We start from the raw sequence: 54,525 nt of genomic DNA on the forward strand, positions 1-54,525 counted from the left end.
CGCAGTAAAAAACATGGATTCAAAACCGATGCCTTATGCTATTTATATGATCTTTACCCCACCCTATGCGACATAGTAGGAATCGAAATACCGGCTTCAGTAACAGGCGTTTCTCTAAAACCTTTGTTGGAAGGAACCACAGACAAACTTCGTGACGACATCTTCCTGGCATACTCCAACCAACAACGGGCACTGGTAAAGGATGATTATAAGTATATCATCTACAATGTGGAAGGTAAAATCACGGAGCAGTTATTCAACCTGAAGAAGGATCCGAAAGAAATGGCAAACCTTGCTGACGCGATGCCCCAAAAAGCCGCCGCATATAAAGAAATGTTGATTCAACGCCTGAAAGAGCAACAAGACTTTTGTAATATCGACACCCCGTTATGGTGGAAAGACGGACATAAAATCACCTGGGATGAACTGATAAATTTATATATCTTCGAATAAAAACGAAGTAAGCGAAATAATATTAAACCAAAGCGAAAAACATCAATGAATACAAAATATTTATATCTCGGCCTGCTGCCTCTGATGGCAACTTCCGGAATGGCTGCCACCGACAGCCCGGAAGCGGAGACAAGAAAAAACGAACGTCCCAACATCCTGTTCATATTAAGTGATGACCACACATCGCAAGCATGGGGTATCTATGGAGGAATCCTGGCAGAGTATGCTCAAAATCGAAATATCCGCCGCCTGGCGGAGGAAGGCGTGACACTTGATAACTGTTTCTGCACCAACTCCATCTCCACGCCAAGCCGTGCAGCCATCTTGACCGGCAGATACAGCCACCGCAACGGAGTATATACGCTGGAAGATACCCTTGACACTGCACTACCCACCATAGCCACTGCACTGCAAGCTTCCGGCTACCACACAGGGCTGGTGGGCAAGTGGCACCTGAAGTCGCAACCGCAAGGGTTCGACTACTACTCCGTATTCCACGACCAGGGCGAATATCGCGACCCCACCTTCAAGAACAGCGATGTCCCCTGGCCGGGTAACCGGAACTTCGGCGAACGTGTACACGGCTTCTCAACTGACATCGTCACCGAAAAAGCCATTGCATGGATGAAAGAACAGGACAAGACGCAGCCTTTCCTGATGTGCTGCCACTTCAAAGCCACCCACGAGCCGTATGACTTTCCGGAACGGATGAGGCATTTGTATGACGGAGTCGTATTTCCCGAACCGGAGAACCTGCTGGACTGGGGTCCCGAAACGAACGGCAGGACCTTCGAGGGACAGAAACTGGAAACCATAGCCCGTAACTGGCAAGTAGCCTCGGAAGATCCCGACAAGTGGTGGTGCCGCTACCCCGAGCTACCTTTCAGTACCAAAGGAATGCATCCCACTGCCGCCCGCAAATCCGCCTATCAAAAACTGATACGCGACTACCTGAGATGTGGAGCCACCATAGACGACAACATCGGCAAACTACTGGTCGCACTTGATGAAATGGGCATTGCCGACAACACAATTGTGATTTACGTGGCGGACCAAGGTTATTTCCTGGGCGAACATGGATTTTATGACAAACGCATGTTCTACGAAGAAGCCGCCCGTATGCCTTTCGTAATTCGGTATCCACGCGAACTGCCGGCCGGGAAACGGTTGGATGATTTAATTCTGAATGTGGATTTCGCAGCTACACTGGCCGACTTTGCCGATGTGGATGCCCCTCAAGGCACTCAAGGCAGGAGCTTCCGCGACAACTTAAAGGGGAAAACACCCAAAGACTGGCGAAAAAGCATTTATTATCGCTACTGGACCCAACATAAGATTCGTCCGGCACACATCGGCGTGCGAACCGACCGGTACAAACTCATGTATCTATATGGTGATCCGCTGAATATGACCGGTTCTTCCGACTACGTCTCCGAACCTTCCTGGGAATTCTACGATTTACTGAAAGATCCGAAAGAAGACCATAACGCCTACAATGACAAGGAGTATGCAGAGGTCATCAAAAAGATGAAGCAGGAAATGCAACGCCTGCAACAGGAAGTCGGAGAAGAACAGAAGAAAAACTGAAACCCGGTTGACCAAGGGACGAGTTGGTCACTTATTCAAAATCCTATAATGGTTTTGAACTTTTTCATGCGCAAATTTACTGAGAATTTTCCGAATTTTCTTTTCCAACTAAGACTAAAGGAAGTTTAACTAAGACTTTATAAGGAGAATTAGACGTATTTTTGCAATCAGATAAAAACATCTCAATTAAGAGCCTGTTTAAAAATGGTTGAAATAAAATTTTAAGAAGGTTTCCGTACCTGCCCAATAATATCTTTATTTGAAGTGAGCAAACTTATAATAAAGATGTATCTGACAGATTTAACGGAAACCGAGTGGCAATATATAACAAAAGTGCTGAACCTGCAAACAAGAAAGCGAAAATATGATTTGCGTATGATTTGGAATACCATATTTTATTTAGTAAAAACGGGTTGCCAGTGGCGTATGCTTCCCAAAGAGTTCCCCAAATGGGAATCAGTTTATTACTATTACCGGAAATGGGCTTCTCTCGACGTTTTCGATTTGCTTCTTGACAGATTACGTGGTCATGTCCGGGTAGAGCGGAGTCAAAACATGGAACCCAGTGTAGGCATATATAGATAGCCAAAGCGTTAAATGGGGCAATAACCAGTCTCTGAACGGAGTTGACGGCAATAAAAAAGTGAAAGGCGTCAAACGCCATATTGGTGTAGACAAGAATGGCTCCCTTATTGCAGTGATGGTTACAGTAGCCAATATTCATGACAGTAAGGCTGCTTATCTGCTAATGAGGGTATTGAAAGAACTTTGTTCAGGAATAAAAGTCATATTAGCAGACGGAGGATATAGGGGAGAGCTTATTCAGAACGTCAAAAATAAATTCGGTTATGTAATTCAGGTGGTTATTAGCGCATACAAAGAACAGGGATTCAAACCTATTCACAAAAGATGGATTGTGGAAAGAACATTTTCATGGATGGAAAATGACAGGAGGCTCTGCCGAAACTATGAACTAACATTCGATTCGGCAGAGGAAATGGTCAAAATATCAGCGATAAAATTATTATTGAAGAAAATTTAAACAGGCTCTGAAAGTACTTTTGTTTTTTGATATAAAATATAAAAGCACTTTCATAATTTAGATATATCGCTATCTTTTTTTGAATAAATAACATTTATTCCCAATATACTTGCCAAATCACCCTTTGAGACTGATTACATTTCTTCTGCCACCGTTTTATACAGTCAGTTACGTCATTTAAGACTACCATAAATCCTCCTGTTCACCCAGTTCTTCCACGTTGATGAAATCAAGCAAGTATTCGTCTTTGAATGATCAAATAGCTTTTAGCGCTTGCTTAGTATCGGGCAATGTTTGTGCGAAATTATTAGGCAAAGTTCCCCGATGGCTGTATAGGTCTGCTTGTAAGTAATCCCTTAAAGTGTATTTACTCCAATAGCGAGTAACATACTCATGTATATAAAACAGCCTTACTTCCAGAGTCTTAGCCTTGAATATTATTTCGGCATGATGACTAAAACCGATTGAAAGGAAATCAGCCCAATTGAATTCATCAGCCAGTGGCTGATGAATTTCTACAAGAAGCAACTTTTCATTCAACACCAAATCATCAACCAACGGCAAATGATTTATACGATTTTTGTCTAATGTCTTACGCTTGATTTTTCAATTCATTCTTTCTCTTTTTCCACAACTGCCACGAATTGATAATATTCTGCCATAACACATACGAACCGGGAGCCACAGAAGACAATGGATTCAAATAAGTATGTGCCATCCAAATAGCCAGAATCGTATTCTTTTGTCCCAACGCCTGCCCGCCACTGATACGGTCATTATAAATTGAGCCGATTGTCTTCCCCAAAAAGAACTGCAAACAGCAGGCAATCAGTGCTCCGACAGCAATCATGATTTCCGTAAAACCATCCGCTGGGTCATTGAGCAAGGAATACAATGTCTGCGCTGTTACGATAGCTAAAGACACAGCCCACAAATAAAAAGCAAGTTCATGATAGCCCAATAACTTCTGATGCACTTTTGGCAAACACTTACTCAACAACCAGGCAGCCAAAAAAGGACAAATCAACAACGGAAATACCTTACCTAAAATAACAAGAAACGCCTCCCAAAAAGTGACATCAGGATGCACCTCCACCAAAGGAAAAAGAATAGGCACAGCAATAGCCGCACCGATATTTGCTATCAATGTATAAGTAGTCAGACTGGCTGCACTCCCACCCAACTTGGAAGTAATCACCGCAGCAGCCGTAGCCGTAGGACAAATAATACAAACCATCACTCCCTCTGCTACTATTTTATCAAAGCGATAAAGCAGCAGATAAGCAGCCAACGCTCCGCCAATCTGAATCAATAACAACCACATATGGAGAGGTTTAGGCTTCAAATCACGAGGAGATACCTTACAGAAGGTCAATAGCAACATCGTAAAAATAAGATAGGGAGTCAGAAAAGAAAGGCTGATAAACAGCGGATAACCTATAGCACCTACCAGCATAGCAATAGGTAACGTCCAATTCTTCAAAAACTTAAGCATCGTCGTACATTTTAACTTCGAAGCACAAAGTAACGGAGATTTCAGGAAAAAAGCTACCATTAAACCGAAAAAAACACAAAACTTAATGGCAAATAATGAGTTTTCTACAAATTTCTACTACATTTGCACCGTATTATAGATATGAAACTGAATAGACCGTACATATTATACATATTCATTTGCCTCTGGCTACTTTTTCTACCCTCATGTACTAACCACTTATGGGGGAAGGATTTTGTAGTAGTTATCGACGCAGGACATGGCGGACATGATCCGGGCGCCATCGGCAAAATCTCGAAAGAGAAAAATATCAATCTGAACGTTGCCCTGAAAGTGGGAAATCTGATTAAAAGGAATTGCGACGACGTCAAAGTGATTTACACTCGTAGCAAAGATGTATTCATCCCTTTAGACCGACGCGCAGAAATTGCCAACAACGCGAAGGCTGACCTCTTTATTTCCATTCACACCAACGCACTGGCTAACAATCGTACCGCAAAAGGTGCTTCAACCTGGACACTGGGTTTGGCCAAATCAGACGCAAATCTGGAAGTTGCCAAGCGAGAGAACTCCGTAATCCTCTACGAAAGTGACTACAAAACAAGATATGCCGGTTTCAACCCGAACTCTGCCGAGTCATATATTATATTTGAATTCATGCAAGATAAATATATGGAGCAGAGTGTACACCTAGCTTCGCTGATGCAAAAACAATTTCGCCAAACTTGTAGAAGGGCAGACCGTGGAGTGCATCAAGCCGGATTCCTTGTCTTAAAAGCGAGTGCCATGCCGAGCATTCTGATAGAACTAGGATTTATTTCTACGCCCGAAGAGGAGCGCTATCTGAATTCTGAAGAAGGGGCCGGCACCATGGCAAAAGGCATCTACCGTGCTTTCTTAAATTATAAGAGAGAACATGAACTGCGCCTAACGGGAGTCAGCAGAACGATCGTCCCAACCGAACAGGAAGAAGACAATGCCCCGGCAATTGCCCAAAAGGATACCGAAAGCGTGAACACAGCTCCCCAACAGGAAAAGCTATTGGCCGAAGCAAAAACAAAACCTGCCGCGACAGCCAAAACAGCACCGAAACTCCCAATTGTAGTAGAGAGTGCAACCAATGACAGTGAAATTACGTTTAAGATACAGATACTTACTTCTTCCAAACCTCTCGCCAAAAACGACAAACGGCTGAAAGGACTGAAAGAGGTAGATTATTATAAGGAAGGGGGAATATACAAATACACGTATGGAGCTTCCTCCGATTATAACAAGGTGTTGCGTACGAAGCGCACCATTACGGCACAATTCAAAGACGCCTTTATCATCGCTTTCCGGAACGGCGAGAAAATGAACGTCAATGAAGCGATTGCCGAATTCAAAAAAAGAAGAAATAAATAAAAAGATAAAATGAAGTACATTACAAAAGAAGTCAGAATAGGTATTGCAGGTATCGTTGCACTATGTGTGCTTATATACGGAATTAACTGGCTGAAAGGTATACACATGTTTCAACCTTCCAGCTATTTCTATGCCAAATTTGAAAATGTAAACGGACTCACCAAATCAAGCCCGGTATTTGCCGACGGTGTTCGTGTAGGTATCGTACGTGACATCTATTATGATTATGCCAAACCCGGAAATGTAATTGTCGAAGTGGAACTGGACACGGAACTGCGGATTCCCAAAGGAAGTAGTGCCGAGCTTGTATCCGAACTTATGGGAGGCGTACGCATGAATATTCTTCTGGCAAACAACCCGCGCGAAAAATATGCCGTAGGAGATACGATCCCCGGCACACTGAACAACGGAATGATGGAAAGCGCGGCAAAACTGATCCCCAAGGTAGAAGAAATGCTTCCGAAACTGGATTCTATCCTCATCTCTCTGAACAATATATTAGGAGACAAGAGCATCCCTGCCACCCTGCACTCGATAGAGAAGACAACCGCCAACCTGGCAGTAGTCAGTTCGCAGGTAAAAGGGCTGATGAGTAATGACATACCTCAACTCACCAGTAAACTGAACACCATCGGAGACAACTTCGTTGTTATCAGCGGAAATTTGAAAGAAGTAGACTATGCAGCCACTTTCAAAAAAATAGACGAAACGCTGGCTAACGTAAAAATACTTACAGAAAAATTAAACAGCAAAGATAACACAATCGGACTGCTCTTCAACGACCCGACTTTATACAATAATCTGAATGCAACAACTGAAAATGCAGCCAGCTTATTAGAAGACCTGAAAGAGCATCCGAAACGGTACGTTCACTTCTCATTATTCGGCAAGAAAGACAAGTAGCAAATTATCGTTATATAGATTTTATCTAAATAACGAAGGGCTTTCAAAAGAAAGTAGATTGCTCTTCAAATGTCTATCTACAAACCGAAATAATATTCCCGTACAAACGTACAAAAGTGAGAAAAAAGGCTAAAATTATATATATAAGACATTAACATACAGATACTTATAAAACTGCAAGAGAGGGTAAACAGAGTGTGTCCGACAACAAACGCATAAGTCATTGAAAGTAAACACATTATTGTTAGCATGAAAAAAACAAGAAAAAATAGATTTGTTTTTTCCGAATAAGATTCCCAATTTTGCAAACGTAGAAGTTTTGCTTAATTAATAAATGTATTAAAAGTTACTATGATTGAATCAAATCATGTCGTACTTTGGAACCGCTGTCTCGACGTTATTAAAGACAATGTTCCCGAGACGACATATAATACTTGGTTTGCCCCTATTGTTCCGTTGAAATATGAGGACAAAACGTTGATCTTACAGATCCCGAGCCAGTTTTTCTATGAAATACTGGAAGAGAGATTCGTAGATCTTATACGTAAGACATTATATAAGGTCATTGGCGAAGGAACCAAGTTGATGTACAATGTCATGGTGGACAAGACTTCGATTCCGAATCAAACCGTGAATCTCGAAGCAAGCAATCGTTCTACGGCTGTTACTCCCAAAAGCATAATCGGAGGAAACAAAGCTCCCAGCTTCCTACAGGCTCCTGCCGTTCAGGATTTGGACCCGCATTTGAATCCCAATTATAATTTTGAGAACTTCATTGAAGGATACAGCAATAAACTTTCAAGAAGTGTGGCGGAAGCCGTAGCGCAAAAACCGGGAGGGACTGCTTTCAACCCGTTATTCCTTTATGGAGCATCCGGAGTAGGAAAGACGCACCTGGCAAACGCAATAGGCACGAAAATCAAAGAAATTTATCCAGAGAAAAGAGTATTGTACGTTTCGGCACATTTGTTCCAGGTACAATATACGGATTCTGTACGCAATAACACGACTAACGACTTTATTAACTTTTACCAGACGATTGATGTATTAATCATTGATGATATTCAGGAGTTTGCCGGTGTCACCAAGACTCAAAACAACTTCTTCCATATTTTCAATCATTTACACCAGAACGGCAAACAGCTCATATTAACTTCAGACCGTGCTCCTGTATTGTTGCAAGGTATTGAAGAACGCCTCCTGACCCGTTTCAAATGGGGTATGGTAGCCGAGCTTGAAAAGCCGACGGTAGAACTTCGCAAAAACATTCTACGCAACAAGATACACCGCGACGGATTACAATTCCCGCCGGAAGTGATCGATTATATTGCCGAAAATGTGAATGAAAGTGTACGCGATCTGGAAGGTATCGTCATTGCTATCATGGCTCGTTCCACTATTTTCAACAAAGAAATAGATTTGGATTTGGCACAACACATTGTACATGGCGTGGTTCATAACGAAACTAAAGCGGTTACCATCGATGATATCCTCAAAGTGGTATGCAAGCATTTTGATCTGGAACCGTCTGCCATACATACAAAATCCAGAAAAAGGGAAGTCGTTCAAGCACGACAGATCGCCATGTATCTAGCTAAAAACCACACAGACTTTTCAACTTCTAAGATAGGTAAGTTTATCGGTAACAAAGACCATGCAACGGTACTTCACGCCTGCAAAACCGTAAAAGGACAATTGGAGGTGGACAAAAGCTTTAGTGCAGAAGTACAGGAAATAGAATCGTTACTGAAAAAGAGAAACTGAAATCAAGTATCAAGTATTAAGTATTACCGTTGCTATACAATATCGCATGATAAAGTCCATCCGCATGGATAATACTTAATACTTGATACTTAATACTTATTTCAAGAATCCTTGCTGACGAAGTACTTTCAATAGATTTTCGGACATAAATTCGTTATCTTTCTTTGTGTAACGCACGTCTGTAAAGACTTGAGCCAATGTTTCTTTTTTATTTTCTTCGATAAACTGCTTGTTTTCCGGCAATGATTCTTTGTAGGCATAGAGTTTATCTATTCCTTCCGGTGTATAGTCGTGATATTTTTCATCGTGCACGGCAGCTTCCAAAGGCAAACGGTCTACTTGTGCGGGAATACCGTCCGGATAGCCTACCGTTATTGTGGTGAGAGGGAATACCAGTTCGGGGAGTTGGAGGGTATCAATAATCATTTGAGGATTATAAGTGGTAGTTCCTAAATAACAAATGCCGAGTCCTGCTTCTTCCGCCAGCGTACAAAAAGTCTGCGCAACAAGCAAAGTATCCATAGACGCATTCATAAAAGACATTAAATTATCGTAGCCCGGCACTGCTTTCCGCTGTTCACACCATTTGCTGAAACGACGGAAATCAGCACAAAAAGTCAATACGACCGGAGCATTTTTTACCATCGGCTGATTGAAATGAGCAGGCGAAAGTTTCTCCTTCATTTCCGCATCGCGAGTCACAATCACACTATAAAGTTGCATCCCACCCATCGTAGAAGCACGGAAAGAGGTTTCAAGCAAATCATTTAACAAACTCGGATTTATATCTTTAGGCAGATATTTCCGGATAGTTCTTCTGTTCTTTACGGTTTCAAACATATCTTTTTTTTGCAAAGATATAAAAAGAAAAAAATAATCCACCACACTAGCAGAATAGAATAGTTTTCTTTTTGGAGAACTTTAACCTTTGAACAAAATTCAATTCTAACTGTTTATCAAATACTTAGCATAAACAAATGGAAAACTTGCAACCTGTTAATAAATTAATTCATTTTTATTTTGATAGATGAAAAAACATTCTTAGCTTTGCGCCTACATTTGTTAACGATAAGTAAACTTCTACATATTACTTATTAAAAACGAGATTTAACACAAATTGAATCGTGGAAAAACAGATTTATTCTTACGACGAAGCCTATGAAGAATCTTTACGATATTTTCAAGGCGACGAGCTTGCTGCAAGGGTTTGGGTAAACAAATACGCAGTAAAGGATTCTTTCGGTAATATCTATGAAAAATCCCCGGAAGACATGCATTGGAGAATTGCAAATGAAGTGGCACGCGTAGAATCGAAGTATCCGAATGCGTTGACAGCAAAAGAACTGTATGATTTACTGGATCACTTCAAGTACATCGTCCCCCAAGGTAGCCCGATGACAGGAATCGGTAACGACTACCAGGTTGCTTCACTATCCAACTGCTTCGTTATCGGAGTGGATGGTGCAGCCGACTCTTATGGCGCTATCATCAAAATCGACGAAGAACAGGTACAACTAATGAAAAGACGCGGTGGTGTAGGTCATGACTTATCACACATCCGTCCGAAAGGTTCTCCCGTTAAAAACTCGGCGTTGACTTCTACCGGTCTTGTTCCGTTCATGGAACGATATTCGAATTCCACTCGTGAAGTAGCTCAAGACGGACGTCGCGGTGCATTGATGTTGAGCGTATCTATCAAGCATCCGGATTCGGAAGCATTCATTGATGCCAAGATGACCGAAGGCAAAGTGACCGGAGCAAACGTTTCTGTCAAGTTGGACGACGCTTTCATGCAGGCTGCCGTAGACGAAAAGCCGTATGTACAGCAATATCCTATCGACTCTGCCCAACCTACATTCACCAAGGAAATCGACGCTTCTACCTTGTGGAAGAAAATCGTTCACAATGCATGGAAATCAGCAGAACCGGGCGTTTTGTTCTGGGATACGATTATCCGTGAATCTGTGCCTGATTGTTATGCAGACCTGGGGTATAGAACGGTATCTACCAACCCATGCGGAGAAATTCCTCTATGTCCTTACGATTCTTGCCGCTTATTGGCTATCAATCTATATTCTTATGTGGTAAATCCGTTCAAACCGGATGCTTATTTTGATTTCGACCTGTTCCAAAAACACGTGGCTCTCGCTCAACGGATCATGGACGATATTATCGATCTCGAACTAGAGAAGATCGAACGTATCATGACCAAGATTGACGAAGATCCGGAAAACGAAGAAGTAAAACATGCGGAACGTGCACTTTGGGAGAAAATCTACAAGAAGAGCGGACAAGGTCGTCGTACCGGCGTAGGTATCACTGCAGAAGGTGATATGCTTGCTGCTTTAGGATTGCGCTACGGAACGGAAGAAGCAACGGAATTCTCTGAAAAAGTACACAAGACAGTAGCTCTCGGTGCCTATCGTTCTTCAGTGGAAATGGCCAAAGAACGCGGTGCCTTCGAAATATACAATAGCGAACGTGAACAGAACAATCCGTTCATCCAACGCCTGGCAGCAGCCGACCCGAAACTGTATGAGGACATGAAGAAATACGGTCGCCGCAACATTGCCTGTCTGACGATTGCTCCAACCGGAACGACCAGTTTGATGACGCAGACCACTTCGGGTATCGAGCCTGTATTCCTGCCTGTTTACAAACGTAGAAGAAAGGTGAACCCGAACGATACGAATGTGCATGTAGATTTTGTAGACGAAACAGGGGACGCATTCGAAGAATACATCGTATTCCATCATAAATTTGTTACTTGGATGGAAGCTAACGGATACGATCCGGCCAGACGTTACACCCAGGAAGAGATTGACGAACTGGTTGCCAAATCTCCTTATTACAAAGCGACTTCTAACGATGTCGACTGGTTGATGAAGGTGAAGATGCAGGGAAGAATCCAGAAATGGGTAGACCACTCTATCAGCGTAACCATCAATCTACCGAACGATGTGGACGAGGATTTAGTAAACCGCCTGTATGTAGAGGCATGGAAATCCGGCTGCAAAGGTTGTACCGTATATCGTGACGGTTCACGCTCCGGAGTGCTGATCTCTACGAAATCGGATAAAGACAAGAAAGAAGGACTTCCTCCTTGCAAACCGCCTACGGTTGTAGAGGTACGTCCGAGAATATTGGAAGCAGACGTTGTCCGTTTCCAGAACAACAAGGAAAAATGGGTAGCTTTTGTCGGATTATTGGACGGACACCCTTATGAAATATTCACTGGTTTGCAAGATGACGACGAAGGTATCTTGCTGCCTAAGAGCGTGACTTGCGGACGTATCATCAAAAATGTGGATGAAGACGGTACCAAACGTTACGACTTCCAATTCGAGAACAAACGCGGATATAAGACGACCATTGAAGGATTGTCAGAGAAGTTCAACAAGGAATACTGGAACTATGCAAAATTGATTTCCGGCGTGCTTCGCTACCGGATGCCGATTGAACAGGTTATCAAACTGGTTGGCTCTCTGCAATTGAACAGTGAAAGTATCAACACTTGGAAAAACGGTGTAGAACGTGCATTGAAGAAGTATATTCAGGATGGAACGGAAGCCAAAGGTAAGAAGTGCCCGAACTGTGGCAACGAGACATTGGTTTATCAGGAAGGCTGTCTGATTTGTACTACTTGCGGCGCTTCCAGATGTGGATAATAGTCCTACGTATGTTAATTAATATATAAACAAAAGATTAAAAGGAGTCCGGTGCGGCTCCTTTTATTTTTTATTCAAAAAAATGTCTTATACTTGCAGTGTCTTACATATACAATCAAAATCTAATATATATGATTCTATCATTTAATATTGAATACCGCACCAATTGGGGAGAAGAAGTAAGGATTTCCGGCTTATTTCCGGAATCAATTCCTTTACACACCACCGATGGGATCTATTGGACGGCAGAACTTGAGCTTGAAGTCCCTCAAGAAGGGATGACTATCAATTATAGCTATCAGATAGAGCAAAACGGAATAGTTATCCGCAAGGAATGGGACAGTTTTTCGAGATCTATTTTCTTATCAGGCAGCTCCAGGAAGATATACAGAATCAATGATTGCTGGAAAAATATCCCGGAACAACTGTATCTTTATAGTTCTGCTTTTACAGAAGCCTTACTGGCACATCCTGAAAAAGAGAATATCCCGCAAAGATATAAGAAGGGACTGGTTATCAAGGCCTACGCCCCACGTATCAACAAAGATTATTGCCTGGCAATTTGTGGCAACCAGAAATCATTAGGTCACTGGGACCCGGAGAAAGCGGTGCTGATGAGTGATACCAATTTCCCGGAATGGCAGATAGAACTGGACGCCAGCAAACTAAAATATCCGCTGGAATATAAATTCATCCTCTACAACAAACAGGAAAAGAAAGCAGACTGCTGGGAGAAAAACCCTAACCGCTATCTGGCAGACCCGGAACTGAAGACCAACGAAACGCTCGTGATTTCCGACCGATATGTTTATTTCGACATTCCCGCATGGAAAGGGGCAGGAATCGCTATACCCGTATTTTCTTTAAAATCAGAGAAAAGTTTCGGAGTAGGTGATTTCGGCGATTTGAAACGTATGGTAGACTGGGCAGTAAATACTCGCCAGAAAGTTATTCAGATTTTACCGGTCAACGACACCACCATGACTCATGCATGGACGGACTCTTATCCTTATAACAGCATTTCTATTTATGCTTTCCATCCGATGTATGCGGATATCAGGCAAATGGGAACTCTGAAAGATAAAGAAGCGGCATCAAAATTCAGCAAGAAGCAAAAGGAACTGAACAGCCTCCCTGCTATTGACTACGAAGCGGTCAACCAAACTAAATGGGAGTTTTTCAACTTACTGTTCCGACAGGAAGGAGAAAAGGTATTGGCTTCCAAAGGTTTCAAAGATTTCTTTGAAACGAACAAGGAATGGCTGCAACCTTATGCAGTCTTTAGTTATCTGCGCGATGCCTACAAAACGCCCAATTTCCGCCAATGGCCGAGACACTCTGTTTACCAAGCGGAAGATATAGAAAAAATGTGCCAACCGGGAACGGCAGATTATCCTCACATTTCGTTGTATTATTATATCCAGTATCATCTGCACCTGCAGTTGTTGTCTGCAACCGAATATGCCCGCCAACACGGTGTCGTATTAAAGGGGGATATTCCAATTGGTATCAGCCGCAACAGCGTGGAAGCCTGGACAGAACCCCATTACTTCAATCTCGACGGACAAGCGGGTGCTCCGCCCGATGATTTCTCGATCAACGGGCAAAACTGGGGATTCCCCACATACAACTGGGATGTCATGGAAAAAGACGGATACCGCTGGTGGATGAAGCGTTTTCAGAAAATGGCGGAATACTTCGATGCTTACCGGATCGATCATATCCTCGGGTTCTTCCGTATTTGGGAAATACCAATGCACGCTGTACACGGATTGTTAGGTCAGTTTGATCCTTCTTTACCGATGAGCCGGGAAGAAATCGAAAGTTATGGCCTAACGTTCCGGGATGAATATCTGCTACCATTCATCCATGAATCTTTCCTCGGACAGTTGTTCGGACCGCATACCCATTTAGTCAAACAGGATTTCCTTGAATCGGTTGATAACTCCGGACTTTATCGGATGAAACCGGGATTCGAAACACAACGGGAGGTAGAGCAATTCTTCGCCGGTAGAAATGATGAAGATAGTGTGTGGATTCGGGAAGGGCTTTATTCATTAATCAGCAACGTCTTATTTGTTGCGGATAAGAAAGAGGAAGGTAAATACCACCCGCGCATCGGTGTGCAACGGGATTTCGTATTCCGGTCGCTGAACGAAGAAGATAAAAATGCGTTTAACAAACTATACGACCAGTATTATTATCATCGGCACAACGAGTTCTGGTATCAACAGGCTATGAAGAAGTTACCTCAACTGACACAGTCAACCCGCATGTTGGTTTGTGGAGAAGATTTGGGGATGATTCCTGCTTGTGTGTCGTCGGTGATGAATGATCTCCGGATTCTTAGTCTGGAAATTCAGCGGATGCCTAAGAATCCGATGTATGAATTCGGGCATTTAAATGAATATCCGTACCGGTCTGTCTGCACAATCTCCACTCACGATATGTCTACATTGCGTGGCTGGTGGGAAGAAGATTATCAACAGACCCAACGTTACTATAATGCAACGTTAGGACATTATGGAGTTGCACCGACAACTGCCACCCCGGAGTTGTGCGAGGAAATCGTACGCAACCATCTCAACAGTAATTCCATTCTCTGTATCTTGTCTTTCCAGGATTGGTTATCGATAGACGGGAAATGGAGAAATCCGAATGTGGCGGAAGAGCGAATTAATGTTCCATCCAATCCACGCAATTACTGGAGATACCGGATGCATCTCACTCTGGAACAGTTGATGAAAGCAAAAACACTTAATGATAAGATTGGTGAACTGATTAAATACACAGGAAGAGATCCGAATAAATAGAATAAAAGATACAAGTAACTTTCAAAAAGGATATTTTCCGGACACTACCGACGCGGATAACACTAGATTAAGAACGCTAAAAATCTATGTGATCCGCGTCATTCGTTTTTCAAGGATATATTGATAACAGAGGTAAAATAAGGAGTTTCAAAACATAGTCAACCATTTTTTTCGCAATAATATCATTACTATATATCATACTTTTTCGCTTTTCGCATCATTCGTTTATTTTTTCAATGTTCCTCTTTTTATTCCGATTTATAAAGTATCTTTGCGCCGAAAAAGAGAAATTAAAAGAGATAATGGAAGGCAACCAGAGCAGACGTATTGATTTTGTGGACTTAACCAAAGGAGTCTGCATTATCCTTGTGGTAATGGCACACGTTGGAGGGGCCTTCGAACAACTGGATACGAATTCGATGTTATCCTGTTTCCGCATGCCGCTTTACTTCTTTATCTCGGGAGTGTTTTTCAAATCATACGAAGGCCTGTTCGGATTCATCCTACGAAAAATAAACAAATTGATTATTCCTTTTCTTTTCTTCTATTTAAGTGCATTTCTAATGAAATACATTGTTTGGAAGATTGCTCCAGGAGTGTTTCAACTGCCTGTGTCGTGGAATGAACTCTTGGTTGTATTTCATGGACACGACCTTATCAAGTTCAATCCACCGATCTGGTTTCTACTCGCATTATTTAATTGCAACATCCTGTTTTATCTAATTCACTTTCTGCGCGAAAAGCATCTGCCTGTCATGTTCGCTGTGACAATCCTGATTGGTTGCGCAGGATTTTATCTCGGAAAATTACAGATAGAGTTACCCCTGTATATAGATGTTTCCATGACTGCCCTCCCCTTCTATGTGGCCGGTTTCTGGATCCGACGATATAATTTTTTTCTATATCCCAGCCATCGTTTCGACAAACTGATACCGGTTTTTGTTGTATTGGCACTGGTGGTAATGTACTTTACCGCTACCACATTGGGTATGCGTACCAACAATTATACGGGAAATATTTTTCAAGTATATATCGCTGCGTTTGCAGGAATATTTATGATTATGTTACTTTGCAAAAAAGTGAAGAAGATAAAGGTTGTTTCTTACTTGGGACGATATTCAATTATCACCTTGAGTATTCATGGACCGATACTTCATTTTTTAGGTCCATTAGTCAGCCGTTATATTCACAATAGTTGGGCACAGGCAAGCGCACTTCTGCTTATAACATTAAGCATCTGCCTTCTGCTCACCCCCGTCTTTCTTAAAGTGATTCCACAAATGGTTGCACAGAAAGACCTGTTAAAAGTCAAACAAGATCATACTAAAAAGACAGTATATGAAGATAAACAGTAGCTATATCCTTTTGAAGGAAATTCGTTGTTACGCCTATCATGGAGTCGCACCGCAAGAAAATCTGATTGGGAATGAATATCTCATTGACCTGAAACTGAAAGTGGATATCAGCAAAGCTACCCGGACAGATGAAGTTACCGACACCGTCAACTATGCCGAAGTACATCAAGTGATAAAAAATGAAATGGCTATTCCGTCAAAGTTACTGGAGCATGTCAGCGGACGGATTATACAAAAACTCTTTGACCAATTCCCTTGCATTGAGAAAATAGAGCTCCGGCTTTCCAAACGGAATCCGCCAATGGGAGCAGATATAGAATCAGCAGGCATTGAACTGCAATGCAGCAGAGATGAATGATATATTGCTCTATAAATGATATGACGTAAACTAGCAGAATACAGATTAAAATCACTTGCAAGAACTCCCCTTGCCATTATTTCGGAACAATTGGGAATTGTTGTTAGCATACACAATATGCAAACGCAAACTTCCTAATTGAAGTAGAAAAGATAGTGACGGTATATGCTTGTGATAGTGACGCTATCGTTGTCATATACCGTCACTATCCTTACTGGATAGCGTCACTATTTTATAAAGGGAACTCACCAACAACTTTTCTCTATTGATCCATTATTTCCAGTTGAGTATAAACAGGGGATAATTGCCTTATAAACAACGCAGATAATACAATTTTAATCTGTATTATCTGCATTATCTTATTAAATAGTAGGCAATCCGTTTCTATTATTTACACTCCGAACCGACCTATTTTCTCTTCTTTTTTCTTCGATTTACCGATTCGACAGCTTCCGTCACCACAGGTTTATCCTGGAAACGTTTTGTATAGCTGGAATAGTCCGGATGAATGCGTTCGTAATCAGGATCCATAAATAACGGACTGGAAATAATATGATCCGCCGTAGAACGGTTACAACAGAAAACAATATTTTCTACACCGGCCAAACGGGTTAATGCTTTTACATCCGTATCATGCGGTTGCAATGTCATGGGGTCCGTGAAGAAAAAGAGATAATCAATCTGCCCATCCACAATACGTGATCCCATCTGTTGATCACCACCTAACGGACCTGATTTTAAAATCGTAAAATCCCACTCTTCATCAGGATGTTTCTCCTTCAATGCTTCCAATATCAAAGTACCCGTAGTACCTGTACAGTAGAATTTATTACCCATCAACAGTTCCGAGTTCCACAGTACCCATTCGATGAGGTCTTTTTTCATTGCATCATGCGCTACCAGCCCGATGCCTCTTCTAACCTTTGATTCCATTTGCTATCCTTTTAAATCCGACAATTGAGAGAATCGTTTGCATCCCCTCGCATAAAACTGCCACAATATACTACTTTTTGTCCGTTCAAGTATCGGATTCAAAGTTTTTTTTCTCATATTTTCTTCACGGGACAAAGAAAATGACGGACATAATCGTTTATACTCTTTCCGCGCACGCATCACAGCACTAGCATTATCCCAGTGCCCTTGCAACAAGAAATTGAACGCCGCCAGATAATCGAGACAGGTCCGGATACGCATCACTTTATTTAACTCCTCCTGTGGAAGATTCTTATAGAGCATGACAAGATTATTACGGAAATTAAGAAAAGTCTTATGAGGATTCTCTTTTTTAAGAGTAGCTCCCCCCACATGATAGACAATGCTTTGAGGTACACAGACAATCTCACGATTCCGCGAACGGAGTCGCCAGCACAAATCTATTTCTTCCATGTGAGCAAAGAAACGTCCATCCAATCCCCCGACATTCACATAATCAGTGCGCCGGATAAACAACGCTGCCCCCGTGGCCCAGAAAACAGGAATTACCGTATCATACTGGCCTTCGTCTTTCTCCACAACTCCCATAATACGCCCCCTACAAAAAGGATAACCGTATTTATCAATAAAGCCACCGGCTGCCCCGGCATATTCGAAATATTCTTTTTGCCGCTGGCTTCGTATCTTCGGCTGACAAGCAGCTACCTCCGGATGCTTATCAAGATAAGCAATCATTGGTTCCAACCAATGTTCCGTCACCTCGACATCCGAATTCAAAAGAACTACATATTCTGCGTCGACCTGCTGCAATGCTAAATTATATCCATCCGCAAAGCCATAATTTTGGTCGAGAACAATCGTTCTGACAGAAGGAAATTCCTGTTGAAGCAAAGTAACGGAAGCGTCCGTAGAACCATTGTCAGCCACACAGACCTCAATCCCCTCCCCTTCCGAATACCGGACGACAGACGGAAGAAAAGTACGGAGCATATCACACCCGTTCCAATTTAAAATTACAACTGAAACTTTCATTATTATTCTTTTTTCTTGTTCAGCTCTTTCTCTTCTAATCGATCGGCTTCTTCACGAGTCATTTTCCAACGTTTATGAGACCACAACCAATATGCCGGTTCTTTACGAATCGTCTGTTCTAATCTATGAGCAAACATTTCCGTGATTTCTCCTTCTCTTGTTTCTTTCGGTGTTTCCGTCATCAACTTGAACTCCGCTTCACAGTATCCTCTGCGCTTCTTACTAAGCTCACAATAGAAAACAGGGAAATTCATCATTTTGGCAATTCGCTCCGCACCATTCAGAAAAGCAGTTTCCTGTCCTAAAAAGGTAGTCCAATATTTATCATATCCACTGGGCCATTGATCAGTAATCAAACCGACTACCATCTTTTTTCCATCATGTTTGAGCTTAATAATTTCACGGGCTGTAGAATGTTTCGGAATATTATACCCCCCGAAACGAGAACGAATACGTTTAAACAACTCATCCAAATATTTATCCCTCAACGGTTTATAAACCTGTACGGGAACATCCCCCGGTTTCATGATTGCTCCCATGCCTATCAACCACTCATAATTGGCATAATGAGGAATCATTACTATAATACCTCCATACTTTTCTGTCAGTTCAAGATATTGTTCCGTATTCTTATAAGTCATTCTCTCACAAAGTTCTTCGGCAGACATATGCAACAATTTCAAATCTTCAAGCATATAATCCGACAAATAGCGATAAAACTTGCGTTCTATCTGTAATCTCTCCGCATCAGTTTTTTCCGGAAATGATCTCAATAGATTTCCCCGAACTACTTTCCGACGATATTTTCCAACACGATACATCAGCAGATAATTTAAATCCGAAAGCATATATAAAACCCCGAACGGAAGAGCTGAAAACAGCCACATTCCACTGTATACCAACCAATAGATAAGTTTTGATCTCATAACTTATATCAAAATTGTACCTTTAAGTGCTGTCATCTCCTCATTAAACTCTCCCAGACGTACATTAACTACCTGATTATCCAGCGAGTCATCACTTTCCACCTCTACACGAATATAATTCTCCGTAAATCCATGCATCGGAGCACCAGCTTTCGATTTTTCCATCAATACCGGCATTGTCTGCCCGATATGACGTGCATAAAAAGCCTGTGTCTTTTGGTCCGATAGTGCCAACAGACGCTGACTACGCTGATGCTTCTCTTCCGGAGAAACCACATATTCTATTTTTAAGGCTTGCGTTCCGGGACGTTCGGAATAGCTAAACACATGCAACTGCGTCACATCCAGACCATCAATAAACTGATAAGCCTGTTCAAAGTATTCGGGTGTTTCTCCACGGGTTCCCACAATCACGTCCACTCCGATAAAAGCATCCGGCATCACCTCTTTTATCTTCTTCACTTTCGAAGCAAAAAGAGCAGTGTCATAACGACGACGCATTAACTGCAAAACTTCATCGCAACCGGATTGCAAAGGGATATGAAAATGAGGCATAAAACTACGGGAATGAGACACAAACTCGATAATCTCATCAGTCAACAGATTGGGTTCTATGGAAGAAATACGATAACGTTCGATTCCCTCTACCTGATCCAATGCTTTTACCAGATCAAAGAAACTCTCTCCTGTTGTTTTACCAAAATCTCCGATATTCACTCCGGTCAGAACGATTTCTTTTCCGCCTTCAGCAGCTGCCTGCCCGGCCTGCTCAACCATGGAAGCAATAGTCCCGTTACGACTTCGCCCGCGGGCAAAAGGAATCGTGCAATATGAACAGAAGTAATCGCATCCATCCTGCACCTTCAAGAAGAAACGAGTACGGTCTCCCCGTGAACACGAGGGAGAAAACGAACGGATATCTTTGGTTGTAGTAGTGATAGCCTCTCCTTTTTCATGCTTTTGGAGGTCGCCCAGATATTGAAGTAACTCTCCCTTCTGTTCCGCTCCCAGCACTACATCTACTCCATCTATCTTTGCCACGTCGCCAGGCTTCAATTGCGCATAACATCCGGTCACTACCACAAAAGCACCGGGATGCTGCTTTACCAAGCGGTGGATGGCTTGCCGGCATTTCTTATCCGCCATCTCTGTCACCGAACAGGTATTTACCACACAGATATCTGCTTTCTCTCCTTTGCGCGCAGTCCGGACTCCTGCCTCACGCAGGATTTTACCGATAGTTGAAGTCTCTGAAAAATTTAATTTGCAGCCTAAAGTATAATAAACGGCTGTCTTATTTTGAAATACAGTGGTATCTATCATAAGCTGTTATAAACACATTAACTTTGCAAAGTTACACATTATTATCAGTAAAACACTTTAGGATACGAAAGTTTATTCCTATTTTTGCACAATCCACTAAAAAACGTGCAATGATTAAAGAGAATTTCATTAAACTATACGAAAATAGTTTTCGTGAGAATTGGGATCTGCCTTGTTATACTGATTATGGAGAAGATACCCAATATACATACGGTGAGGTAGCTGAAAAAATCGCCCGTTTACATCTGTTATTCAAACATTGTAGCCTTCGCAGAGGAGATAAGATTTCAGTTATCGGCAAAAATAACGCTCATTGGTGCATCGCCTATATGGCAACGATCACATACGGAGCGATCATTGTCCCTATCCTTCAAGATTTTACGCCTAATGACGTTCATCATATCGTCAATCATTCCGAATCTGTATTCCTGTTCACCAGCGACAGCATTTGGGAGAATTTGGAAGAGGAAAAATTAACGGGACTACGGGGAGTATTCTCATTGACTGATTTCCGGTGTCTTTATCAACGTGACGGGGAAACCATACAGAAGTTTCTGAAAAATACCGATAAAGAGATGCATGCTTTGTATCCGAAAGGATTTACCCGTGAAGATGTTCAGTACACCACTTTATCCAATGACAAAGTGATGCTGTTAAATTACACTTCCGGAACCACTGGTTTCAGTAAGGGTGTGATGCTGACAGGAAACAATCTTGCCGGCAATGTCACTTTCGGTATTCGTACCGAACTCCTTAAAAAAGGGGATAAAGTGCTTTCTTTCCTTCCCCTCGCCCACGCATACGGTTGCGCATTCGACTTTCTGACAGCAACGGCTGTCGGCACCCATGTCACTTTGCTTGGAAAAACGCCTTCTCCTAAAATTATAATGAAAGCTTTTGAGGAAGTGAAACCCAACCTTATTATTACTGTCCCGCTAGTGATTGAAAAGATATATAAGAATATTATCCAGCCACTCATTAATAAAAAAGGTATGAAGTGGGCACTCAATATCCCTCTGCTCGACACCCAAATCTACAACCAGATACGTAAAAGACTGATTGATGCACTGGGAGGACGGTTTAAAGAGATCATTATCGGTGGCGCCGCTATGGATAAGGAAGTAGAAGAATTCTTCTACAAAATCAAATTCCCTTTTACCATCGGTTATGGAATGACAGAATGCGGTCCGCTTATCAGCTACGCCCCCTGGGATGAATTTGTACTAGGTTCTTCCGGAAAGATTCTAGATATAATGGAAGCACGTATCTATAAGGAAACCCCGGAAGCAGAAACCGGAGAAATCCAGGTTCGGGGAGAAAATGTGATGGTGGGCTACTACAAGAACCAGGAAGCAACACAGGAAGTATTCACGCAGGACGGCTGGCTACGTACCGGTGACCTCGGTTCCATGGACAGCAACGGAAATATTTTCATCCGGGGACGACTCAAAACTATGATCTTAAGTTCTAGCGGACAGAATATCTTCCCCGAAGAGTTGGAAACCAAACTGAATAACCTGCCTTTCATTCTCGAAAGTCTTGTTATCGAACGCAATAAAAAATTAGTGGCACTTGTTTATGCCGATTACGAAGCGTTGGATTCTCTCGGATTAAATAATCCGGATAACCTGAAAACAATCATGGATGAAAATCTTAAGAACCTGAACAGCAACGTAGCCGCTTATGAGAAAATCAGCAAGATCCAACTCTACCCTACTGAATTTGAAAAAACGCCCAAAAGAAGCATAAAAAGATACTTATATAACAGTATTGCTGTCGATTAGCATGTTCTAAAACATATAAAAAGGGGAGAAAAGTGGCCAGTTACAAAAAAAAATATAAAAAAAGTTGGCGTTTCGAGAACAACATATTGAAAAAGTACATACCTTTGCATCGTTTTAATAAAGCAATTGATTGTATTACGTTTTTAAAAAGCAAAGAAAATGAAAAAATTAGTTTTGATGGCCGTAGCTATCGTAGCAGTATCATTCGCATCATGTGGTAACAAAGCAGCTGACGCAGCAAAAGCAACTGCAGATTCTATCCGTATCGCTGACTCAATCGCAGCAGTAGAAGCAGCAGCTCTTGAAGCTGAACAAGCAGCAGCCGCAGCAGCAGATTCTTTGAATGCTGATAGCACTGCAACTGAAACTGTAGCTGAATAATTCAGAAACAGCTAGAGAGAATTGAAAGTCTGCCATGCGAAAGCATGCACAGACTTTTTTTTATGCCTTTATTTTAGCAAGCCACACGTTATTTAGCGTATGAACTTTTCACAAAGGGAGCGTTCAATAAATAATCCAGACTTTCTTCTACACTTTCCTCTACCGGAACACTATACTTTTCGATTTCAGCAACGAGATAATTAACGCCTGCAGTTTTTGCATTCTTAAAGATAGCATCAAAACCGACCATTCCACTTTGTCCAATCTCTCTGTGATCTTTCACATGGAATATCTGGAAGCGACCGGGATATTTATTAAAATAATCAACAGGACTGTTTTGTCCGCGAACTACCCAATAAAGGTCCATCTGGAAGAAAACATATTCAGGATTCGTATGTTCCAACATATAATCATACATCACTTTATCTTCTACCTTCTGAAATTCATGAGCGTGATTGTGATATCCGAACGACAAACCTTGTTGTTTGCAACGCTTGCCTATTTCATTATAATATGCACAATATGTTTCTAAATCCTTGAGTGTCTTAGGTACATCCATCCACGGAGCTACAATATATTTCATACCGGCAGCTTTGTGATCGGCAATACATTGATCCCACCATTCAAGTGACTTTGAATAGTCGCCGGAAGCCAATTCTTCTTTAGACAATTGTCTTGTACAATGTGAAGACAAGACTTTTAATCCTGCCGATTCGACATCTTTCTTAAATTGTTGAGGAGTACGGTCATAAAATTTACCGTTGTTATAATTGGCTGCTTCAACACCGGTATATCCCATGTTTGCCAATTTCTTCAGAAGAGCAGTATAAGTGGGGTCACACTTACCATTTTTGTTGTCTACCTTGTTTAATATATCTCTGACAGAATAGAGCTGAATTGCTACTTCTTTTTTAGCTTTTTTCTTGGTTTGTGCCGTTACTGCCAGTGGAATCATGAAAAGAGCAGCCAATGCACAGATATAAATTCTAGTTTTCATATAATAGATATTAGTGGGTTACAATTATTCAGGTTTACATAGAAAAAACAGGCACGGATTACACAGACTTCACGGTTACTCCATGGCAATCGCCATTCAAAAAAAACGTGAAATACACGTAACCCGTGCCTTTCCTTATTACTATTCGATTAGTCCAAAACTTTCACGCGGATGTTGCGGAACCAAACATCGTCACCGTGATCTTGCAGACCAATGAAACCTTCGTGATTTTCGCCACCGCAGTTATTCAGCAATTCAAATGCCAAAGGCCATTTTTCTTCACTGAACTTACTTGCTTGCAACATATCAGTCCATTGTTTTGTCCACAAATGATATTCAAGTACGTTTTCATCGTTTTGTCCGTGAACAACAGTACCTTTATAAACCATAATCTTAGCCTTGTTCCATTCGCCAAACGGTTTAGAGTTTTGAGGAACTGCCGGAATCATGTCATACAAAGAAGCTGACTGACGATTGTTGTCCTTACCCAATTTAGCATCCGGATGATTGGCATTGTCCAACACCTGATATTCGGGCGCAGAAATATAAATAGGCTCAAGCACATCATTACCGTCTTTATCTTTCGATGTAACTTCCTGAGCTAAATAGAAAATACCGGAGTTACCACCTTTAGAAACCTTCCACTCCATTTCCAGTTCGAAGTTTTTAAACTTGTGAGCAAAAATCAGGTCACCACCATCACCGTCTTGAGCTTCACCGCCACCAGAACCGTTGAATTTGATACAACCGTCTTCAATTGTCCATTTAGAAGGAACACGGTCTTTTCCATAACCACGCCATCCGTTAAATGTTTCGCCATCAAAGATTGTGATATAACCATTTTCATCAACAGGCAAATTCAAGCTATCTGTTTCTGCCGCTTTCAATGATTTAGAGTAAGTCAACGCAACTTTTTGCTCTTCCGGAGCATTTGCTTTCTTCTGACCACCGCAAGAAGCGAAAACGCCTGCAGCAAGACAACAACAAGCTAATGGATAAAATACTTTTTTCATGATATCAACTATTTAATTTTTAATCTTTAATTTTTAATCTACTTTTATCTTGGCATATCAGGCAGTCTCCAGCCTTCACGATAATTATGTTTCACTAATTCAGCCGCAAACTGTTTTGCATTGATCGGATCTGTCCATGTCTTATCAAATGTAGGATGACCATTATGAATCTTGAATCCGTCTTTGATAACAGTACGAATGGTTTCGTTATCACCGATATTTGTAAAACACATGTTAGCTCCATCCCACTCGAGAGTCTTATTCAGAGCTTGCAAACGAATAGCCAATACACCCATTGCTACCATTTCATTCATAGGTCCGGCTTCTGAGAAGTCAGATTTAGTCATGATACGATTAGATTTATCTTCTTTACATGCACGTACCCAATCCATTTCGTGACCACCATTCATTGCTTTAGGAACACGACGGCAAACCTTCGGTGCATTTGGTTTACGACCTGAAAGCAACCAAGGATTCTGTCCATAACATCCGCAAATCAATGTATCTTTTGTTCCGTGGAAAATAGTCAAACCACCACCGCTCTGCATCAGTTGTTTTCCTTCTGGGAATCCTTTCGGACGTTCTGGCATCATACCGCCATCATACCAATGTATTTCCACTTCAGGCATAGCTACTTTCGGCATATTTTCACGAGCAGGGAAAATCATTTTCACGTGTTGTGCCTGTGGAGCACAAGCATTCAACAATAATGTCGATGAACCTTCCACTTTGGTAGGATACTGCAATTTCAATGCTTTAAACGGCTGATGCAAAATATGACAAGCCATATCACCCAATGCACCTGTTCCGTAATCCCACCATCCACGCCAGTTCCAAGGATGGTAAATAGCATTATAAGGATTCATTTTAGCAGGACCTGTGAATAAATCCCAATTCAATGTGCTAGGAATTTTATCAACCTTTTCAGGAACATTCAATCCTTGAGGCCAAATAGGACGGTCTGTTGCACATTCAACTTTCGTTACGTCACCGATTTCACCATTCCAAATCCATTCACATACTAAATCCGTACCTTCATCCGATGCCCCCTGATTACCCATTTGGGTAACCACGCCCGTTGATGCAGCCAGTTTTGTCAACAAACGAGATTCATAAACAGAGTGGGTCAATGGTTTCTGACAATATACATGTTTTCCCATTGTCATTGCATCAGCAGTGATAATAGCATGAGTATGGTCGGCAGTTGCGATAATCACACCGTCGATAGATTTACCCATTTCATCATACATCTTACGATAGTCCCAGTATTTTTTAGCCTTGGGGAATTCGTCGAACACGCCTTTTGCGTACTTCCAATCCACATCACAAAGAGCCACAATATTTTCAGTGCCCTTTACGTGATTAATGTTGGCATGTCCCATGCCACCAATACCCACAGCTGCAAGATTCAGTTTATCAGTAGGCGAAATATGCCCGTGACTCATACCTAAAATTGTACTGGGAGCAATGGTTATACCTGCTAAAGCAGCGGCTCCCGTTTTGAGAAATTTTCTCCTCGAAATGTTTGACATGATTTTATTTGTTTAAGGGTTAATAATCTTTGGAAGGTTGCCGTGCAACAATCCATATCCATTTTTCATGTTTTTTCTTCGTTCGCGTATTTGCTCCAAAGTGCGCAAATTACCAATAGCGGGCAAATCGTGTTTGCGGGTATCTTTCAAGAATGTCCATGCATATTCGGATGCAATAGCCGAATCGCGCATTAGCGGTAATCGTGAACTGCGTTTTCCGGTTTCTACCGAATCAGCAAACAGGTCACACAACACGTCTATATTCTTGCCGCCAAAAGGTTTCTCTACACGGATGGTCTGATTGACACCGTGCAGGTCGACAACAGCAGTATTGAAGTCATGCGTCATACGCACAACCCCTTTTGTACCTATAATATCTACATACGAATTATGTGTCTGGTCTTTAGATAATTGCCCATAAACAAATCCTTGGGTAATATCAAAAACGACCCCATTTTGAAAAGTTCCGTGACATTGCACCCACCAAGGATCTTTGTAGTTCCACATATTCACTCCCTGGGCATTCCATGTTCTATAATCACATCCTGCATACCAACGGGTAATATCTACGTAGTGCATTCCACAATCATGGAAAGCAGGTCCCTCATACTCATGACCTTCACCTGGTGCCAAGCCGGGAGTCATGTGACAAATACGAATAATAGCCAGCTCTCCGATTTCCCCTTGCTGGATATATTCCTTCATTAAATTATGATACCAGGAATTTCGCAGATACAGATTTACCGTAGAAATGAGATTTGTGTTTTCTGTCATTTCTACAACTTTCCACTCATTTTCCATTGTATCTGCAACTGGTTTTTCTGAAATAATGTGTTTGCCGTAACGAATAGCTTTTTCTATTTGTTCCATCCGCGAGTCAGCCAAAGTGAAAAGCCCGACTACCTGCACACTTTCATCCTCAAAAATCTTTTGATTATCTTCTACTATAATAGAGTTAGGGGAAAGCTTTTTAGCCAACTGACGTGATGCCGGATCGGTATCACAAATATAAGCAATATTCCACCGATCACTTTTAGTCATCGCTTCCCAGTAGAATCTTCCCATCCTACCAAAACCGATAATTCCAACTTTAATTCTCGTGTCTACTGAAGATTGCGTGTTCATAATTAAACATAGTGAATTTAAGTACAAATAATAGATAAAACATCAACTTCTAACTACCAAACTGATGAGCTAAAAACTGATATTGCAAATCTAGCCAAATAAATAACGGCTTATTTGACTTACACTACTTTATGTAGATATAAAATCTGCTCTTTTTACTATTAATCAACAACTTAGATAACTTGACACATCAAAAAAATGTAGATGATTTGGAAAGTATTATAATGTTAAAATAATAATTATATCTCTTGTGTTGAACTAATTTTCATAATTTCATTCTCAAATTCATCCCTGTCGACGGCTGCTTTATTTCTCATCTTCGTACGATAATTATAAACCGTACTTGTAGAGCAACGGAGAAAGTTCGCTATCTTTCCACTATCCGTAATACCCAAGCGTAATAAAGCATAAATACGAAGTTCTCTATTCAATAAAGCGTCCGGTTTTAAAATAATTTTCTCTTCATCTTTCAACAGAGCGTTAAAATCAGATACAAAGGTGGGATACAAACCCAGAAAGACCTTATCAAAACGAGTGTATAAAGCGCCAAGCTCTTCATCAATAAGCGCAGATGATTTTAGCTTCTTAATCAGTTCATCATAGTATTTATTAATAGCTATTTTATACAGCATATTCTGATATTTCTCCATTTTATGGATATAACTAAAACAGACATCAAAGAATTCGGCTATGTAATACTCTTTTATACTATTAATTTCACACAACTGATTATTTGTATCATTCAGCTGGCTGTTCATGCTATTCAGCTTGTTGTTCAATCGCAAAAGCTCCTCATTACTCTGTGCCAATGCCTGTTTTATTTTCAACGTCTTTTTCATTTGAATATAGATGAAAAGCACCAACAGGACTAAAAGAAAAAGGATAATACTTGTAGAAATAAGAAAAGTAGTCAGATGCGACCGTGATCTGGCCTGCTCCGCCTGATAAGCTGTATTAATAATAGAATTGAATTTATAAATTTCGATGGCCCGGAAATGAATACCGGAAGATATAACGTCATCGATAGCGGACTGTGTAAATTTAAAGGCATCAGCTAAATTCTGTTCATCATAAGCTATCAATGCAAGAGATTGCAGGGATGCATTTTCCCGCGTAGCATTCCGGGTATCGGCTATTGCCGACAACATCAAATATTTTTTTTCTTCATCATACTTTTTCTGATGGTGACATAACCTAGAATATGAATGAGTTATCATAGCATAATTGGGCGTCCCCACTTCCTCAATCTCCAGCAGTTCTTTATAAATTTCTTTCGATTTCAGCGTATCACGCCAAATATAATAAGAAGCCTGGGACATTCGATAATCCCAAGAAGTGTGGTCAATGAGGGCAAACAACGAATCCTGGTAAGCAGCCTGCTGCTTGCCATACAGATTATTGGCGACAGAAATCGAATAGTGTCCCCAAAAGCTGGAATAAGTTTGATAATAGTTTATTAATAAATCTCTGGGAAGTTCTGAAGTCTTTATACTTTTCAAAATAATCTCCGCTTCGCGGAACCTGCCACACATCGAATATAAAAGGCTAAGATGTAAAGACGACTGGTTGGTGAAATAAGGTCTATTCAACTGGCGGGAAATCTCAATATTGCGATCAACATAATGGATGGCTGAATCAATATGAAACTTTTTATATTCATTATATAACCGTAGATTGATTCTATATTCTCCTTCAAGAGTCAAACCGGGACTTCTCAACATACATTTTATCCGGTTTATCCGATCCTCTTTCTCTTTAACAAAGACGTGTTTTTCATCTATCACTCTACGCAAAGAATCAGTCAATAGTTTCAACTCATTATTTGCATAAAGAACACTGCCAATTCCCAAAGCAATCAGCAGAAGCAAAAACCTCTTCTTTAGAAAACAATAGTTGAATTTCATAATAGTAATAGCAAAGATAACAAAAAAAAGCGATTTATTCGTTCAGAACAAATCGCTTTTCATATATGAAGTAAATTTGCTCTTATTCAGCAACTACCTCGAAAGGAATTTCTACCGAAACCTCCTTGTGAAGCTTAACGATAGCCTTGTAGCTACCAACTTCTTTCACAGCGTCTTTTACAACGATGATCTTTCTGTCAACTTCATGACCCAGTTTAGACAATGCTTCAGCAATCTGGATGTTACCAACAGAACCGAAGATAGTACCGGTTGAGCTAACTTTAGTTGCGATAGTCAAAGAAACGCCTTCCAACTTAGCAGCCATAGCTTCAGCATCTTTCTTGATTTTCTCAAGTTTGTGAGCGCGCTGTTTCAGTTCTTCAGCCAACATTTTCTTTGCAGAAGGAGAAGCGATGATAGCTTTTCCAGTCGGGATCAGATAATTACGACCGTATCCGGATTTCACGTTTACGATATCGTTCTTATAACCCAAGTTTACTACGTCTTCTTTTAATATAATTTCCATACTTTTCCTCCTTCTTATTTCATCATGTCAGTTACATAAGGCAGCAATGCCAAGTGACGAGCTCTCTTCACAGCCTGCGCGATACGACGTTGGAACTTCAAAGAAGTACCTGTAATACGACGCGGAAGGATTTTTCCTTGTTCATTCAAGAATTTCTTCAAGAATTCAGGATCTTTGTAGTCGATATACTTAATACCACTCTTTTTGAAACGGCAGTACTTTTTCTTCTTAACGTCTACTGACGGCGGAGTTAAATATCTGATTTCTGATTGAACTTGTTGTGCCATGATTAATCCTCCTTTTTGTTTGATTTAACACTTCTTCTTTTTGCAGCGTATTCAGCAGCATACTTATCCATCTTGAAAGTCAAGAAACGGATTACGCGTTCATCACGACGGAAATTAATTTCCAGCTTGTCAATTACAGTAGGATCTGCATTGAACTCAATCAGTTGATAAAAACCTGTAGACTTTTTCTGAATTGGGTAAGCCAATTTCTTCAGTCCCCAGTTTTCTTCATTAATAATCTCAGCACCTTCAGCTTGAAGAACGCCTTTGAATTTTTCTACCGCTTCCTTCATCTGAACATCAGATAAAACGGGAGTTAAAATGAAAACGGTTTCGTATTGATTCATACTTCGTTTAATTAAATAAATAAATTATTTGATTTTAAATGCGGGTGCAAAGTTAGACATTTTATTTTGAACTACAAATATTTAATCTTTTTTTGTATCCGAAGATAGGATTTATCCGGGAAGAGACTTACCTTTGCAAAGTTGTTTAAACAATAATTTCATGATAGAGCAATTTAATTTCGACATTCGACTTATATTTGCCATATTAAATGGCAAAGTTTCTGCGGCAATCAACCGGAAACTGTACCGTAACTTCCGTCAGAACGGATTGGAAATCAGCCCCGAACAATGGACGGTACTCATTTTCCTGTGGGAAAAAGACGGCGTGACGCAACAAGAGTTGTGTAATGCAACTTTTAAAGACAAGCCCAGCATGACCCGTTTGATAGATAATATGGAACGGCAACATCTTGTTGTGCGCATTTCCGATAAAAAAGACCGCCGCACCAACTTGATCCATCTGACCAAAGACGGAAAAGAACTGGAGGAAAAAGCGCGTGTCATTGCCGGACAGACTCTGAAAGAGGCTCTTCACGGTATCACTCTCGACGAATTGAGCATTGGACAGGAGGTACTGAAAAAGGTGTTCTACAATACAAAAGATTAGATAGAAGAACTTCTCTCCAAATCATAAAATCCACTAAATCGTGCATTTATAATGGAATTTTTATCCAAATAATTTCGCCCGTTAAAGAATTATGCTTTAATTTGTGACTGGAATATTATAATCTATTAAAATACACACACATGAAAGGTTTATTAAAGAACTTAGGATTGATATTAATCTTGGTCGGAGTAGTCATCCTGCTGGCTTGTTCCTTTACAGGAAATGTAAACAACAACGCCATCCTGGGTACTTCAGTAGTACTTGTAGTACTGGGACTCATTTCTTATATTGTTATTAATAAGAAGATCGCTGATTAATTTCGCAAAATCAATAAAAAATCCCGGAAACGAATGTTCCCGGGATTTTTTATTTGGAGTTATCTCAAACGCAATCATTAAGATTCAACTTCCGGAGTAATCAGCTTATAGCCTTTTCCGTGAATATTGATAATTTCGATTGAATCGTCTTCTTTCAGGTGCTTACGTAGTTTCGTGATATACACGTCCATACTACGGGCATTGAAATAGTTATCGTCAATCCAGATTGTTTTCAGAGCGAAGTCACGTTGCAAAATCTCATTGGCATGTGCGCAAAGCAATCCGAGCAGTTCAGACTCTTTGGTAGTCAGCTTAGTTTGTTTGCCTTCTGACGACAGAATTTGTTTCTGTGTGTCGAAAGTAAACTTACCAATCTTATAGATATTGCTTTCTTTGTTCTTCTTTCCACGAACACGTCTCAAGATTGCTTCAATTCTGAATGTCAATTCTTCCATACTAAACGGTTTGGTGATATAATCATCCGCACCGATTTTAAAGCCTTCCAGGATATCTTCTTTCAGCGTTTTGGCCGTCAGGAAGATAATAGGAATTTCAGCATTTGCTGCACGGACATCCTGTGCCAGTGTGAATCCGTCTTTTTTAGGCATCATCACGTCAAACACGCACAAGTCATATTTATTCTTCAAGAAAGCCTTATAACCGGCTTCTCCATCAGGATATAACTCAGCAGAATAACCTTTTGCCTGTAGATATTCTCTTAAAAGCATGCCAAGATTTTCGTCATCCTCGCACAATAAAATACGCAGTTTCTCGTCCATATCAATTATTTTTTAATAAAGGTAATGCAATAATAAATTTAGTTCCCACGTTCAGGTCGCTTTCCGCCCGGATGGTTCCCTTATGATCCAATATAATTTTTCTCACATAAGCCAATCCCAGTCCAAAGCCCTTCACATCGTGCAGATTACCCGTATGTACACGATAGAACTTTTCAAATATCTTTTTCAGGTTCTCTTTTTTGATACCGATACCATTATCCTGTATCGAAATCATCAGTTTACCCGACTCATTCCACGTTCTCACTTTCAGTTCCAGATCCTCTTCCGGTTTCTTATATTTCACCGCGTTATCCATCAGATTAAAGATTACATTCGTGATATGCATCTCGTCTGCAAATATAACAGGATCGGTGGCCTCAAGGTTCGATGTTATCTTACCATTATACCGTTCCACTTTCAGAGCAAAGGTATTGACAACTCCTGCTATTAATTCATTCGCATCAATCTCCTTCATCTTCAAAGTGGCCTTCTGACGTTCGAACATCGACATCTGGAGCACCTTTTCCACCTGGAAGCGCAAGCGCTTGGTTTCATCATTAATCACTCCCGATATATGCTGGAACATCTGTGGAGATTTTCCCACCGCCGGATCTTTCAACATCTGGGCTGCTAATGAAATGGTAGATATCGGTGTTTTAAATTCGTGCGTCATATTATTGATAAAGTCATTCTTCATTTCCGTCAGTTTCTTTTGCCGGAATACGATATAAATCGTAAAGATGAATGTCACTAACAATACCAGTGTAAATATCAGCGACGGAATCATGAAACTGATGGAGTCAAAGATATAATCTTTCTTCCCCGGAAAGTGTACTTTCAAGATACTCATTTTTGCAGGCGGGTCATTCTTGAACAATGCCTGCTGATAAGCGTCTTCACTTCCCTTTGCCTCATAATCCGCACAACGGTAGACTTCCCTTCCGTCTTTGTCGATCACCGTAAAGTGATAAGGCAAATCTATACTATTATTATATAAGCTCGATTTCAGATAGTCATCCAGTTCTTTAAACCGTACTCTGTCTCCAATCGACTTGTCACTTCCCCGGTAAATCATCTGCCAGGCCACTTCATCGAGTAATGCCCGTTGATACATATACCGATTCTTAATGGCTTCCACTAATGAACGCGAAGTTTCCGGAATGGTCTTTGTCCCCCTGTAAGGAGAAATCATAGCCTTCGGAAGCTCGGAGGGCTTAGTGGTCATCACTTTCAGCTCAAAATCCGAATATACCTTGCCATCCTTAGACTTCACTGTAAACCGCTGCGTTTGCTGAATCAAGTTGTCTTGTTGTATGGAAGCATTATTCGCAATCAGCGCCTTTCTTTCTGCTTCTGAAATATCTTCGATCAACCAACGTCTGGTCTCTGCATATTCCACATCCTTGGAAACCTGATCCAGGCTATTGCGTACAGCCGAATCAAACTGTTCCTTACGGGTTTTCATCATTTCCTCTATATAACTTACCTGCAAATACAGCAAGCTAAGGAAGGAAAGCCCCATTACAATACCTAATATCCAAATTGTTGACTTCTTCATAGCAACAAAATTAACACTCCCTAATTAACACTCCTAATGCATTAACTTGATTTAACCGGAACTTCCCGGAAATTAACCGTAAGGAGCTATTTAGGTTGTATTCTGATTACTACAACAATAAAACCCCTCCTTTGGTTTGCAAATTTAATAAAAAATTAAATCTTCTCCTTGTGTTTTTCCATCTTTATTAATCATAGTTAAACAAAAACCGCCCCCTTTTACTTAAAAAAGGCGGCGGTTTTAACGTTTTAGTTGATTCTTTATGCCTAACAGATGATAAATACCAAATATTATAGTGAATATTCAATCAATTATCACCTATCATTTATACTTATTCTTCAGTTTGTTTAGCTTCAAAGTCCTTCATTAACTTATCTTGAACATCCGTCGGCACAAGCTCATAACTAGAGAATTTCATAATGAACGAAGCACGTCCACCCGTGAGAGAGCTAAGCGCCGTAGAATAAGATGACATTTCTTTCAAAGGTACTTTCGCAACCAGTTTCTCAAAACCTTTTTCACTACTCATACCCATAATCATGGCACGACGTCCCTGAAGATCTCCCATCACATCTCCCATCCTATCAGACGGAACGAACACTTCTACATCATAAATCGGTTCCAGAATTTTCGGACCGGCATTCTTGAAGGCTTCACTAAAGGCATTACGTCCGGCAAGCATAAAGGAGATTTCATTCGAATCTACCGGGTGCATCTTACCATCGTAAACAATAACGCGCACGTCACGAGCATACGAACCCGTCAACGGTCCTTGCTCCATACGAGACATGATACCTTTCATAATAGCAGGCAAGAAGCGGGCATCGATAGAACCACCGACGATACTGTTAACAAACACCAGTTTACCACCCCATTCCAATGGTATCTCTTCCGTGCCTCTCACGGTAATCTTAAATTCCTGTCCATTGAACTTATACGTTTCAGGCACAGGCATACCTTCTTTATAAGGTTCTACGATCAGGTGAACTTCACCAAACTGGCCGGCACCACCGGACTGTTTCTTATGACGATAATCGGCACGGGCAGCCTTTGTAATCGTTTCACGATACGGAATCTTCGGTTCTTCATATTTTACCTGAAGTTTTTCGTTGTTTTCCAAACGCCATTTCAAGGTACGAAGATGGAATTCTCCCTGACCGTGTACCAAAGTCTGTTTCAGTTCTTTTGATTGCTCGATCACCCAGGTAGGATCTTCTTCACGCATACGGTTCAGGATACTCATCATCTTTTCCACATCCGCTTCATTCACCGGCTTAATGGCACGGGTATATTTAGAGTTCGGATATTTGATAAAATTGAATTTGTAGTCACAATCCTTACCGTTCAGCGTATTACCGGTTTTCACGTCTTTCAGTTTCACGGCAGCACCGATATCACCGGCCTGCAATTCTTCCACCTTGACACGGTTACCACCGGCTACCACATAGATTTGCGCGATACGTTCCTTCGAACCACGGTCGGCATTCAGCAAATCATCTCCCTCATGAACTTTACCGCTCATTACTTTAAAATAGGAAACTTCACCGATATGCGGTTCCACACTTGTCTTGAAGAAATAAAGAGATTCCGGTCCATTGGAGTCCGGAGCCACTTCTTTACCTTCCGTATTCTGTACCTTTGGCATTTCAGATACAAAAGGAACAACGTTTCCCAAGAATTCCATCAAACGGCGAACGCCCATATCCTTACCTCCACAGACGCAGAATACAGGGAACATACCTCTGGCGATCAATCCCTTACGGATACCTTCACGCATTTCGTCTTCTGACAGGGAATCTTGTTCGAAGAATTTCTCCATCAGATTTTCATCATTCTCGGCAGCAGCTTCTACCAACGCTTTGTGCATTTCCATGGCCTTATCCATTTCTTCTGCCGGAATATCTTCGATTGTCGGAGCCCCTCCTTCGGGTTTCCACGAGTATTTCTTCATCAACAATACGTCGATCAGCGCATTAAAGCCCGGACCGGTAGCTATCGGATATTGGATGGGAACAACCTTAGAGCCGTATGCCTCTTTCAGCTGTTCGAGGATATTATCATAATCGCATTTTTCATTATCAAGCTGGTTGACTAGAAAAATAACAGGTTTATTCAGCTTTTCTGTATAACGGAAGTGATTTTGTGTACCGACTTCAACGCCGTATTGGCCATTGAGAAGGATAATTGCTGTGTCGGTCACATTTAGTGCAGTCACTGTGCTGCCTACGAAGTCGTCCGATCCCGGACAGTCAATAATATTAAGTTTTTTGTTATTCCATTCTACATGGAGAACGGTGGAGAAAACGGAGTAACCATACTCTTGTTCAACAGGAAAATAATCGCTAACTGTGTTTTTTGCGGCAACAGATCCGCGACGTTTTATAACACCACTCTCGAAAAGCATCGCTTCCACGAGAGTGGTTTTCCCAGAGCCAGAACTTCCCAACAAGGCAATGTTCTTGATTTCATTAGTCTGATATACTTTCATAATATATAAGATTTTAGTAATTACTCAGTATGTTTCTCACATACCATTAATTTTGTGATGCGCAAATTAGGGATTAATTGGGGGAAAAGCAACACTTATGGCAGTGTTACTAAACAATGTTATGTAACACATCTTTAACACGAACATTTTCGAATCGGGTTAAAAATTATTTTCGCATGGCTATAAACTAATTTCATAGTTGCAACGAGTAATCCGGCACGATGTTATTTTTAGTTGTTTTCCTTTCATACAATAGTTTCCCCGTTGCCTAATCAGTTTTCGTTTGACTTAAGTCAAGCGATAGTTTAACTTAAGTCATTCTATCGTTTGACTTAAGTCAAACGAAAACCCGGCTACAAGTTCGAATCTTATTTATAAAAGAAAAGATCTTAAATTCAGCATTGCAGGAAATTATCTTCTACTAATCGATGGGAGAATTATCTATTTAGCGTATTCCTGCCCCACTATAAATAATTTCCGTCAACAGCTTTTTTGATATATCTAATAATAGTCTTACTTTTACAGCCACAAACCCAAACAGCATAGCTATGGCAGGTATCTATCTTCATATTCCTTTTTGCAAAACTCGCTGCATCTACTGCGACTTCTACTCAACCACTCGCAGCGAACTCAAAACCCGTTATGTACAGGCTCTCTGCCGGGAGTTGACGATGCGTAAAGAATACCTGAAAGGAGAAGATATAGAAACTATTTATTTCGGTGGCGGAACCCCGTCTCAACTGGAAAAAGAGGATTTTGAACAGATATTTGATACCATCCGCGAGCACTACGGATTGAATCATTGTCAGGAAATCACTCTGGAAGCTAATCCGGATGATTTATCGCAGGAATATCTGGAAATGCTTTCCTCACTTCCTTTCAACCGCCTCAGCATGGGAATACAGACTTTTGATGACGCTACGCTCAAACTATTGAAACGCCGCCACAATGCCCGTACAGCCATCGAAGCAATTGACAGATGCCGGAAAGCCGGTTTCCAGAACATCAGTATCGACCTAATTTACGGATTGCCCGGAGAAACAAAAGAACGATGGGAAAACGATCTCAGCCAGGCTATCAGTCTGAATGTAGAGCATATCTCCGCCTATCACTTGATTTATGAGGAAGATACACCTATATATAATATGTTAAAACAGCACCAGATATCCGAGGTAGACGAAGACTCCAGTTTAGATTTTTTCACATTACTGATAGAGCATTTGCAGAAAGCAGGATTTGAACACTATGAGATTTCCAATTTCTGCCGCCCCGGAAAATATTCCCGCCACAACACTTCCTATTGGAAAGGAATAGCTTATCTGGGATGCGGACCATCGGCACATTCTTTTGACGGAATGACACGGGAATGGAATGTGTCTGCAATCGACACCTATATAAAAGGTATAGAAGAAGACTGCCGTGCTTTCGAGACAGAGTATCTGGCCCCAACCACCCGCTACAACGAATTTATTATCACTACCATACGTACCGTATGGGGAACACCTATAGAGAAACTGAAACAGATGTTCGGCAATGAAATGTGGGAGTATTGCCAAAAAATGGCTGCACCTTATCTGAAAAATGGTAAACTGGAGGAATACAACGGAGCTTTGCGCCTGACGCGTGAAGGGATTTTTATTTCCGATAGTATAATGAGTGATTTACTTTGGGTAGACTAACCAAACAAACAAAAAGCCGATGACCGAATCAGAAGTAAGAAAGTTATTGCGGCAAATGAAAGAACTGGATTCGCAAACTGCTTTCCGGGACTTTTACAACATGACTTACGATCGTCTCTTTCGTATTGCCTATTATTATGTGAAACAGGAAGAATGGTCGCAGGAAATCGTTCTCGATGTATTCCTGAAACTATGGAAGCAACGCAGCAATTTGCTTGATGTGAGAAACATTGAAGATTATTGTTTCATTCTCGTCAAAAATGCTTCGCTCAATTATCTGGAAAAAGAATCAAGACATACGCTTATTCATCCCGATTCTCTGCCGGAGCCTCAAGAACAAAGCTATTCACCGGAAGAATCGCTCATCAGTGAAGAACTGTTTGCTCTTTACGTAAAAGCACTCGACCGGCTTCCGGAACGTTGCAGGGAAGTGTTCATCCGCATCCGTGAAGAAAAACAGAGTTACGCACAAGTAGCAGAAGAATTAGGCATCAGCATGAATACAGTGGACGCACAACTTCAGAAAGCAATCACACGTTTAAAAGAGATGATTAGCCGGGCCGAAATAGATTAACATTCTTTTAGACAAAGAGCGTAGGGAGTTTCTGTCACCCTCCGGTCTTTATCAACAAATAAGTCAATCAATCACTAAAAAAGACAGAAAATGAAAAAGCTAAATGACGCAAACATGGGAATCTTTGTCCTTCTTTCAGTTTGTCTGTGCCTGTTTTCATGCAACAATGACAACGACAACCTACCAAAGGACTATGCAGGATTTGAACATTCGAAGGAAACAGTAGAATGTGAAAGCGACAAATCCGAATGTGAGTTGAAAATTAAAATTGTTGCAACAGAAAAAACAAAAGAAGACCGGACGGTAGTACTTGCCACACCCCCTCCGGTAGTAGGACAAGCAGCAGTGGTACAGCTAACAGAAAAAAAAGTAATCATCAAAGCGGGTAAGAAGTCAGCAACAACTGTCATAAAAATCTATCCTAAACAGATGATATTGAAGAAGCAGAATGTCACTTTATCCTGCACTCCCCAGTGGAAAGAAGGAGGAATCAGCAAACTGACCATTCTGTTGAAACGAAAATAATAGATCAAGAGCAATACAGAAAAAAGATGAAATACACCGATACGGAATTAGAAGAAATACTGAACAAGCTCGTCGCTTCCACACGTTCACCGCGAGGACGGTTTTCAGCAACAGCCAGTTACCCGGAACTAGAGAAAAGACTGAAGTCACATACCCGGCGTCTGACACTGATACGTACTTTCTCGGCAGCGGCGGCAGTAGCTCTACTTTGCCTATCGGTATGGACAGCCTATTTATATATGCAACCGGTCACGATACAAACGGTTTCCACCTTGGCAGAGACACGCACAGTCTGTCTTCCTGATGGCAGCACCGTCACTCTCAACCATTATTCTTCACTTTCTTATCCTGAAAAGTTCAAATCGGACAAGCGGGAAGTGAAACTAAATGGGGAGGCTTATTTTGAAGTAAACAAGAACAAAAAACATCCGTTTATCGTGCAGACTGAAACGATTGACGTTCAGGTGTTGGGAACTCACTTCAACGTAGATGCCTATCAGAACAATCCGGATGTAAAGACAACGTTATTGACAGGTTCGGTAGCAGTCAGCAATAAAAGCAAGTCAGTTCGTGTGATTTTGAAACCGAATGAGATTGCTATATATAATAAGGTGGAAGAAAAACTCACCCGCAAGGTTTTAGAAAACGTAGAAGATGAAATTTCCTGGCGGCAGGGAGAGTTTATATTCGATGACCTACCTTTACAGGAGATTGCCCGCGAACTGTCCAACTCATTCGGAGCAACGATTCACATAGCCGACACAGCTTTGCAAAATTACCGGATCACAGCACGTTTCCGCAATGGAGAAGATCTGGCAACTATTTTATCTGTATTACATAATGCCGGTTATTTCGACTACTCACAAAACAAGAAACAGATTATTATCACTGCTAAACCAGACTAAGATGAATATTATATTCCAAGATCGCTTCCCTATCAGAACCATTGTTCTGATAGGGGTAGCACTCCTTATCACCACACAAATATACGCGCAAAATGCGGACGCCCGACTTTCGCTGACACTACGAAACGCCACACTAAAAGAATTCGTCAAGCGGATTGAAAACTCAACCGGATATTCTTTTATCTATGGCGAGGAAATTATCATCAAACATAAAATCAATTTGCAGGTAAAGGATAAACCATTGCGTGAAATACTTGACCTCGTATTCAAGAATGAGCAGATCAGTTATCAGTTCACCGGCCGCCATATTCTACTGCAAAAGAAAAAAGAATCAAAAACCGTAGGCCGTAAGTTCACTATCAGCGGATATGTCACGGATGGAACGTCTTCCGAGACGTTGATTGGAACCAATATCATTGAGAGTCATCAGAATCAAGGAACAACCACCAATCCTTACGGTTTTTACAGCATCACTTTGCCCGAAGGAGAAACCGAACTGCGTTTCTCCTATCTGGGTTATGCCACAGAAGCGCATCATTTTACGCTCTCACAAGATACATTGCTGAATATCCGTATGCAGGGAAACACGCAGTTGCAGGAGGTAGTGATCGTTTCCGATAAAACTGAAACGGGCACCGTAGCTACCCAGATGGGCTCTATCGAAATTCCGATGACACAGATTAAAAATACGCCGAGCATATTGGGAGAGGCAGATGTCATGAAAGCCATCCAGCTGATGCCTGGCGTACAGGCAGGAGTAGACGGTTCAGCCGGACTGTATATACGCGGCGGCAGTCCGGACCAGAATCTTATTCTACTGGATGGAACTCCTGTATACAACGTAGACCACATGTTCGGATTCTTTTCGGTTTTTACTCCGGAGGCTGTCAAAAAGGTAACGCTATTCAAAAGCTCCTTTCCGGCACGCTTCGGCGGACGTCTTTCTTCCGTCATTGATGTCCGCACCAATGACGGAGACATGCAGAAATACCACGGTACGCTTAGTATCGGATTACTAACCAGCAAAATCAATCTGGAAGGTCCGATTGTGAAAGGAAAAACCTCTTTCAACATTTCCGCCAGACGTTCGTATGTCGATCTCATCGCCAAGCCATTTATGCCGAATGATGAAGAATATGGTTATTACTTTTATGACATCAATGCCAAAATCAATCATAAATTCTCCGACCGGAGCCGTATCTATCTAAGCGTTTACAATGGAAAAGATCATTTTGCCGCCAATTATGATGGAGATACCGACTCCAAGGATGGAAGCACAATGAATTGGGGAAATACCATTGTTTCCGCCAGATGGAACTATATATTCAACAACCGTCTGTTCAGCAACACAACCGTCTCTTACAACAACTATTTATTCGACGTCAACTCATACAACAACAATAAATATGCTAACAGCATGGGAGCTTCGATAATCAACCGATATTCAGCCGATTATCGTTCGGGAATCAATGACTGGAGCTATCAGATCGATTTCGATTATAACCCGTCTCCCGCACACCACATTAAATTTGGTACAGGATATATCTATCATCGGTTCCGTCCGGAGGTCATGACATCCAAAATCTCCAATAAGACAGGAGATAAAATAGACCTGGACACAACCTACCACAGCATAGCCAACAACCGGATTTACGGACATGAGTTATCCGCTTACCTGGAAGACAACATCAAGATGAATGCTCGTCTGCGCCTGAATCTCGGACTGCATTTCTCATTGTTTCATGTGCAAAAACAAAGTTACTTTTCCTTGCAACCACGTGTTTCCGCACGCTATCAATTGGGAAAAGATGTAACCCTGAAAGCATCTTATACCCAAATGAGCCAATATGTACATTTACTATCGTCAATGCCCATTGCCATGCCTACGGATTTATGGGTTCCGGTCACTAAAAAGATCAAGCCAATGCGCTCCCACCAATATTCATTGGGCGGATACTATACGGGAATCAAAGGATGGGAATTCTCGGTAGAAGGGTATTATAAGGATATGTATAATGTGCTGGAATATAAGGAAGGCGTCAGTTTCTTCGGTTCTTCCTCCGGTTGGGAAAACAAAGTGGAAATGGGCAAAGGACGTTCGGCCGGCATTGAGTTTATGGCACAGAAAACCCTTGGAAGAACAACGGGATGGTTGTCCTACACTTTATCCAAAAGTGATCGTCAGTTTGCCAAAGGCGGTATCAACAACGGTGAACGGTTCCCATATAAATATGACCGAAGACACAATATCAACCTGACAATCAACCATAAGTTCAGCGACCGTATCGACATCGGTGCTTCCTGGGTGTTTTATACAGGTGGAACAAGTACAATCCCTGAAGAGAAAACCGCTGTCATCCGTCCTAGCGATGGCACAAACAACGGATTTGGAGGAGGATATGGATATGGAGATTATTTTGATTCAGGCATAACTTCACCCACCATCGGAGAAGCTTCGTATGTGGAGCATCGTAATAATTACCGGTTACCAGCCAGTCACCGGTTGAATGTGGGAGTCAATTTCAACAAAAAGACCAAACATGGTATGCGTACCTGGAATATCAGTCTGTATAATGCATATAATGCGATGAATCCTACCTTCGTATATCGCAGCACCAGCAAAAACGATCCCTACAAACCGATTATCAAGAAGTATACTATACTTCCATTAATTCCATCATTCACTTACACTTATAAATTCTAAACCCATTATGAGAACTCGTATATATTATCCATTTATCCTGTTAATAGCATTACTGACAACAGTATCTTGCGAAAACGAACTCCCGTTTAGTGTAAAGGACAATCCCCCCAAACTAGTGATGAACGCACTAATCAACGCAGATAGTCTGACCAATGTTCTTTACCTCAATTTCACGGGAAGAGGATACGCCACTCATGCAGAAAAAGCCACCGTGGAAGTACGTGTTAACGGACAGTTGTCAGAAAGTTTACGTCCGCTCCCACCCCAGGCGGAAGGAGATATGCAATGCCGCTTCAATATTTCCGGCAAGTTCTCTCCCGGAGATGTAGTACGTATCGACGCTCTCACTGACGACGGGCAGTATCACGCATGGGCTGAAGTTACCGTTCCACAGCGTCCCAACGAAATAACTGATATCGATACGGTCACTGTTCCACTGACACAGTATTATTATACACAGAATTATCTCCGATATAAAATCAACATCAAAGATCGCCCCAACGAAAATAATTTCTATCGACTTATCATGGATAAGCAAATGACAGTGAAAGACTATAATAATGAAATAGGCGAATATGTCACTCAAACCACACACCGTTATCATTTTATATCCCGCGAAGATGTTGTATTGACGGACGGACAGCCTACCAACAGCGATGACGAAGATAATGGCATGTTCGACACCGTGAAGAATATATATGGGGTATTTGACGACTCACGATTCAAAAATACATCTTATACCATGACAGTTTACAACCAGACAAATGTTGAGGGGCTTTCCAAATATGGAACGAATGTAAAGATGGATATGATTGTGCGTCTGTTAAGCATTACAGAAACCGAATATTACTATCTGAAAGCACTCAACCTGGCAGATTCCGACGCTTATGATGAGACAATAAACGAACCAATCAAATATCCCGGCAATGTGCACGGAGGGGTTGGGATTGTCGGGATCAGTACGGAGACAAGCAAAATCATTCATATAGAAAAGCCATGGATATGAAAACTCATCACCTGCTATTTATACTCATCGCATTACCGCTGTTCTGTTCCTGCCGAAGCAGCCGGAGTATGCTAAGGGAGATACAAGCCTTAAAATCCAGCTTGTATTACGAGCTCACTTCTCCTATCTATCAGGAGAAAGCAGATCAAACCGTATATCTGGACTTCATCGACTATTCCAACATGGATTATTACACCAGCGTGAAACGAAAAAAGTCTGCATATATTCCGCTACTATTATATAACTATGAGGGTGAGCTTTTCCATCTTCGGTTAGGAGAATCTTCTCTCACCCAACTCTATCGGGAATTTCTGACGGAGGCACTGCTTACCGAATGTAACAGTAGCACCTGCTGTCATCTGATAGATAATCAGAAAGGAAAAATGATTCCCGATTCCGCCTATCGGCTGGAAGTAAAAATCAGAAAGAATGAGACGTGTGGCAGAATCAAACTCAACCAGTCAAGCATCCCCTGGTTTGAGGGAGAAATGTTGGAGGTTGTCAATAACAAAATTCGCCCGGCAGCTTCCAGTCTTGCCATTTCTATCCGCCTCACTCAAAAGGAAGATTGCCTGCTTGATAAAACTTACTCTACAGAATATCAGCAAACTACCAAAGCGCAAAGATTCGAAGATTCACCGTCCGCCAATGCCGCTTGCCTGAATGATATGACCGAATGTTTGTCAATGGCTACGAAAGAAATCGTGGAGGAGATTAGTCGGGATATACATTTAATACTATCTTTGCAGCCAAAAAGCAGGCACTAACTATGTTTATCATTATTGGAATTATGCTGACAGGCATGCTTCTTGGCTACTTGTTACGCAGTAAAAAACTATCATGGATACACAAGATAATTACTCTTCTTATATGGATTCTCCTCTTTCTTCTCGGAATAGATGTAGGAGGTAACGAATCTATTATCAAAGGTTTGCATACTCTCGGACTGGAAGCTATTATCATCACGGTAGCTGCCGTTGCAGGAAGTACGTTATGTGCCTGGGGATTATGGTACCTATTATATAGATGGAATAGAGGAAAGGAGACAAAAGCATGAAAGGTAGTTTGATTATCGTCTCTTTCTTCATTATCGGTACTCTTTGCGGAGTTTATCATCTTATTCCATACGACTTCACCGACAGCAAGCTCAGTTACTATGCCCTCTGCGGACTCATGTTCTGCGTAGGCATCAGTATCGGCAACGATCCGAATACTTTGAAGAGTTTTCGCTCCCTGAATCCGCGGCTTGTATTCCTTCCCATCATGACGATCATTGGCACATTAGCAGGTTGCGCCGTAGCAGGAGCCTTTATGAGCCAACGAGGTCCTTTAGACTGTATGGCAGTCGGAGCCGGATTTGGCTATTATTCACTTTCCAGCATTTTCATTACCGAATACAAAGGTCCCGAATTGGGAACTATTGCGTTACTTTCCAATATCATGCGTGAAATCATCGCTTTGCTGTGTGCGCCATTATTAGTGAAGTATTTCGGAAAGCTAGCCCCTATTTCTGTTGGTGGAGCCACTACAATGGATACCACTCTTCCTATTATTACCCGATATTCGGGAAAAGAATTTGTAATCATTTCCATTTTCCATGGTTTTGTTGTTGATTTCAGTGTTCCTTTCCTAGTCACGTTCCTTTGCTCAATATCATTTTAATAGGAATAAATCCTAAAAAGCAGATTATTTCCACTATCGTTTTCGCACACGTATTACAAATATGTTTCATAAAGAACCGTTTTTGTATCAAAAAGCATATCATCTCTTGACTTACATCAAGAAATGAGGCTAAATAGAATCTTTTCCTTTTCTTTATTTTTATGCTATAAAACATATTCTTATATTTGCATAGGTAAAAAGAAAAAACTAAGCGCTTAGACTAATTTTCAATAGGTATTAGATTTGTTTTTAGGAATAGTTTTTAGGTATAACAATTAAAAAAGTAGGTATTATGAAACGTTTAGGATTAACATTAGTGGCAGCGCTCTGCCTTGCTGCTACAACATTTGCAGCCGGAAATCAACCTACAACTGCAAAATGGGAAGGTAACATCAATGTTAGTAAATTAGGTAAATATTTGAACTTGAATTCAGTTCAGAGTGAAGAGGTTGCAAACATCTGCGATTATTTCTCCGAACAGATGTCAAGAGCCACAACAGCAAAGAAAGATAAAGAAGCTAAATTGCGTAACGCTGTTTATGGTAACTTGAAGCTGATGAGAAAGACTCTTAGTGCTGAACAGTATGCCAAGTATGCCGCATTGATGAACATCACTTTACAGAATAAAGGTATTGAACTGAATAAGTAAAATGAGTAATATGCAAAAGAGAGAGAGGGTGGAAGCCAGTTTGGGCTTCCACTTTTTTTATCCCATTATTTAATAGTCACCATCGTAGCTCCAAATCCATATTCCTGGAAAGAAGCATCCTGATAACGGCAATTACTATATTTCCGTTTCAATTCATCAATGACAGCCTTTCGAAGTACCCCATCCCCCTTGCCGTGAATAAAGACAATCTTCTGTTCACGCTTATTCTTATAAGTTTCCATCACTTCGCGAAACTTATCCAATTGATAATTCAGTATTTCAGCATTGCCCATCCCTTGAGTATCATCCAGCAAAGAATCAATATGAAGATCTATTTCAATAATTCCGCTCTTTCCGCCATGAGTAGTATGGTTTGGTTTCACAATAGGTTGTGACTTCGGTTTATCTACAGACTTCTTCTGCAACAAAGCCTTTTGAATCTCCTCCGCCGAAACATATACTTGTTTGGCAGGCATATCATCTTTCACAATGTCATAAATCAAAGCCGGTTCTTCAAAGAAATCAGAATCGCTAAAGGTATGAAGTTTATAGAACTTCACGGTATCGATCCGTATCTCCACACTAACAGCCGGTTTGATAGCCGCAGGCTTACCGTCCTTGAAGGCGATCAACTGAACAGCCACCCGTTCCATATCATTCAGTACATCTTTGGTGAACTCTTCCAACAGCAATTTTGTATTAGGCTCCACCAAACCGTGCGAACGGTTCTTCCATGCTTTCCCTTCGGCACTCAAATAAGTGTAATACAAATAATAATTGCTATCATTTACCAGATAAGTTTCAAAAGGAGTAGTCATCATCGCTTTTGCGTCTTCGGGCACATAAGCCAGAAATACATTCAAAGTATCTCCTCCACGCACCTCCGGCTGACGTTGAATAACAGGCATCTCCGGTTTTACCGGTTTAACAGGTTCTTCCGGTTTCGGCGCAGACGAACCGGGTTTACGCCTCATATTATAGTCATCTGTTTCAATCACGACACACTCGCGTATCGGCATTGGAATATCAAACCCATCTGCATCTTCTACCAACACAAAATCCTTTCCCTGGAATCCAGTTACGATTCCACCGCCTACCTCACTAAGAAAGCGTACTTTATCTCCTATTTTCATTATTGTATATCCAATTAAAATTCAAACTCAAAAAAAACGAGTAACAAAGATAGAGATTTCTATGAAATTAAATGGAGATTCGGTTCTAAAAACAAACCGTCTGCCTTTATTCCTCTTTTTATTGTAACTTTGCATACAGAAGTTACGAAAAGAGTGTAATTTATTGGAAATGAGCGTAGGTTAATTGCTCTTGATAGTAATAGGTTACGATTTAGTTAGTTATCTACTGCATTATCCTTCTGCGCGTTGCGTAACCTTCAAAGAACTCTTCGTATGCAAAAGTAGCTATTTAATTCGAGATTTTGATATAAACTCCCGTTTTTTATCCCCTCATTCATAAGAATTTTCCGTAAAAGCGGTATTGTCCGTCGGCACACCATTGCCCAAAACGAGTTTGGAACAAACGTGTGCCGACTACCGCATAGCTGGAGAAAAGGGCATTGCCTCACGCCTAAACGATGTTTAGACAGATGAAGCAATGCCCCTTTCTTTTGCGCCTATGCCAAGAGGTGCTTTTACGGGTTTTCAAATGATTTTTCTTTTTTCGCTGTCTCTTTTGCCGGAAGCGGAAAGTGAATGCAGAGTGTGTCAGCCTGCCCCATGAATGAAACAGGCGCCCACACACAGCCGGACAAACCGGGAAGAATGATTGTTGCCACCCGGCTGAACAAGTTCCGTCGGATCGGAAACAATCATACTTCCTTTGTTGTGGTTTGCCCTTTTCACGCTTCCGGTGATGTCTTTTTCCTTTTGGTGATTCTTTTTTTTACGGATTTTCCCCTGAAGTTTTTTTCTACACAATCTGCCTCTGTTTTCGTTTACCTCCATTTTGCGCCTTTCAGTAAGCCGCATCAGTCAGTCATTTTCGTTCTGGGCGCAAAGGTAATTCCGGGATTGGACGGGAAAGCAAGGTCAAGCCTCCTGTTTTCGGTAAAAATCTCCAGCCCTGCGGGTAGTATTTTGACCGAAAAACCTTGCATTCCCTAATCCCTACCTTTTCAAGCACCCGAAACGAAAACGACCGATGCGACAGAAAGACGCATAAAAAAAATGTCGGATAAACGAGAGGCAGATAAGATAGTTTGAAACTCAACTCCCTCAGCTCTTGAATCCGCATTAAAAACAAAAAAATCAAAAACAGCGAAGATATGACGGCAACGGCAAATTTCAGACAAATGGCGCAACACATCGGGTTGGCGATATGCGGCTTGATGATGCGCACCGCCTTCGGGGTGTTCGGCATCCTTTGGGGCATCATCAGAGAGATTGTAAACGGAGTGTTCCGAGTGGCGATAGGTGTAATCGTGGCTATCCTTTCCACCATTGCCTTCTTTGGCTTCATCCTTTGGTTATTCACCCTTTAACCCTTACCGACATGGCAAAAAGAAACAGCAAGACGGCAGCGCAGCAGTGCAGATATTACGAGGTGGACAACATCTTCGTGTATATGGTGGAAACGTACATCAACGGCAATTTTGAAACTTTCCGAAGATTGTACCACGAACTGAACAAGGACGCACGGAGGGATTTCATGGACTTCCTTCTCAGCGAGGTAGAGCCGACCTATTGGAGAGAGATACTGAAACAGATAATCTAAAAATGACAGCGATATGAAAGGAACAGACCATTTCAAGAGAACGATATATATGTACTTGGAACAGCGTGCGGAGGAAGATGCGCTATTTGCAAAGAAGTACCGCAACCCTGCCAAGAACATGGACGAGTGCGTGACCCACATTCTGAACTATGTGCAGAAAAGCGGTTGCAACGGTTTCACGGACGGAGAGATATTCGGGCAAGCCATCCACTACTATGAGGAAAACGAGATAGAGGTGGGCAAACCGATGGACTGCCAAGTGGTTGTGAACCACGTTGTGAAACTCACGGCAGAGGAAAAGGCGGAGGCACGTCAGAACGCTGTCCGCAAATACCAAGAGGAGGAACTCCGCAAGTTGCAGAACCGCCACAGACCGTCAGCGAGAAAAGAAAACCAACCCCAACCCTCATTATTTGATTTAGGCTTATGAAACCGAAGACCAAGATACAGAAAGAGGTGGCAAGACTTTCCGCCAACCTTCGCCCCATATCAGCGACACAAATAGATTGGGCATACCGCCACTGCGTTGAGCATATCGGCTACCGCACCAAGAAAGGGAACATCACCTGTTCCGACTGCGGTCACGAGTGGCACAGCGACAGCGGACTATGCGACACCCTTGAAGGCTGCACCTGCCCCAAATGCCATGCCGAACTCAAAGTGCAGGACACACGCAGACGCATCTACAAGGAAACGCAGAATTTCAGCGTGATAACCACCTGCAAAGGGTATCAGGTAATCCGCGTGGCGCAGGTCAGATGCGAGAGCAGGAAAGGCGAACCGATGCGTTTCTACTGCCACGAGGTCGTGCAGCGTTGGATTTCACCCGACGGCAAGGTTACGGACATGGCGTTGCTCCGTGGCTTCCTTTTCTGCTATTGCGATGTGTGGGCATTAGGCAGCGATATGGAGGTAAGACCGCACAACAGCCTATACGATGATGTGGTGGCAAGAAGCTGTGCATATCCAAAGATGAGGATATTGCCCCAACTCAGACGTAACGGCTTCAAGGGCGATTTCCACGGCATCTCCCCCGTGCGTCTTTTCAAAGCCTTGCTTTCAGACCCAAGAATTGAAACCCTTATGAAAGGCGGTGAGATTGAGGTCATGAAACACTTTCTTTTCAATACCCGTACTGCCGATGAATGTTGGGCATCATATCTGATTGCCAAGCGTCACAAGTATCAGATAGACAACCTCTCAATGTGGTGCGACTATCTGCGTATGCTCAAAAAACTCGGTCAAGACCTCCGTAACCCGAAGAACATCTGTCCCGAAGATTTCATGGCGGCACACGACAACGCAACCCGAAAAATTGAAGCCATACACGAGAAGGAAAGAGCCGCAGAGCAACGCCGTTGGGAGATTGAAAGGCGTGAGCGTGAGCAACAGCGACAACTCCAACGAAAGAAAGATGCGGAGGATTTCATCGCCAACAAATCCAAATTCTTCGGCTTGGTAATCACGGACGAGGAAATAATCGTCAAGGTGCTTGAAAGCATAGACGAGTATTACAACGAGGGCAAGACGCAGGGCATCTGCGTGTTTGGCAGTGGATACTACAAGAAAGCCGACACCCTCATACTATCGGCAAGGATTGGCGATGAGATTATTGAAACCGTAGAGGTGGACTTGCGAACCCTCGAAGTGGTGCAGTGCCACGGCAAGCACAACCAGGACACCGAATATCACGAGCGCATCATAGACCTTGTGAACAAGAACGCCAACCTTATCCGTGAGCGGATGAAAGCGGCATAGCATAACCCCTAAAACAACATTGATATGGAAGTAAGAATTGAAAGTATGATTTGTGTGTGGGATGATGCAATCCCCACGATGTTCCTTGAATTTGTGAACCTCCTCACTCTCACAACGAGTGAGGGGGAATTGAGAAAGAGCGTAAAGGAGTTTGCCGAGAAGCACGAACTTGACAAGTTTTTCCTTTACGGCTTCGGCTCACACCATTTCTACCTGCACCAACGCTACACAAGCAACCCCGAAATGGTGATGAAGAACAGAGTTCTGTCAGTACATTTTTAACCATCTAAAAAGCAACATTATGACAACACGAATGACCATCAACGGAGTAAGCACCTGCGCGGAAGCAGGTACGGAGAAATACGAGCGTTTCCAATCGGGTATCGGAAGACGCAGGCGGACACTTGTGCAGTACGACTACCGCCACCCCATAGAGAGAGAATTGTTCTCTTGTGTCAAACCCACGTTGGACGAGTGCCGAGCCGCACGGGACAAGTGGCTGAACGCAAAGAAGGGAAAGGAGGACAGACTATGAACACGACCTATCAAACGCTGATAGTCAAGTTCAGCGAACCTATCACGGCATTGGACGGTATCTTTGACGATACCGGAGCGTGGGGAACGGACACCCTCAAGGGGTGGATAGATGATTACGAAAGCACACGTTTCACCGCCACCGACAGCCATACGGCAGTCATCACGAGCGAGTACAATATGGAATGTGTGAAAGAGTGGCTACAACGGCAGACCCCCATTTCCGAAATGCGAGAATTTTGAACGGGATGGCGGTGTCCGCACCGCCAATACTTAAAACCCTAAAAACAAAAGATATGATAGCCAAGACGATATTACAGCAGATAGGCGGAAAACGCTTCACCGCCATGACAGGTAGCCGTGATTTCATAGATATGGGCAACGGCTTACGGATGAGCCTTGCAAGGAACAAAACAAGTGCCAACCGCCTTGACATCATCTATGACGAAGGGGCAGACCTCTACAATATGCGCTTCTACCGCAGGACGTTCAGCAAAAAGACCTTTGAGTGCAAGACAAAGGACATTGCCGTACACGAGGGTATCTATTTTGATATGCTGGAGGAAATGTTCACGATGGTGACGGGACTTTACACACGCTTTTGAGTGGCGGGGCGGCGAGAGCCGCCCTACTTTCTTTCAGTGAGCATGATGGCGGACAAAGAAAGTAGCAAAGAAACCTTTGTCCAATCTGCGATAACTAAAAAATCCGCAAGTAAAACTTGCGGAGGCTATATATTGGGTCGTTATTTTTTGGTGGAGGGGAATGATAATCTCGAACCGTTGAACTACACATTTCTGCTTCGTCTCCATTTCCCCCAACGATTTGATACGTTCAATCATTTTTGTTGTTCCTTTCTGAATTTTCCTAAATACTTTCTTCATAATTTCGCTATACTTTTTATGGTTAATAACTATGTTTTGTATTGCTCTCACAACACTTACAACTTGAAGTGTTATTTGGAAACCGATAGGCAAAAATGGCTCAACGATGTCAATTAACGAGAAAATCCTACGATAATCTATCAAGTGATAGAGCAAAAGACGTGCCAAGTTAAATATGGCACGTCTTTTGCCAGTTTTGTCAGTCCTTTTATGGGATATACAACAGCGCAAACTCCGCCTTTCTCCGTTTGAGCAGCATGGCGTGGCGTTTTCCTTTGTAGTTGCAGAAGGCTATATACTCACGGTAGATGTTCCTGTCACCAGCTTCCAGCTTCTTGATTAAGGTGCTTTTGGGGATTGTTTTGCTGCCTAACAGCTTCGCCGGTCCCACATTGTAAGCTAACGTGCCAAGCAAAATCGAATCAACCCCGAATTTACGGAACATGGCGACAAATTTGCGCAGGTCTTTCCGCAAAAGTTCATCCGCATCCCGTTTTGTCATGGTTCGTGCCGAATACTTCTCGTTTGGCAAAAGTTTGTGACCCCAACCGACGTATGGGTAGTGTTTTTCTGAGTGCCAGCCTTCAAAGTAGCGGCAGCATAAAAAAGCACGTTCCATAAGCGGCAGTCGGTAGATTGCCGCCTGCCCGTCCGTTCCCTCTTGGCGGCTGATCTGCGCGGACACAGAACAGACCGTCAGAAGTGAACAGAGCATTGTCATGAATACACGCATCATTTCAACAAGGGGCTGAAGTTGCCGATGGGAACGATGGTAAGATCGTCGTCCTTTACATTCCTGTTGTTGAAGTCAAATTCCAGTTCGTAGGAGTTGCTAAAGTTATCCTCCACCACCACGATGAAATTATGCGCCTCATCACCCGCCGCCGTGTAGTACAGGCGGAATTTTTCGTTCTCCAGCAGGTAGCGGTCGTTAGGCAGGAAGGTGATGCCGTTATCCATTTTGAGCGAGCCTTCCCCCTCGAACTGGAAATAGCGGATGGTATAGAGCGTACCCGAAAAGTCGCCCTCCTTTTTCAGTTCACAGCGGATTTCCACTGTCTGCCCCTTTACTACCTTGTTCGGCACGGGCATGACCTCCACCGTGAAGGGATAGGACTGCTGGATGTCCATGTCATCGTCACATGACACGAGGGTGAATGACATGGCGGCTATCAGGCATAACGCCACTGCCTTGAATATTGATGTTCTCTTGTTTCTGTTGTTCAGTATGTTCATTGTTCTTCGATTTTTAGATGGTTGTTTTTCTGTTTTTTCGTTGTCAGTTGCAGGTACTCGTTCAAGTCCTTGCAACCGTCATAGAGGGAGGAACGGTCGGTGACACGTTCCCCGTATCGCATGGTAAGTGCGGCAAGCGTCCGCCGTCCGGCTTCGTCACGGTCGAGGAAGCAGCCGATGCGCCCGTATCCGTCCAGCAATCCCGCCGCCTTCTCCACGTTGGCGACTGAGTTCAGCACAAGACAGTCAGCGTTACCGGTTACACCAAGCGTCACGGCAGAGAGAAAGTCCATGAAGCCCTCGAACACGAGGCACTCGTCAGCCGGGATGTCATTCGCCTTTACCAGTGATACAGACTTCGGAGGTATGCAACCCTTGAAATATCGGCTTCTGACTTCATAGCCACCTGCCATGTTCGGAAAGCCAACGGCAAAATACCGTTTCCCACGCACACCGTAGTTCAAGCGGCAGCAGTGACGGGATGCGATGGCGTAAGGGATGCCCCGTTCCTCTAAATACTCCGTCAGCAGTGAGCGGAGCAGCGGAGCGACCTCCACATCCTCAAAAACGGATTCGGTCGGCTTCGAGAGATAGACGGGCTTTTCCCATCCGGCAACCGTCATATTGGCGGCTTCCGCTATGAACTTCGCTTGCTTCATGAAGTCATCGCTTTGCAGAAACTCCCCGGCAAGCGTGAAGATGTCGCCGCCCTTGCCCAAACCGAAGTCGTACCAGAGCTGTTTCGCCACGTTCACACGGAAAGAGGATGTGCGCTCGCCCCTGTACGGGGCAAGATACCACAGCTCGTTACCGCTCCTTCTGACAGGCTCATGCCCCAGCCGTGCGAGAAAATCCGCAAGCGGCATCCTTCTGACAGCATCTATTTCCGTCCTTTCCATGCCCGTGTCAGTTGATGATGAACTTGATACCATATGTTAGTTTTCAATTTATGTTGTATAATAATTGTATTTAACTTGTGAA

57 protein-coding genes and 1 pseudogene (1 of these 58 only partly in view) are annotated in these 54,525 nt (G+C 42.1%); 34 read left to right on the forward strand and 24 right to left on the reverse strand.

Annotated features, from left to right (window positions below; genetic code table 11):
- The 4 genes from DW173_RS05660 to DW173_RS24085 all read left to right on the forward strand — a co-directional run.
- Positions 1-453, forward strand: the final stretch of a protein-coding gene (locus tag DW173_RS05660; RefSeq protein WP_225450773.1) for a sulfatase-like hydrolase/transferase. 1,008 nt of this gene lie to the left of the window's left edge; the window shows 453 of its 1,461 coding nt (coding positions 1,009-1,461); its start codon lies beyond the left edge, outside the window; the stop codon is at positions 451-453.
- A gap of 84 nt (positions 454-537) precedes the next feature.
- The gene (locus DW173_RS05665; RefSeq protein ID WP_087317214.1) at positions 538-2,040 is read left to right on the forward strand and encodes a sulfatase; all 1,503 of its coding nucleotides are present in this window, start codon (positions 538-540) and stop codon (positions 2,038-2,040) included.
- 285 nt (positions 2,041-2,325) lie between these two features.
- A complete protein-coding gene (locus tag DW173_RS24080; RefSeq protein WP_225450772.1) occupies positions 2,326-2,625 on the forward strand; it encodes a transposase in 300 nt (99 codons plus the stop codon).
- A gap of 31 nt (positions 2,626-2,656) precedes the next feature.
- Positions 2,657-3,082: a transposase gene (locus tag DW173_RS24085; RefSeq protein WP_233562103.1), complete on the forward strand. Its 426-nt coding sequence runs from the start codon at positions 2,657-2,659 to the stop codon at positions 3,080-3,082.
- Positions 3,083-3,274: 192 nt separating this feature from the next.
- Here the strand turns inward: DW173_RS24085 and DW173_RS05675 are convergent.
- Together DW173_RS05675 and DW173_RS05680 are read right to left on the reverse strand one after the other, a co-directional pair.
- Positions 3,275-3,637: pseudogene (locus tag DW173_RS05675) on the reverse strand (hypothetical protein); the annotation flags it as partial.
- Between the two features lie 37 nt (positions 3,638-3,674).
- A complete protein-coding gene (locus DW173_RS05680) occupies positions 3,675-4,637 on the reverse strand; it encodes a bile acid:sodium symporter family protein (RefSeq protein WP_120143983.1) in 963 nt (320 codons plus the stop codon).
- 81 nt (positions 4,638-4,718) lie between these two features.
- Between DW173_RS05680 and DW173_RS05685 the strand changes: the two genes are divergently transcribed.
- The 3 genes from DW173_RS05685 (at position 4,719) to dnaA (ending at position 8,645) form a co-directional block, all read left to right on the forward strand.
- On the forward strand, positions 4,719-5,978 hold the full coding sequence (locus DW173_RS05685) for an N-acetylmuramoyl-L-alanine amidase (RefSeq protein ID WP_049702339.1): 1,260 nt from the start codon (positions 4,719-4,721) through the stop codon (positions 5,976-5,978).
- 9 nt (positions 5,979-5,987) lie between these two features.
- The gene (locus DW173_RS05690) at positions 5,988-6,881 is read left to right on the forward strand and encodes an MlaD family protein (protein ID WP_004299349.1); all 894 of its coding nucleotides are present in this window, start codon (positions 5,988-5,990) and stop codon (positions 6,879-6,881) included.
- A 351-nt stretch (positions 6,882-7,232) separates the two neighbouring features.
- Complete coding sequence (gene dnaA / locus DW173_RS05700) at positions 7,233-8,645, forward strand: chromosomal replication initiator protein DnaA (protein WP_004299347.1); 1,413 nt, start codon at positions 7,233-7,235, stop codon at positions 8,643-8,645.
- Positions 8,646-8,741: 96 nt separating this feature from the next.
- On the opposite strand, the gene DW173_RS05705 is transcribed toward dnaA, so the two are convergent.
- Positions 8,742-9,485, reverse strand: coding sequence for an NADPH-dependent oxidoreductase (locus tag DW173_RS05705; RefSeq protein WP_004321972.1), 744 nt, complete (start codon positions 9,483-9,485; stop codon positions 8,742-8,744).
- Positions 9,486-9,769: 284 nt separating this feature from the next.
- On the opposite strand from DW173_RS05705, the gene DW173_RS05710 reads away from it, so the two are divergent.
- The 4 genes from DW173_RS05710 to folB all read left to right on the forward strand — a co-directional run bounded on the left by DW173_RS05710 (position 9,770) and on the right by folB (position 16,839).
- Entirely contained in the window at positions 9,770-12,313 is a 2,544-nt protein-coding gene (locus tag DW173_RS05710; RefSeq protein ID WP_004299345.1) for an adenosylcobalamin-dependent ribonucleoside-diphosphate reductase, read from the forward strand.
- Between the two features lie 131 nt (positions 12,314-12,444).
- Complete coding sequence (locus DW173_RS05715; RefSeq protein WP_120143985.1) at positions 12,445-15,126, forward strand: 4-alpha-glucanotransferase; 2,682 nt, start codon at positions 12,445-12,447, stop codon at positions 15,124-15,126.
- Positions 15,127-15,428: 302 nt separating this feature from the next.
- Positions 15,429-16,481, forward strand: coding sequence for an acyltransferase family protein (locus DW173_RS05720; protein ID WP_032852829.1), 1,053 nt, complete (start codon positions 15,429-15,431; stop codon positions 16,479-16,481).
- Positions 16,465-16,839: a dihydroneopterin aldolase gene (folB, locus tag DW173_RS05725; RefSeq protein ID WP_004321975.1), complete on the forward strand. Its 375-nt coding sequence runs from the start codon at positions 16,465-16,467 to the stop codon at positions 16,837-16,839. The genes DW173_RS05720 and folB overlap by 17 nt, the downstream gene beginning before the upstream one ends.
- Positions 16,840-17,247: 408 nt before the next feature.
- Here folB and DW173_RS05730 read toward each other — a convergent pair whose 3' ends face one another.
- From DW173_RS05730 to mtaB, 4 genes are read right to left on the reverse strand one after another with little or no spacing between them, the layout of a single operon-like run.
- Positions 17,248-17,772, reverse strand: coding sequence for a methylglyoxal synthase (locus tag DW173_RS05730; protein WP_004306620.1), 525 nt, complete (start codon positions 17,770-17,772; stop codon positions 17,248-17,250).
- 3 nt (positions 17,773-17,775) lie between these two features.
- On the reverse strand, positions 17,776-18,804 hold the full coding sequence (locus DW173_RS05735; RefSeq protein WP_120067910.1) for a glycosyltransferase family 2 protein: 1,029 nt from the start codon (positions 18,802-18,804) through the stop codon (positions 17,776-17,778).
- Positions 18,805-18,806: 2 nt separating this feature from the next.
- Positions 18,807-19,730 (reverse strand): lysophospholipid acyltransferase family protein, encoded by a 924-nt coding sequence (locus tag DW173_RS05740; RefSeq protein WP_120143986.1) that lies wholly within the window; start codon positions 19,728-19,730, stop codon positions 18,807-18,809.
- Positions 19,731-19,733: 3 nt separating this feature from the next.
- Positions 19,734-21,053: a tRNA (N(6)-L-threonylcarbamoyladenosine(37)-C(2))-methylthiotransferase MtaB gene (gene mtaB / locus DW173_RS05745; protein ID WP_120143988.1), complete on the reverse strand. Its 1,320-nt coding sequence runs from the start codon at positions 21,051-21,053 to the stop codon at positions 19,734-19,736.
- A 110-nt stretch (positions 21,054-21,163) separates the two neighbouring features.
- On the opposite strand from mtaB, the gene DW173_RS05750 reads away from it, so the two are divergent.
- Positions 21,164-22,837: a long-chain fatty acid--CoA ligase gene (locus DW173_RS05750; RefSeq protein WP_004299337.1), complete on the forward strand. Its 1,674-nt coding sequence runs from the start codon at positions 21,164-21,166 to the stop codon at positions 22,835-22,837.
- Between the two features lie 159 nt (positions 22,838-22,996).
- Complete coding sequence (locus tag DW173_RS05760) at positions 22,997-23,218, forward strand: hypothetical protein (protein WP_004306615.1); 222 nt, start codon at positions 22,997-22,999, stop codon at positions 23,216-23,218.
- An 88-nt stretch (positions 23,219-23,306) separates the two neighbouring features.
- On the opposite strand, the gene DW173_RS05765 is transcribed toward DW173_RS05760, so the two are convergent.
- From DW173_RS05765 to rpsF, 8 genes are all read right to left on the reverse strand, one after another.
- Positions 23,307-24,215: a sugar phosphate isomerase/epimerase family protein gene (locus DW173_RS05765; protein ID WP_008025008.1), complete on the reverse strand. Its 909-nt coding sequence runs from the start codon at positions 24,213-24,215 to the stop codon at positions 23,307-23,309.
- Positions 24,216-24,364: 149 nt separating this feature from the next.
- Positions 24,365-25,228, reverse strand: a complete 864-nt coding sequence (locus DW173_RS05770) for a DUF1080 domain-containing protein (RefSeq protein WP_004316253.1) — start codon at positions 25,226-25,228, stop codon at positions 24,365-24,367.
- A gap of 44 nt (positions 25,229-25,272) precedes the next feature.
- Complete coding sequence (locus tag DW173_RS05775; protein ID WP_009040855.1) at positions 25,273-26,760, reverse strand: Gfo/Idh/MocA family oxidoreductase; 1,488 nt, start codon at positions 26,758-26,760, stop codon at positions 25,273-25,275.
- A gap of 12 nt (positions 26,761-26,772) precedes the next feature.
- A complete protein-coding gene (locus DW173_RS05780; RefSeq protein WP_004299332.1) occupies positions 26,773-27,885 on the reverse strand; it encodes a Gfo/Idh/MocA family protein in 1,113 nt (370 codons plus the stop codon).
- A 239-nt stretch (positions 27,886-28,124) separates the two neighbouring features.
- Entirely contained in the window at positions 28,125-29,789 is a 1,665-nt protein-coding gene (locus tag DW173_RS05785; protein ID WP_009040856.1) for a DUF6377 domain-containing protein, read from the reverse strand.
- A gap of 82 nt (positions 29,790-29,871) precedes the next feature.
- The gene (gene rplI, locus DW173_RS05790) at positions 29,872-30,315 is read right to left on the reverse strand and encodes a 50S ribosomal protein L9 (protein ID WP_004307965.1); all 444 of its coding nucleotides are present in this window, start codon (positions 30,313-30,315) and stop codon (positions 29,872-29,874) included.
- Between the two features lie 14 nt (positions 30,316-30,329).
- Positions 30,330-30,602, reverse strand: coding sequence for a 30S ribosomal protein S18 (gene rpsR, locus DW173_RS05795; RefSeq protein ID WP_004307964.1), 273 nt, complete (start codon positions 30,600-30,602; stop codon positions 30,330-30,332).
- 2 nt (positions 30,603-30,604) lie between these two features.
- Positions 30,605-30,949, reverse strand: coding sequence for a 30S ribosomal protein S6 (gene rpsF, locus DW173_RS05800; RefSeq protein WP_004299329.1), 345 nt, complete (start codon positions 30,947-30,949; stop codon positions 30,605-30,607).
- A gap of 160 nt (positions 30,950-31,109) precedes the next feature.
- Between rpsF and DW173_RS05805 the strand changes: the two genes are divergently transcribed.
- Positions 31,110-31,556 carry a MarR family winged helix-turn-helix transcriptional regulator gene (locus DW173_RS05805; protein WP_004299328.1) on the forward strand — a complete coding sequence of 149 codons (447 nt, stop codon included), beginning with the start codon at positions 31,110-31,112 and terminating at the stop codon, positions 31,554-31,556.
- Between the two features lie 140 nt (positions 31,557-31,696).
- On the forward strand, positions 31,697-31,873 hold the full coding sequence (locus DW173_RS23915; RefSeq protein ID WP_004299327.1) for a hypothetical protein: 177 nt from the start codon (positions 31,697-31,699) through the stop codon (positions 31,871-31,873).
- Between the two features lie 77 nt (positions 31,874-31,950).
- Here the strand turns inward: DW173_RS23915 and DW173_RS05810 are convergent, their stop codons facing one another.
- The 3 genes from DW173_RS05810 to DW173_RS05820 form a co-directional block, all read right to left on the reverse strand.
- Positions 31,951-32,652, reverse strand: a complete 702-nt coding sequence (locus DW173_RS05810; RefSeq protein ID WP_004299326.1) for a response regulator transcription factor — start codon at positions 32,650-32,652, stop codon at positions 31,951-31,953.
- Between the two features lies 1 nt (position 32,653).
- Positions 32,654-34,210 (reverse strand): sensor histidine kinase, encoded by a 1,557-nt coding sequence (locus DW173_RS05815; protein WP_004299325.1) that lies wholly within the window; start codon positions 34,208-34,210, stop codon positions 32,654-32,656.
- A gap of 331 nt (positions 34,211-34,541) precedes the next feature.
- Positions 34,542-36,698: an elongation factor G gene (locus DW173_RS05820; protein ID WP_004299324.1), complete on the reverse strand. Its 2,157-nt coding sequence runs from the start codon at positions 36,696-36,698 to the stop codon at positions 34,542-34,544.
- A gap of 548 nt (positions 36,699-37,246) precedes the next feature.
- Between DW173_RS05820 and hemW the strand changes: the two genes are divergently transcribed.
- The 10 genes from hemW (at position 37,247) to DW173_RS05875 (ending at position 46,402) form a co-directional block, all read left to right on the forward strand.
- Positions 37,247-38,377, forward strand: a complete 1,131-nt coding sequence (hemW, locus tag DW173_RS05825; RefSeq protein WP_120143989.1) for a radical SAM family heme chaperone HemW — start codon at positions 37,247-37,249, stop codon at positions 38,375-38,377.
- A gap of 19 nt (positions 38,378-38,396) precedes the next feature.
- Positions 38,397-38,951, forward strand: coding sequence for an RNA polymerase sigma-70 factor (locus DW173_RS05830; protein WP_044918835.1), 555 nt, complete (start codon positions 38,397-38,399; stop codon positions 38,949-38,951).
- A 90-nt stretch (positions 38,952-39,041) separates the two neighbouring features.
- Positions 39,042-39,476, forward strand: a complete 435-nt coding sequence (locus DW173_RS05835) for a hypothetical protein (RefSeq protein WP_004307961.1) — start codon at positions 39,042-39,044, stop codon at positions 39,474-39,476.
- Between the two features lie 26 nt (positions 39,477-39,502).
- Entirely contained in the window at positions 39,503-40,381 is an 879-nt protein-coding gene (locus DW173_RS05840) for a FecR family protein (RefSeq protein WP_118161222.1), read from the forward strand.
- A 1-nt stretch (position 40,382) separates the two neighbouring features.
- Positions 40,383-43,085, forward strand: a complete 2,703-nt coding sequence (locus DW173_RS05845; protein WP_120143991.1) for a TonB-dependent receptor — start codon at positions 40,383-40,385, stop codon at positions 43,083-43,085.
- Between the two features lie 7 nt (positions 43,086-43,092).
- A complete protein-coding gene (locus tag DW173_RS05850) occupies positions 43,093-44,091 on the forward strand; it encodes a DUF4249 domain-containing protein (RefSeq protein WP_120143992.1) in 999 nt (332 codons plus the stop codon).
- Positions 44,088-44,858 carry a hypothetical protein gene (locus DW173_RS05855; RefSeq protein ID WP_167509056.1) on the forward strand — a complete coding sequence of 257 codons (771 nt, stop codon included), beginning with the start codon at positions 44,088-44,090 and terminating at the stop codon, positions 44,856-44,858. The genes DW173_RS05850 and DW173_RS05855 overlap by 4 nt, the downstream gene beginning before the upstream one ends.
- 2 nt (positions 44,859-44,860) lie before the next feature.
- Positions 44,861-45,148 (forward strand): LysO family transporter, encoded by a 288-nt coding sequence (locus DW173_RS05860; protein ID WP_074559155.1) that lies wholly within the window; start codon positions 44,861-44,863, stop codon positions 45,146-45,148.
- A complete protein-coding gene (locus DW173_RS05865; protein ID WP_004326224.1) occupies positions 45,145-45,753 on the forward strand; it encodes a lysine exporter LysO family protein in 609 nt (202 codons plus the stop codon). The genes DW173_RS05860 and DW173_RS05865 overlap by 4 nt, the downstream gene beginning before the upstream one ends.
- Before the next feature lie 292 nt (positions 45,754-46,045).
- On the forward strand, positions 46,046-46,402 hold the full coding sequence (locus DW173_RS05875; protein ID WP_004299310.1) for a hypothetical protein: 357 nt from the start codon (positions 46,046-46,048) through the stop codon (positions 46,400-46,402).
- Positions 46,403-46,467: 65 nt separating this feature from the next.
- On the opposite strand, the gene DW173_RS05880 is transcribed toward DW173_RS05875, so the two are convergent.
- Together DW173_RS05880 and DW173_RS24380 are read right to left on the reverse strand one after the other, a co-directional pair.
- The gene (locus DW173_RS05880; RefSeq protein WP_049702046.1) at positions 46,468-47,535 is read right to left on the reverse strand and encodes a DUF2027 domain-containing protein; all 1,068 of its coding nucleotides are present in this window, start codon (positions 47,533-47,535) and stop codon (positions 46,468-46,470) included.
- Between the two features lie 257 nt (positions 47,536-47,792).
- Positions 47,793-48,005 carry a hypothetical protein gene (locus tag DW173_RS24380; protein ID WP_007567577.1) on the reverse strand — a complete coding sequence of 71 codons (213 nt, stop codon included), beginning with the start codon at positions 48,003-48,005 and terminating at the stop codon, positions 47,793-47,795.
- 106 nt (positions 48,006-48,111) lie between these two features.
- On the opposite strand from DW173_RS24380, the gene DW173_RS24385 reads away from it, so the two are divergent.
- From DW173_RS24385 to DW173_RS05935, 9 genes are all read left to right on the forward strand, one after another.
- On the forward strand, positions 48,112-48,522 hold the full coding sequence (locus tag DW173_RS24385; protein WP_004291538.1) for a hypothetical protein: 411 nt from the start codon (positions 48,112-48,114) through the stop codon (positions 48,520-48,522).
- A gap of 161 nt (positions 48,523-48,683) precedes the next feature.
- Positions 48,684-48,899, forward strand: a complete 216-nt coding sequence (locus DW173_RS05900) for a hypothetical protein (RefSeq protein ID WP_004291535.1) — start codon at positions 48,684-48,686, stop codon at positions 48,897-48,899.
- 11 nt (positions 48,900-48,910) lie between these two features.
- Positions 48,911-49,132, forward strand: coding sequence for a hypothetical protein (locus tag DW173_RS05905; RefSeq protein ID WP_004291534.1), 222 nt, complete (start codon positions 48,911-48,913; stop codon positions 49,130-49,132).
- Between the two features lie 13 nt (positions 49,133-49,145).
- Complete coding sequence (locus DW173_RS05910) at positions 49,146-49,562, forward strand: PcfK-like family protein (RefSeq protein WP_004291533.1); 417 nt, start codon at positions 49,146-49,148, stop codon at positions 49,560-49,562.
- Positions 49,559-50,890 (forward strand): PcfJ domain-containing protein, encoded by a 1,332-nt coding sequence (locus DW173_RS05915; RefSeq protein ID WP_004291532.1) that lies wholly within the window; start codon positions 49,559-49,561, stop codon positions 50,888-50,890. Before DW173_RS05910 ends, DW173_RS05915 begins: the two co-directional genes overlap by 4 nt.
- 24 nt (positions 50,891-50,914) lie before the next feature.
- A complete protein-coding gene (locus tag DW173_RS05920; RefSeq protein WP_004291531.1) occupies positions 50,915-51,172 on the forward strand; it encodes a hypothetical protein in 258 nt (85 codons plus the stop codon).
- Between the two features lie 19 nt (positions 51,173-51,191).
- Positions 51,192-51,425 carry a DUF3873 domain-containing protein gene (locus DW173_RS05925; protein ID WP_120143995.1) on the forward strand — a complete coding sequence of 78 codons (234 nt, stop codon included), beginning with the start codon at positions 51,192-51,194 and terminating at the stop codon, positions 51,423-51,425.
- Positions 51,422-51,667, forward strand: a complete 246-nt coding sequence (locus DW173_RS05930; protein ID WP_004291529.1) for a DUF6956 domain-containing protein — start codon at positions 51,422-51,424, stop codon at positions 51,665-51,667. The genes DW173_RS05925 and DW173_RS05930 overlap by 4 nt, the downstream gene beginning before the upstream one ends.
- Before the next feature lie 53 nt (positions 51,668-51,720).
- On the forward strand, positions 51,721-52,029 hold the full coding sequence (locus tag DW173_RS05935) for a hypothetical protein (protein ID WP_004304290.1): 309 nt from the start codon (positions 51,721-51,723) through the stop codon (positions 52,027-52,029).
- 33 nt (positions 52,030-52,062) lie between these two features.
- On the opposite strand, the gene DW173_RS24390 is transcribed toward DW173_RS05935, so the two are convergent.
- From DW173_RS24390 to DW173_RS05955, 4 genes are all read right to left on the reverse strand, one after another.
- Positions 52,063-52,452: a hypothetical protein gene (locus DW173_RS24390; protein ID WP_004291527.1), complete on the reverse strand. Its 390-nt coding sequence runs from the start codon at positions 52,450-52,452 to the stop codon at positions 52,063-52,065.
- A 64-nt stretch (positions 52,453-52,516) separates the two neighbouring features.
- The gene (locus tag DW173_RS05945; RefSeq protein ID WP_004291526.1) at positions 52,517-53,044 is read right to left on the reverse strand and encodes a glycoside hydrolase family protein; all 528 of its coding nucleotides are present in this window, start codon (positions 53,042-53,044) and stop codon (positions 52,517-52,519) included.
- Positions 53,041-53,544, reverse strand: coding sequence for a DUF3872 domain-containing protein (locus DW173_RS05950; RefSeq protein ID WP_004291525.1), 504 nt, complete (start codon positions 53,542-53,544; stop codon positions 53,041-53,043). Before DW173_RS05950 ends, DW173_RS05945 begins: the two co-directional genes overlap by 4 nt.
- Positions 53,541-54,443 (reverse strand): toprim domain-containing protein, encoded by a 903-nt coding sequence (locus DW173_RS05955; RefSeq protein ID WP_004291524.1) that lies wholly within the window; start codon positions 54,441-54,443, stop codon positions 53,541-53,543. The genes DW173_RS05950 and DW173_RS05955 overlap by 4 nt, the downstream gene beginning before the upstream one ends.
- Between the last annotated feature and the right edge of the window lie 82 nt (positions 54,444-54,525).

This window comes from Bacteroides sp. AM16-13 (assembly GCF_003602705.1).
Lineage (GTDB): Bacteria > Bacteroidota > Bacteroidia > Bacteroidales > Bacteroidaceae > Bacteroides > Bacteroides xylanisolvens.

Coding starts and splice junctions, on each gene's coding strand:
- DW173_RS05665 (WP_087317214.1), top strand. CDS start 538: ATGGCAACTTCCGGAATGGCTGCCACCGACAGCCCGGAAGCGGAGACA.
- DW173_RS24080 (WP_225450772.1), top strand. CDS start 2,326: ATGTATCTGACAGATTTAACGGAAACCGAGTGGCAATATATAACAAAA.
- DW173_RS05680 (WP_120143983.1), bottom strand. CDS start 4,637: ATGGTAGCTTTTTTCCTGAAATCTCCGTTACTTTGTGCTTCGAAGTTA.
- DW173_RS05685 (WP_049702339.1), top strand. CDS start 4,719: ATGAAACTGAATAGACCGTACATATTATACATATTCATTTGCCTCTGG.
- DW173_RS05690 (WP_004299349.1), top strand. CDS start 5,988: ATGAAGTACATTACAAAAGAAGTCAGAATAGGTATTGCAGGTATCGTT.
- dnaA (WP_004299347.1), top strand. CDS start 7,233: ATGATTGAATCAAATCATGTCGTACTTTGGAACCGCTGTCTCGACGTT.
- DW173_RS05705 (WP_004321972.1), bottom strand. CDS start 9,485: ATGTTTGAAACCGTAAAGAACAGAAGAACTATCCGGAAATATCTGCCT.
- DW173_RS05715 (WP_120143985.1), top strand. CDS start 12,445: ATGATTCTATCATTTAATATTGAATACCGCACCAATTGGGGAGAAGAA.
- DW173_RS05720 (WP_032852829.1), top strand. CDS start 15,429: ATGGAAGGCAACCAGAGCAGACGTATTGATTTTGTGGACTTAACCAAA.
- folB (WP_004321975.1), top strand. CDS start 16,465: ATGAAGATAAACAGTAGCTATATCCTTTTGAAGGAAATTCGTTGTTAC.
- DW173_RS05730 (WP_004306620.1), bottom strand. CDS start 17,772: ATGGAATCAAAGGTTAGAAGAGGCATCGGGCTGGTAGCGCATGATGCA.
- DW173_RS05735 (WP_120067910.1), bottom strand. CDS start 18,804: ATGAAAGTTTCAGTTGTAATTTTAAATTGGAACGGGTGTGATATGCTC.
- DW173_RS05740 (WP_120143986.1), bottom strand. CDS start 19,730: ATGAGATCAAAACTTATCTATTGGTTGGTATACAGTGGAATGTGGCTG.
- mtaB (WP_120143988.1), bottom strand. CDS start 21,053: ATGATAGATACCACTGTATTTCAAAATAAGACAGCCGTTTATTATACT.
- DW173_RS05750 (WP_004299337.1), top strand. CDS start 21,164: ATGATTAAAGAGAATTTCATTAAACTATACGAAAATAGTTTTCGTGAG.
- DW173_RS05760 (WP_004306615.1), top strand. CDS start 22,997: ATGAAAAAATTAGTTTTGATGGCCGTAGCTATCGTAGCAGTATCATTC.
- DW173_RS05765 (WP_008025008.1), bottom strand. CDS start 24,215: ATGAAAACTAGAATTTATATCTGTGCATTGGCTGCTCTTTTCATGATT.
- DW173_RS05770 (WP_004316253.1), bottom strand. CDS start 25,228: ATGAAAAAAGTATTTTATCCATTAGCTTGTTGTTGTCTTGCTGCAGGC.
- DW173_RS05775 (WP_009040855.1), bottom strand. CDS start 26,760: ATGTCAAACATTTCGAGGAGAAAATTTCTCAAAACGGGAGCCGCTGCT.
- DW173_RS05780 (WP_004299332.1), bottom strand. CDS start 27,885: ATGAACACGCAATCTTCAGTAGACACGAGAATTAAAGTTGGAATTATC.
- DW173_RS05785 (WP_009040856.1), bottom strand. CDS start 29,789: ATGAAATTCAACTATTGTTTTCTAAAGAAGAGGTTTTTGCTTCTGCTG.
- rplI (WP_004307965.1), bottom strand. CDS start 30,315: ATGGAAATTATATTAAAAGAAGACGTAGTAAACTTGGGTTATAAGAAC.
- rpsR (WP_004307964.1), bottom strand. CDS start 30,602: ATGGCACAACAAGTTCAATCAGAAATCAGATATTTAACTCCGCCGTCA.
- rpsF (WP_004299329.1), bottom strand. CDS start 30,949: ATGAATCAATACGAAACCGTTTTCATTTTAACTCCCGTTTTATCTGAT.
- DW173_RS05805 (WP_004299328.1), top strand. CDS start 31,110: ATGATAGAGCAATTTAATTTCGACATTCGACTTATATTTGCCATATTA.
- DW173_RS23915 (WP_004299327.1), top strand. CDS start 31,697: ATGAAAGGTTTATTAAAGAACTTAGGATTGATATTAATCTTGGTCGGA.
- DW173_RS05810 (WP_004299326.1), bottom strand. CDS start 32,652: ATGGACGAGAAACTGCGTATTTTATTGTGCGAGGATGACGAAAATCTT.
- DW173_RS05815 (WP_004299325.1), bottom strand. CDS start 34,210: ATGAAGAAGTCAACAATTTGGATATTAGGTATTGTAATGGGGCTTTCC.
- DW173_RS05820 (WP_004299324.1), bottom strand. CDS start 36,698: ATGAAAGTATATCAGACTAATGAAATCAAGAACATTGCCTTGTTGGGA.
- hemW (WP_120143989.1), top strand. CDS start 37,247: ATGGCAGGTATCTATCTTCATATTCCTTTTTGCAAAACTCGCTGCATC.
- DW173_RS05830 (WP_044918835.1), top strand. CDS start 38,397: ATGACCGAATCAGAAGTAAGAAAGTTATTGCGGCAAATGAAAGAACTG.
- DW173_RS05835 (WP_004307961.1), top strand. CDS start 39,042: ATGAAAAAGCTAAATGACGCAAACATGGGAATCTTTGTCCTTCTTTCA.
- DW173_RS05840 (WP_118161222.1), top strand. CDS start 39,503: ATGAAATACACCGATACGGAATTAGAAGAAATACTGAACAAGCTCGTC.
- DW173_RS05845 (WP_120143991.1), top strand. CDS start 40,383: ATGAATATTATATTCCAAGATCGCTTCCCTATCAGAACCATTGTTCTG.
- DW173_RS05850 (WP_120143992.1), top strand. CDS start 43,093: ATGAGAACTCGTATATATTATCCATTTATCCTGTTAATAGCATTACTG.
- DW173_RS05855 (WP_167509056.1), top strand. CDS start 44,088: ATGAAAACTCATCACCTGCTATTTATACTCATCGCATTACCGCTGTTC.
- DW173_RS05860 (WP_074559155.1), top strand. CDS start 44,861: ATGTTTATCATTATTGGAATTATGCTGACAGGCATGCTTCTTGGCTAC.
- DW173_RS05865 (WP_004326224.1), top strand. CDS start 45,145: ATGAAAGGTAGTTTGATTATCGTCTCTTTCTTCATTATCGGTACTCTT.
- DW173_RS05875 (WP_004299310.1), top strand. CDS start 46,046: ATGAAACGTTTAGGATTAACATTAGTGGCAGCGCTCTGCCTTGCTGCT.
- DW173_RS05880 (WP_049702046.1), bottom strand. CDS start 47,535: ATGAAAATAGGAGATAAAGTACGCTTTCTTAGTGAGGTAGGCGGTGGA.
- DW173_RS24385 (WP_004291538.1), top strand. CDS start 48,112: ATGCAGAGTGTGTCAGCCTGCCCCATGAATGAAACAGGCGCCCACACA.
- DW173_RS05900 (WP_004291535.1), top strand. CDS start 48,684: ATGACGGCAACGGCAAATTTCAGACAAATGGCGCAACACATCGGGTTG.
- DW173_RS05905 (WP_004291534.1), top strand. CDS start 48,911: ATGGCAAAAAGAAACAGCAAGACGGCAGCGCAGCAGTGCAGATATTAC.
- DW173_RS05910 (WP_004291533.1), top strand. CDS start 49,146: ATGAAAGGAACAGACCATTTCAAGAGAACGATATATATGTACTTGGAA.
- DW173_RS05915 (WP_004291532.1), top strand. CDS start 49,559: ATGAAACCGAAGACCAAGATACAGAAAGAGGTGGCAAGACTTTCCGCC.
- DW173_RS05920 (WP_004291531.1), top strand. CDS start 50,915: ATGGAAGTAAGAATTGAAAGTATGATTTGTGTGTGGGATGATGCAATC.
- DW173_RS05925 (WP_120143995.1), top strand. CDS start 51,192: ATGACAACACGAATGACCATCAACGGAGTAAGCACCTGCGCGGAAGCA.
- DW173_RS05930 (WP_004291529.1), top strand. CDS start 51,422: ATGAACACGACCTATCAAACGCTGATAGTCAAGTTCAGCGAACCTATC.
- DW173_RS05935 (WP_004304290.1), top strand. CDS start 51,721: ATGATAGCCAAGACGATATTACAGCAGATAGGCGGAAAACGCTTCACC.
- DW173_RS05945 (WP_004291526.1), bottom strand. CDS start 53,044: ATGATGCGTGTATTCATGACAATGCTCTGTTCACTTCTGACGGTCTGT.
- DW173_RS05950 (WP_004291525.1), bottom strand. CDS start 53,544: ATGAACATACTGAACAACAGAAACAAGAGAACATCAATATTCAAGGCA.
- DW173_RS05955 (WP_004291524.1), bottom strand. CDS start 54,443: ATGGAAAGGACGGAAATAGATGCTGTCAGAAGGATGCCGCTTGCGGAT.